Source organism: Mesorhizobium sp. B2-5-4 (assembly GCF_006441095.1).
GTDB lineage: Bacteria > Pseudomonadota > Alphaproteobacteria > Rhizobiales > Rhizobiaceae > Mesorhizobium > Mesorhizobium salmacidum.
In genome coordinates, this window is record NZ_VFUR01000021.1 from 1 (window position 1) to 54,706 (window position 54,706).

A 54,706-nucleotide genomic window follows, 5' to 3' on the forward strand; every position below is an offset into this window, starting at 1 on the left:
CCAAGGCGGCCCGATCGCCTTTCAAAAAACGCCCATGCATCACGTGCGCCAAATATCGGCTCCCGTGCAAAGGCCTCTTCGGGGGAGAGGAAGACGATGATCGCCAAAGCCGAGGTCGCGAAATTCTTCGAGGCCTATGCGAAATTCTACAATGACGCGCTCTTGTCGGATGCCGGTTTGAAGGATGTCGCCGACATCTATTCGTCCGCTTTCATCTCAGTCACCCCTGGCGCGGTAATGGCCGGCGAAAACGGCAAGCAACTGATCGAAATCATGAAGAAGGGCTTCGAGGGCTACAGGGCGATGGGCGCCGGGAAGATGACGTGCAGGGATGTATCCGGGACGCCGATCGATCAGGACCACTGCGTGGCAAAGGTGCAATGGGCCGGGGAGTACCACAACAAGAAGGCGGCTCTCATTACTATTGATTTCGAGGTCAGCTATCTCCTTGAGAGGCGAGACGGGAAGCTGAAGGTGTTCGGCTGGATCAGCGGGGACGAGCAGGCCGAATTCAGGAAACACGGCCTGCTTTAGGTCTCGCTTCGGCGAACGGCGCCCCTACCCGCTCAGCTCCTCAGCCCTGGCGCTTCCTGTCCAGTGCGCTCGACATATTCCGAATAGCCGCCGCCATAGGTGTGGATGCCTTCGGGCGTCAATTCGAGCACGCGGTTCGACAGCGCGGCCAGGAAATGCCGGTCGTGCGAGACGAACAGCATCGTGCCTTCATATTGCGACAGCGCCTCGATCAGCATCTGCTTGGTGGTGATGTCGAGGTGGTTGGTCGGCTCGTCCAGCACCAGCAGGTTGGGCGGGTCGAACAGCATCAGCGCCATCACCAGCCGCGCCTTCTCGCCGCCTGACAGCACCCGGCATTTCTTCTCGATCTCGTCGCCGGAAAACCCGAAACAGCCGGCAAGTGCCCGAAGCGGCGCCTGGCCGGCCTGCGGGAAATTGTCTTCCAGCGTCTGGAACACGGTGCGCTCGCCTTCCAGGAGCTCCATGGCGTGCTGGGCGAAATAGCCCATTTTCACGCTCGGTCCCCGCGCCACCGTGCCTGTATCGGGATCGGAGGCGCCGGCCACCAGCTTCAACAGCGTCGACTTGCCGGCACCGTTGACGCCCATGATGCACCAACGCTCGCGGCGGCGGACCTGGAAGTCGAGCCCTTCATAGATGGTGCGGCTGCCATAGGCCTTGTGCACGTTCTTCAAGGTGACGACATCCTCGCCGCAACGCGGCGCCGGCTGGAACTCGAAATTCACCACCTGGCGGCGCTTGGGCGGTTCGACACGGTCGATCTTGTCGAGCTTCTTCACCCGGCTCTGCACCTGGGCTGCGTGCGAGGCGCGCGCCTTGAAGCGCTCGATGAAGGCGATTTCCTTGGCCAGCATCGCCTGCTGGCGCTCGAACTGCGCCTGCTGCTGCTTGTCGGCGATCGCCCGCTGCTGCTGGTAGAATTCATAATTGCCGGAATAGGCGGTGAGCGATCCCGCATCGATCTCGACGATCTTGTTGACGATGCGGTTCATGAACTCGCGGTCGTGCGAGGTCATCAGCAGCGCGCCTTCATAGCCCTTCAGGAACTGCTCAAGCCAGATCAGGCTTTCGAGGTCGAGATGGTTCGACGGTTCGTCGAGCAGCATGGCGTCGGGGCGCATCAGCAAGATGCGGGCCAGCGCTACGCGCATCTTCCAGCCGCCCGACAGCTTGCCGACATCGCCGTCCATCATCTCCTGGCTGAAGCCGAGACCGTCCAGCACTTCGCGCGCGCGGCCGTCCAGCGCATAGCCGTCGAGCTCCTCGAAGCGGTGCTGCGCCTCGCCATATCGTTCGATGATCTCGTCCATCCGGTCCGCCTGGTCGGAATCGGCCATGGCCGCCTCGAGTTCCGCCATCTCGGCCGCCACGTCGCTGACCGGTCCGGCGCCGTTCATCACCTCGGCCACCGCGCTGTGGCCCGCCATGTCGCCGACATCCTGGCTGAAATAGCCGATGGTGACGCCGCGATCGACCTGCACCTGGCCCTCATCGGGCAGTTCCTGCCCGGTGATCATGCGAAACAGCGTCGTCTTGCCGGCACCGTTGGGTCCGACGAGGCCGATCTTCTCGCCCCTCTGCAGGGAAGCCGACGCCTCGATGAAGACAAGCTGACGGCCGTTCTGCTTGCCGATGTTTTCAAGTCTGATCATGATGTTCCGGGGGGTATCGATGCGGAATTGGAATTTTCCCGCGCCCTTACGCGAATGACGGTGCCGGGGGAAGAGGCAGAAGCGCCGCAGATGCCCGCGGGAGCGCGAGGCGCCGATCTCCTCAAGTCGGGAAATCGGCTGTCGCATAGCCTCGCCCCCCGGCCCGCGCACATAAAAATCGACCGGCGGTCGAAATCCGACAATGTCAAACGACTTCGGTTTGGCGGCCTGCACGGCTTGACCATCGACATCAACGGGACAGGAATACGGGCAATGGCCAAGATGCTTGTGATCTACAAAACCCCGGCCGATCCGGCCGCGTTCGACCGGCACTATTTCGATGTTCATATACCGCTCGCCAAGAAGCTTCCCGGCCTGCGGCGCTACGATGTCAGCAGGCGGCCCATCGTCAAACTCTCGGCGGGCGAGATGCCTTACCTTGTGGGGACATTGTATTTCGACAGCCTCGACGACATCCGCGCCGCGTTCGCCAGCGAAGTCGGCGTTGCCTGCGCCGCCGACCGGCGGATATTGGCCCCGGGCGACGACGATCTGACGATGCTGCTGTTCGACGCCGACGAAGTGTGAACCCGGCCTCCAGACACACTCCAGAAACAAGATTCAACATCCGGGAAAAACTGGCGAAAAGATCGTCTGCGATAACCATCCCGTGGCAGCCGGGCAGCGGCCGCCAGACACGCCAAGGGATAGTGCCTGCAATGCAACGACGTTCGACCGGATGGATGAGTGCCCTGACAGGCATTTCGCTCGCCATGCTTGCGGTCGCACAGTCGGACGCGGAGGCGGCGGTCACCCGGACCGAATATTGCAGCCGGCTCGGCCTTCAACTCGACGGGGCCATCCGGGCCAAGGCCAAACCGGGTGCCAGTGCGAGCCAGATCGCCGAGGTAACGGCACTGCAGGACAAGGCGAACCGGTTCTGCGCCGGGAGCAAGCAGGCGCAAGGCATCCGGATCTACGCCAACGCCCTGAAGCTCCTCGGGGTGACCCCGGTCGACCTCGATCAGTGACGACAGCCATCACCCGAAGATCCGTCCTGAAAGAGGGCGGCTTTTTCTTGCGCGCAATGCCGCGAGCTGTCCGTCCCCCGCTCTCATGCCGATAGCCTATTTCTCGCCCAGATACTGGAAGACCGCCTGTTTCCACCAGTCGCTTTCCATGGTTTGCAGCAGGGCGACATCAAGCTGCTTGCGGAGCCTACTGCCGAGCGGCAGGGCGATGGCATATTGCTGCTGGTCGAAGGTCGCGTCGAGGACCCGCAGGCTCGCGCCGTAGTTCTGTCCGACCAGCCAGCCAAGCAGCGGCTTGTCGTGGACCAGCGCATCGATCTTGCCGGCGCGCAGCGTGTCCAGGCCCTGCTGGACGGTGGCAAAGTCCTGATGGCGGATATGGGTGGAATCCAGGTAGGACGCGGTCGAGGAATTCTGCACGGCGCCGACCCGGACCGTGGCGAGGTCGCTTTCGCCCTGCACCATGCCTTCCATCTGCGTCACGGTCAGCACCGATGTGACGCCGGCGGTGAACACCGCGATGGCGATGATCGATCCCATCATCCACAGCGCGGCCAGCACACGTCCCGGCACGGTTCGCGGACCGAAATCGCCGGTGCTGGCCTGGGTCGCGGCAATCGTCGACCACCACATACTTGAAAACAGGCCCTTGGCGACGCCGCCGCCGAAATCCTCATTGTGGCGGCGTTCGAACATCCAGATCAGGACGCCGACCACGACCGAGATGACGATCAGCGCCAGCACCGCCTGCAGGAAGCCGAACGAGGTCAGCGCGTGCAAAATCGGCCGCCATGACGGCTGGCTGTTGAGCGGTGTAGCGATGCCGAGCCCGGTCGTGAAAAAGGGTTGCGTGAAGTCGACGGCCTTTTCGCGGTCTGCCGTGACCGTGATCGCGGCCATCGCCACGTCGAATTTGCCGCTGACGACGCCGTCGATCTGGTCCTGCACGCCAGGCACTTCGACATAGTGGAAGCGAAGGTTGAGCCGCCCGGCCATCTTCTGCCAGAGGTCGATGCTCAATCCCGACCAGGTGCCGTCCTGCAGCTTGAAGGCGAAGGGCGGCGCGGCCTTTACCCCGACCGATATGTCCTTCGACGACACGTCCGGCGGCAAAGGCAGCTCGGCAGGCGTTTGCGTCTGGCCGACGGCGGCGCCAGCCCCGACGCACGCGGCGACGGCAACGAGGATCAGCGCCATCGTCCACGAAGCAATTCTTCTCAACGGCAACAGCTCCCGGCGACCGATTGCGCCGCGCGATCTGGTCGCGGGCTCGAAAAAATAGCCGCCATGCCGGCCTTCGTCCACCCGCCATGGAGGAGGTGATGCACGGATGTCCGGCGAGATTGATGTGAAAACAATCGTTTGGCACAATTTCCCGATTCAGATGCTGAACGCCGTTACGCAATGCCGGGCGCCGCCCCAACTTGCCCGCGTCTCGCCGTCACCACGGCAGCCTCTTGCCATCGCGAAAAAAGCCGCCAGTCGGGCCGTCGTCGGGCAAGGTCGCGGCCCACACGATGCCCGCCGCCCCTTGCGCCACCGGGCGCCCGCCCGGCCCGCCCATGTCGGTGGCGACCCAGCCCGGGCAGATCGCGTTGACCAGCACGCCCGAGCCGCGCAGTTCGGCCGCCAGCACGCGGGTCAGTGCGTTGAGCGTCGCCTTCGACGTCGAATAGGCTGGCACGCCCGCGCCCATCGAGGTCAGCGAACCGCCTTCGGAGGAGACGTTGACCAGCCTGCCATGGCCGCCCGCCCCGAGCAGCGGCGCGAAGGCGGCGGCCACCCGCCAGGCGCCGAAGACATTGGTCTCGAACGCCTCGCGGATGAGAGTCCAGTCGGGCCGCAAGGCGCGCGAGCCGGTGTCGTAGTGGATGGCGGCGTTGTTGATCAGCACGTCGAGCCGGCCGAACCGGCGCTGCACGTCGTCGGCTGCTCTCGCCGCAGCGTCGGGCGCGGCGACATCGAGCGCAATGGCCTCGACAGCGCCATCGAGCCCTTTCGCCGCCGCCTCCCCCTTGGCGAGATCGCGCACGCCGAGCAGAACGGTGAAGCCGAGCGCCGCGAGTTGCCGCCCGGTTTCAAGCCCGATGCCGCGATTTGCGCCGGTGACGAGGGCGACTTTGTGGGTGTTCATGGGAAGCCTCTTTGTCGGTCATCTCGGGGCAAAATGGCACGGGTGCACCTGTTTTATTAGAGGGAGGAGATAGCAGTCATCATGCGATGACGCGCATGAGTTGGTTGCGCAGGAATCGGGTGTCGGCGGGCGCAGCTATATGCGATCGTTCACCCATCAAGAGGACCGGTCATGCTCACGCTTCACGATTATCTGCCGTCGCAGAACGGCTGGAAGGTCCGGGTCCTGCTAGGGCTGCTGAAGATCCCTCACGTCACGCACCCCGTCTCGATTTTCGAGGGCGAGAGCCATACCGACGCCTTCCTGGCGCTCAACCCGGCAGGCGCGGTCCCGGTCCTTCAACTCGAGGACGGCAGCGCCATCGCCGAATCCAATGCGATCCTCACCTACCTTGCCGAGGGCACGCCCTTCCTGCCGTCGGACCGCTACCGGCGTGCCAAGGTCATGCAGTGGCTGTACTTCGAACAATATAACGTCGAGCCCGTCATCGGCTCGCTGCGCTTCTGGACCCTGACCGGACGGCTCGACCGTAACCAGGCCATGGTTGCCGGCAAGCGCGAAGCCGGAGCCCGTACGCTCGCCGCCCTGAACCGCAGCCTTGGCGAGGCACCGTTTCTCGCCGGCAGCGACCTCACCATCGCCGACATCGCCGTCTATGCCTACAGCCACCGCGCCGGGGATTGCGGCTTTTCGCTCGCGGACTATCCGGGGTTCGCAGCATGGACCAACCGCGTACGCGATGCCATCGGACCCGGCTACCCCGTCCATCCCTACGGCAGCGACCCGCATTCGGGCGCCTGAAGGGCCTACTTCTTCCCCTGTCGATGGATCGTCTCGCCGCGCTTCAGCATCGCGACGAAGGCTTCGATCTTCTTCTTGCGGCCAGCCTCGGTCTTCATGTTGTGGGTGCGGAAGGCGAGCGCGAAGCGGTTCTGCGCGCTGAGCTTTTCCAGCATCGCCTTCGCCGCCGGCTCGGCGTCGATCGCCGCCTGCAGATCATCGGGGATCTTCATCTCCTTGCCGCTGCCATAGGCGCGCGCCCAGCGCCCGTCGGCCTTGGCCGCCTCGACCTCTCTCAGCCCATGCCCGGTCATGCGGCCCTCCTCGACGAGGCGCGCCACATTGTCGACGTTGATCTTGCTCCAGATGCTTTTTTTGCCGCGCGGCGTGTAGCGCTGCAGGAAACTGTTCTCGTCCAGCCCCTTGCGCACGGCATCGATCCAGCCGAAGCACAGCACGACATCGATGGCCTCCTTCGGTGTGATCGACTTCAGTCCCGACCCCACCTTATGCACCTTGACCCACACTTCGGTTTCCGTGGCGTGGTGTTCGCTGAGCCAGGCGTAAAAGCTCGCCGCGTCGGGAAATTCCCGCACCTTGTCGGGGTCGACCTTGACGGGGGCCATCAGTGCACCTGCCCGATCAGTGTCGTTGTCGCTGGCGTCGCCCTCATCCTGCCTCCGGCATCGTGCGATTCCCCGCATCATGATGGCATGTTTCACTGCCAATTTTCGTCAGCAGTGGGGCACGCTGCCGCCGGGCAACGGAACACACCATCCATGGCCGCGTTCCGACAAGAGTGCAACCGCCATGGAGGATCGCGATGGCCGTGCAGACCGTTTTCGCCCATGTCAGCTGCTCCGACCTCGAGCCCAGCATCGACTGGTATGGAAAACTGTTCGGCAAGCCGCCGCTGCGCCGGCCGATGCCTGGCCTTGCCGAATGGCAGTTCACGGAAAGCGCCGAGGTGCAGCTCTTCGAGGACAAGGAAAAAGCCGGCACCTCGACGCTGACGCTCGGCGTGCTGCCCCTGGCGCCAGAACGGCAGAGACTAGTGGATGCGGGCCTCGAACCCGGCCCGATCGAGAAGGCCGGCCGTTCCTGGATCATGCGCATGCGCGATCCCGATGGCAATCTGGTGGTGTTTGCGAGTGCGGAGCGGGAATAGAGCCGCCGCAGCCCAGCGCTCGTGTTCTACACCGGTGTCGGTGCCGCCGGCGTCAGCCCGTGGCGACGCATGATCTCCATCATGCTGGCCTTGTCCGGCGGGCCACCGGCGGCGGCATGGAACATTGCGAAAATCTCGCGGAAATAGTCCGGACCGATCGCCGCCGGGGTCACGATACATAGTACCGTCGCGTCGTTGACGCCCTTGTTGTCGAACCGGTGGACGGCGCCGCGTGGAATGCATAGCGCCTCTCCCGCTCCGACATCGATCGCCTTGCCGTCTACGGTCCAGGTCAGCACCCCGTCAACGCCGTAGATCGTCTCTTCATAATGATCGTGGCTGTGCGCCGGCGCCAGCAGCCGCGATCCGCCAGCCACTTTCAACTCGAAGGCGGCGACGCTGCCGTTCGAACTGTCGCCCGTCACCAGGAAGCGAATCGATAGCATCTTGTCGCCGATGGCCTCTTCGGCTGGATTGACCTGAAGATTCATGGATGACATTGCGCAAACCCCTCCGGTAAATTACATTTACTAGCAATCAGTAAACTCAATTTACCGGATCGTCAATGGCCACGTCCACCGAAGTTCTGCAGACCAAGACCGAGGACCTTTTGATCGGCGCCCTGTTGCGCGTGCCGGCGCAGGCGATCCAGCGCCGGCTGATCAAGGAGCTCAACGACGCGGGTTTCGACGAATTGCGCCTGCCGCACATGGCCGTGCTGCAGTTTCCCGGCCCGGACGGGGCGCGGCCCGGCACGATCGCCGAGCGGGCCGGCATGAGCAAGCAAGCCATCAACCAGTTGCTCAGCAGTCTGGAAGGCTACGGCTACCTCGTCCGCTCCGACGGTGAAGGCAGCGCGCGCGTGGTTCGGTCCACCGAGCGCGGCCACGCCGCTTTCTGGAAAATGGTCGACATATTGCGCGACATCGAGGAGGAGTGGCGCACCGAACTCGGACCGCAGCGCTTCGCCCAGTTAAAGGCGCTGTTGTTCGTCGTTTGGGATAGCCCGCTGGTACGCTGACGGGACGAGGCTCATATGGGCTGGCATAATCGGCCCGTCCGATGACACCATCGGTTTCTTCCGTTTTCGCTTTCCGCATCGAGCTGCCAATTCCCTGCCCTTGTCCAACCAAACGAAGGCAGAGCGGATATGAGCATTTCGAACCAAAAGATCCTGATCGTCGGCGGAGGATCCGGCATGGGCCTGGCGCTTGCAAGGCGCTGCCTCGAAGCCGGGGCCGAAGTCATCATCGCCGGGCGCGGCGAAGACAGGCTGCGGCAGGCTCGTGAGGCGCTGGGCAATAGCGCCGCCCTCGAAACAACCACTGTCGACATCACGCGGGAAGATCAGGTCGCGGCGTTGTTCGCCGGGATCGGCGGCCTCGACCATATCGTCAGCACCGCCGCCGACATCGAAGGCGCCTACCGGCTGCTGCCGGAACTCGATCTCGCGGCGGCGCAACGCGTGGTAGACAGCAAGATCTTCGGGCCGCTGCTGCTGGCCAAGCACGGCGCGCCACGGCTGGCAGTGCCCGGCTCGATGACCTTCGTTTCCGGCATCGCCGCCTACCGGCCGGCCGCGCGCGGTTCGGTCGTCGCCGCCGTCAATGCCGCGCTCGAAGGGATGGTGCGGGCGCTGGCGGTGGAACTCGCGCCGATCCGCGTCAACGCCGTGTCGCCCGGCTGGGTCGATACCGAGATTTGGGCGCAGGTGGCCGGCGAGAGGAAAGCAGAGACACTTGCGGCGATGGCCGAGCGGCTGCCGGTCGGCAGGATCGGCCAGCCCGACGACATCGCCGACGCGATTTTCTTCCTCATGGGCAATGGTTTTACGACTGGCACGACGCTGCATGTCGAGGGCGGGCATCGCTTGGTCTAGCTGACCACGGCTTTCCCGGAATTGTTTAGAAACAAGGCCTTGGAGCGGTTCGCCAATTCAGATCCTGAGCCGGTTCCGGAGTGCGGCGGCGCCAGTGTGTCGCGCGCGGCGGCAAGCAGGTGCCGGAGTGCCGGCGGCTGGACGCGCCGGCGCCGCCAGATCATCGTCAGCGGCGCCACTTGCGCTCGGCCAGGCCATGGCAGTTCCATCAGCTCACCACGCTGAAGCGCGTCGCTGACGGCCAGACGTGGAACGAGGCCCAGCCCCGCGCCGGCCGCGACCAGCCGGGCAATGGCGCCGATGCTGCCGACTTCGGCGGCAAATCCCGAGGCTCCGATGCCCGCCTCGGCGAAGGCGGTGTCGAACATGTGCCGGTAGATGCATCCAGGCTCCGTTGCCACGAAACGTTTTGCGGCAAGGGCGGCCAGATCGCACGGAACCAGATTCTGCCCCGGCGCGGCGATCAGCACCAACGGCTCGGCCGCTATCGTATGCCTGGCGAAGCGTTGATCAACGCCGCCATTTGGAACATCGCGGCGATTGAAGCAGAAGGCGACATCGATGTCGCCGTCCTCCAGCTGGCGCAGCAGCGTGCCGCTGTCGGTCACCTTCATCCGGACGGCGATGTCGGGGTGGCTGGCCTGGAACCCCGGCAGCCAGGGCGCCAGGCGGGCCGAGGCGATCGTCTCCAGCGCACCGATAGTCAGAACGCCGCTGGTCTGGCCAGACGCCGCCTGAACGGCGGCACGCGCCTCGCCGTCCAGCCGCAGCAGCTCTTCGGCGATGGGCCTCAGCGCCAGCCCCGCCGGCGTCAGCTCCAGCCCTGATTTCGAGCGTGTGAACAAGGCAGCGCCCAGCTCGGCCTCCAACGACTGGACCTGGTCGCTGACGCTCGACTGGGCGAGATGAACCATCTCGGCGGCGCGCGTGATGTTGCGGCTGCGCGCCACCGCGAGGAAGGTCTTGAGCAGTCTTGGATGCATGGGCTGGCCGAAATCGCCGGGCCTACTGCAGCTGCGGCTTTTTCAGGAAACTGCCGCGGTCGGCGGATTTGACGCGCAGCCAGGTCTCGCGGCCGTCGCGCACCACCCGCATCGGGATCTCGGCACCGGCCGAGCCGCTTTCCCAAAGCTTGCGATAGAAATCGGCGAGCCCGTCGACCTCACCGTCGCGGACCTCGGAAATGACGTCGCCTTCGCGCAGGCCGGCCTTGGCCGCCGGGCCGCCCTCGGTCACGCTCATCACCACCACCTTGCCGTCGCTTTCGGCCGACAGCGCGCCGAGCCACGGGCGCGGCGGCTTGGCCACGTGGCCACGCGTCAGCAGGTCGTCGAGGATGGGCGGCAACAGGTCGATCGGAACCACCATGTTGATATCGGCAACCTCGCCGGCGCGGCTCATCTGCAAGCGCAGCGAACCGATGCCGAGCAGCGCGCCCTCGGCGTTGAACAATGGCGCGCCGCCCCAGGACGGATGCGCCGGCGCGATGAAGATCGCTTCGTCGAGCAGATACTCCCAATAGCCGGCGAATTCCTGCTTGGTGACGATCTTGGCCTCGATCGCCCGGCCGATGCCGTCGGCAAGCACCACCGCGTCGCCGACCCTGGCCTTACCGGCATCACCCAGCGCCACGGCCGGCAGACCGGTCGGCGCCAGCGCCTGAACGAGGCCGAAGCCCGATTCCTGATCGTAGGCGAGCGCGTGAGCGGGGATGACGCGGCCGTCATGCGAGGTCAGCCAGACCTCCTCCGCCTCTGTGATGAGATAGCCGATGGTCAGCACCAGCCCGTCACTGCGGATGACGACGCCGCTGCCTTCCCTGAGTGTGCCCAGTGCCCCGGCCGTGAAGGCATCCTCCGGAACGGTCGCCCGCACGGCAACGACGGAACGCGGATTGGGATTGATGGTCATGATTTTGTCCTGCGATGCGAATGCCTGGCGGCTTCTTCTATAGGTATGCCACGGGGGAGATGCTGCAAGGGGGTGAGAAACGGTGGCCATAGGGCAGGAAAAGCCAACCGCTCGGCTTTTCGAATTTCGAACGCCCGGCAGGCGATGCGTCGCGCCCCGCACTGACAATAGTTCAACACAAGTTGAACTTCCCTCTCCGCAGCCCTAGCTATGGGTGACCTGCCATCCTCCCACGATACGAGAGCCGACATGACCGAATATACCCCGCCGAAAGTATGGACCTGGAACAAGGGCAATGGTGGCGCCTTTGCCAGTATCAACCGGCCGATCGCCGGACCGACGCACGACAAGGAACTGCCGGTCGGCAAGCACCCGCTGCAGCTTTATTCGCTGGCGACGCCAAACGGCGTCAAGGTGACGGTGATGCTCGAAGAGCTCCTGGCGCTTGGCCACGAGGGCGCCGAATACGATGCATGGCTGATCCGCATCAACGATGGCGACCAGTTTGGCAGCGGCTTTGTCGAGGTCAATCCCAATTCCAAAATCCCGGCGCTGATGGACCATAGCGGCAAGTCCCCGGTGCGCGTCTTCGAATCCGGCTCGATCCTGGTCTATCTCGCCGAGAAATTCGGCGAATTCCTGCCGGCCGAGCAGCCGGCGCGGGCGGAAGTGCTATCCTGGCTGTTCTGGCAGATGGGCTCGGCCCCTTATCTCGGCGGCGGCTTTGGCCATTTCTACGCCTATGCACCGGAAAAGATCGAATATGCCATCGACCGCTTCTCGATGGAGGTGAAGCGCCAGATGGACGTTCTCGACCGCCGTCTGGCCGAAACGGAATATCTTGGCGGCAAGGATTACACCATCGCCGACATGGCGGTCTGGCCCTGGTATGGCGGGCTGGCGCTCGGCCGGCAGTATAATGATTCCGCCACCTTCCTGTCGGTGCACGAGTATAAAAACGTGCAGCGCTGGGCGAAGGTGATCGACGAACGACCCGCGGTAAAGCGTGGCCGCATGGTCAACCGCGCCTTCGGCGAACCGGCCATGCAGCTGCACGAACGCCATGACGCCAGCGATTTCGACACCAGGACGCAGGATAGGCTCGCCGCCGAGTAGATTCAGGAAAGCTCCGTCAAAAGCCCATCACCGGCGTTAAACCGGTGATGGGCTTTTTGCTTGATGCATGAGACGGATCAGTGGAGAACTTCCACGATCTGACGGGTGTCGGGATCCACCAGCACGGTCTGATCATTAATCACCGCGACGCGATACCTGACGTTGGGAACTTCACGCAGTTCGACCTTGTCCGGCACAGAGGAGCCGAGCTTGAGTTCGACGCCCAGAAGGTTCACCGACGCCAGCGGTTCCCTCTTGATATATTCGCGAACGACCGTCTCCTGTTCCGGCTGGACCACGATGGTGTCCGCCAGAGCCGCGCCGACGCCGCCCAGCAGGACGATCGCAGCCGCAGCACTCGTAAGATAATGTTTCATGACAACCTCCATGATTGGCTATTCGCTCCGCCTGAAGGGAAACTCTCACGCAAGTCGGAGGTTCCATATCTGCTTGTGAAATAAATGAGGCGCTTAACCAACAATATGCCACATTTTGTTACAAATATAAGTGAATATATCCACACTAGCATGCTTTGCAGGTCTAATAAAACTTCTTCTGGATTGCGGGACAATCAAGGCATATCGGCTTGAAAGGCAAGAAATGACGCTAGAGCTATCTAACGTATAGCGAGGGGTGTCGCTCCCGTGCTTTACCTCGCCTCCAAAAAAGGCCCGCCCTGCCGGGAGCAGGAGCGGGCCTCCAACGGACCGGTGGAGGTGGCGCCTCACCGATCGAGGTAGGAAAACGCACGCACCGCGGCTTCGTTCCACCGTGGCCGCCGCGATTTACCGGAAGTGCGCCGCGGCGAATTCTGCGCGATGCTGAATACGCTGGCCAGCAAGGCCCTGAGAGATTCTCCCGCGGGCGGAGGGATAGCGAGCCGCGGGTGGCGCCGTTAATGCCGGACGCCGTCCCGGTGTAACGGCGGCACCGGGTTGACTGCATCCTGGCCCATCGCGGTGTCTTGTGCGCGCCTGTAGATTAGCCCCAGGACGAGCACGAAGTAGCCGACCTGCAGGACGACCAGGACCACCGCAGTCCAGGCAAGCGCCTCCCAGAAGGAACCGGTAGCAATATAGGTCCAGACCGCGACAAGGATCGTGGTCGCCGACATTCCGACGAGAAATGGCCCAAAATACATCGACCTTCAAGATCCCCCAACCCGTCCCGGTCCGGGCGACTCCCTGCCCAAATCTCCATCCGCGCACAGGTTTTCATTATTTTAGCAACTACGCAAGTATGCGGTGTCCCTCGACATCCCCTTAGAAATTTGTTGCACGGTGGCGCTGGCAGGAGCAGGTTGATGCTCACGGACCGCGGTAATCGGGAAAAGAAGTCCGGGGGGATTGGGGAATGACGCTTAAATTGATCGGGGCCGGTTTCGGCCGCACCGGCACATGGTCGACCTTTGCCGCATTGAACAAGCTCGGCCTGCCCTGCTATCACATGCAGGAAGTGATCATGAACAAGGCCAACACAGGCCATCTCGATTTCTGGCGCAAGGTGGCCAACAGCCCGCCCGGTTCGCAGCAGGACTGGGGCAAGGTGTTCGCCAACTACACCGCCACGGTCGACAATCCAGGCTGCTGCGTGTGGCGCGAACTGATGGTGGCCTACCCCGACGCCAAGGTGCTGCTGACATTGCACCCACGCGGCGCCGAGGCGTGGTACGAAAGCACGATCGACACCATCTACTTCACCGAGAACCTGTGGCAGTTCAAGATCCTGGAATGGCTCACCCCGTTCGGCCGGAAGTTCGGCGACATGTCGCGCAAGCTCATCTGGGGCCGCACATTGGCCGGTGTCATGGGCGACCGGGATAGGGCGGTTGCCCGCTACAATGCCTATGTCGACGAAGTGAAGGCAGCCGTGCCGCCGGAAAAGCTGCTGGTGTTCAAGGTCAGTGACGGCTGGGCCCCGCTCTGCCATTTTCTCGACGTGGCGCAGCCGAACGAACCCTTCCCAAACCTGAACGACCGCGAAACGATCAAGAAGATCATCCGCGACATCATCACGGGCTCCTACATCATGCTGGGACTGACGGTGGCTGCCATCGCGGCGGTGATCGCGGCATTGTGGTGGTGGCTGGGCTGACCGCAAGCCCAGGCGCGCCTGCCTGCTTGGAGCGGGCCGAGTTTTTCGCTCCCGAAACAAACGACCTCACCGACTGCCAGCTTTCGGTCGGGCAGGCTGACTAGCAACTGCTCTCGTTGGAATTTTGCGCTTGCCTTCCCTGCCGGACGGGTCACCAGTTCATGGCCGTTCGACCAGGCTTTTGCCCCTTCTCAACCCCGCTGCAAAGCCGCATGATTATATCTCGATTGGATGAAATAGCGGAACATCCAATGGACATTGCCGGAACCGAACAGGGCCCCCCGGACTTTTGCGCGCACCACCCAAGACCTTGGTCCTACAAGGGAAACCGGATGGTTCGATCCGCGACGCGCAGGCAACGCGCGCCGGTCGGTCCAGAGGCGCCGGCACTTTGCCATCTCGCGTCATCGCCATGCCCGCAATGCCGCCTGATGATTGGCCGATTGTGCCCGGCTAGAATGCAGGGCCTTGCAGCCCCTGCCTATTCCGCTTTCGCGGAAGTTTCGGACGTCTAGGGGATGTGCGATAAGGTTGTTGCGGCGGTACGAGCCGCCCTGGTTGGCGCGGGCGCCGAGCACACCCCAACAATGCGCCCCCCCGTCCGCGTCGACCATGGCAAGCGCCCTGTCACCTTGACCAGCGTCCATGCGCCGGCGCGACCCCTCCAGGCATTCACTCCGGCGCCCCTGCAAACAGCACCACGCATTGCCGTCGCGTGCTTATGCGACGATCGTCGCGCGATGCTCACCCCAGTTCCACCCAGACCGGCGCATGGTCGCTGGCGCCGTCCTGCCCGCGCACGTCGCGGTCTATGCCCGCTCCCTTCAGCCGGCGCACGAGCGTCTTCGACAGCAGGATATGATCGAGCCGCAGGCCGGCGTCACGCTCCCAGCGGTTCCGGCGATAATCCCAGAAGGTGTAGAGCGTCTCCTTCGGATATTTCTTCCGTAACGCATCGGTCCAGCCTTGTTCCAGCAGCGCGGCGAAGGCAGCGCGGCTTTGCGGCTGCACCAGCGCGTTGTCGTCATAGGAGCGGGTGGCGTAGATGTCGCGCGGCTCGGGCACGATGTTGTAGTCGCCGGCCAGAACCACCGGCAGGCCGGTGTCGATGAGTTGTTCGGCATGCGCCTCCAGCCGCGCGTGCCAGGCGAGCTTGTAGGTAAATTTCGGCCCCGGCTGCGGATTGCCGTTCGGCGCATAGAGACAGGCGACAACGATGCCGTTGACCGCCGCCTCGATATAGCGGCTCTGCCGGTCGGCATCGTCGCCGGGCAACGCATCGCGGGTCAGCACCGGCTCGGCACCGCGCGCGAGTATGGCGACGCCGTTCCAGGTCGGCTCGCCCTTCCACACCGCGCCATAGCCGGCATCGGCAAGCGCGGTACGCGGAAACTGCGTGTCGCGCGCCTTCAATTCCTGCAGGCAGACGACATCGGGTTTTGCGGTGGCGAGCCACGCCAGCAGCTTGTCCAGCCGGCTGTTGATGTTGTTGATGTTGAAGCTGGCGATCTTCATCGGGGATCAGGGGGCGATCCTGCCCACCCACGCCTCCACCGTCTGCGCCAGCGTCGTCAGATGATCCGCCGTGGAGAAGCCCGAAATGCTCTTGCGCGGCTTGAGATCATGGTCGCCGTCCTCCAGCCAGATCACTTCGATCGCATCGGAAAGGCCGTAGGTCGAGACCTCGTCCCTCGTGCCGAACTCGTCGCGCGTGCCTTGAAAAATCAGCGTCGGCGTCTTCAGCCCGGCGAGATGTTTTGTCCGCAATTGCTCGGGCTTGCCAGGCGGATGGAACGGATAGCCCAGGCAGACCAGCCCCGATATCTCGCCCTTGGAAAACATCTCGTCGGCGACCATGGAGGCGACGCGCCCGCCCATCGACTTGCCGCCGATGATGAGCTTGCCCGACACGCCCTTGCCCCTGAGGTCGGCGATCGCCTTGATGTATTCCGGGTTCACCGTCTCGGCGCGCGGCGGCGGCTTGCGCTGCCCGTAGCGGCGCGCCGCCATATAGTGGAACTCGAAGCGCGCGACCTGGAAGCCCGCGGCGGCGAGTGCCTTGGCGGTGGCTGTCATGGAGGGGGAATCCATCGACGCGCCGGCACCATGCGCAAGCAGGATGGTGACGGGAGCGGTGTCGTGGCCATCGAAGAGGAAGGTGGTCATCATGTGGCACCCCGCGCGACGGCGAAGCCGCCAATCTTGCCCCACAAGGGGGGAGACCGGCTGTCGTCGCGGTCTTGGCCAACCATCGTCACCCCGCCGACTTCGCCAGCTGCATATCCACGAACTGCACGCCTCTGGCCGCCACTCCAGCCCATTCCGACGCCGCGTCGAGCTCCAGATACCGCACCCACAGCCGTCGCGCCTCAAGCAGATTGCCCGCGTCAAACTCCAGCCGCGCCAGGTTGAAGACAGGATCGGCATAATTCCTGTCGAGCCCGATCGCCTTCTGCAAATGCCTTCGCGCCGAGGCGTCGCGGCCTTGCTCGCTCATCAGGCCGGCGAGGTTGAACCAGGCCTCGACGAAGGCTGGGTCGAGCTTGATCGCCCGGGCATAATCGTGCGCGGCTTCCGCCACGCGCCCGGACCCGCGCAAACAATTGGCGCGGTTGAAGGCGGCGATGGCGTCGGTCGGATCGATGGCGAGGCAGCGCTGGTAGAGTGCGGCGGCACCGTCATGGTCGCCGCCCTCCTCCGCCGCTTCCGCCTCGGCGAACAGATCTTCCAGCGTGTCGTCGCCTTGTGCCGCAGCTCCCAGATCGAACAGCAATTGCCCGTCGAGTTCACTCTGGCCGCCTTCGAGATAGATGGCGTCGGGACGGCCATGCTGCGACCCGACATTGAGCGACTTGGCGGTGAGCGAAGCGACGGGGCCGGAGCGGTGGACGGAGCGCGCGATCGCGCCCCATGTGGCGCCGCCGGCGATCAGCCCGGCATATTTGCGTGCCAGGATCAGGTCGCGGAAGGAATAGGGCTCGCCATCATGCTCGAAGGCATCGAACAGGCTGAGCCGGTCGAGATCGGCGCCGGACAGCCTGGACTGGTCGATCAGCGATTGGCGCGACAGTGAGGGCGCCTCGGGTGCCTTTATCAGCCCGAGCAGCCGCAGGAAACCGTTCTCGCTCATGAGAATGCGCCCGGCCGCGCGCTCGGCGCCGAGCCGGCGTTCGATCTCGCTATCGCTATTTTTGGCGGGTCCGGCCTTGGTCAGCCCCGCCTTGACCAACAATGCGCGTCCGAACACGACATGCGTGGTGCGCCGGGTGACGCCGCGCCTGAGCTGGCCGTGCTGGCGCTCCACCTCGCGCGCGGCGAGCCTGAGCGGAAACGCTGCCAGCGCGCCGATCGTACCAAAGACAGCCCCCGGAACGGCCGGTGCCGTCATTTCTTGCTCTTGCCGACCGCCTTGAGCAGGTTGGCCTTGAGCGGATTTTCAGGCGCACCACCCGCTGCCGCCTTCTTGGCGGCGGGCTTGGCGGCCTCGTCGGCCTTGCTCTTCGACTTGGCCGGCGGCTTCGACTGCGACAGGCTGGCCTTCAGCGCATCCATCAGGTTGATGACATTGCCGCGTTCCGGTGCCGCCGCGATGATCGGCTTATGGCCCTTCAGCTTCTCGCGGATCATCGACATCAGCGCGACTTCGTAGCGGTCCTCGTAATTCTTCGGATCGAAGGTGGTTTCCTTCTGCTTGATCAGCGCTTCGGCAAGCTGCAGCATTTCCGGGTCAGGCTTCATGGCCGGAATGTTGCCAAAATATTCAGCCGTGCCACGCACTTCGTTCGGATTCCTCAACGTACACACGAACATGCCGTTCTCGCGCGCGCCGATCGTCACCACGCGCTCGCGGCTGGACAGCACCAGCCGGGCGATGGCGAGCTTGCCGGATTTGCGCATCGCCTCGCGCAGCACCGCGAAGGTCTCTTCCGCCATCGCCCCGTCCGGCGCCATGTAATAGGGCGCGTCCTGGTAGATGACGTCGACCTCGTCCTCGTCGACGAAGGCCTCGATGTTCATCGTGTGATTGGATTCGATGCGCACCGCGTCAAGGTCGGCATCGTCTATGATGATGTACTGCTTGTCCTCGTACTCATAGCCCTTGACCAGATCCGCGCGTTCGACGAGCCCCAGTTCAGGGTCGACCGGCTTCATGTTGATGCGGTTGTGGGTCTTCTTGTGCAGCTGGTTGAACGAGATGCGTTCGCTGGCGCTGGTGGCGGGGTATAGCCGCACCGGACAGCTGACCAGACTGAGTTTGAGGTAACCTTTCCAACTTGCCCTGGGCGCCATGATGAACTCCTACGCGGCCGCGCGCTGACAGTTACTTCGCAGCGCTTCGTCCGAAGGACGAACAAGGCTGCGCAAATCCTACACCGACCCGGCACAATAGCGGCAAATCCCTGACGAAATCTTCCCGCCGGTTTTCGGGGTCACGGGCGGAGAATAATTCAAATTTTCGGAAGCGTCGATGGCGTGCGGGACGCCGGTGATTGGCCGACCCACTTATCCCTTCGTCATCCTAGGGCGAAGCAAGGAGCGAAGCGACGCGCGCAGACCCTAGGATCCATGCCGTGACTTACAAGCGTTGCTGCAGTGAAGGAAAGCTCACCACCCTGTTCCGCGAAAGAGTTCGAACCAGTCTGGATTGGCCTTCTCGATCAGTTCAACCTTCCATAGGCGCGGCCAGCGCTTCAGTGACTTCTCGCGCTGGATCGCATCGGTAATGTCGAAATATTCCTCATACCAGACCAGCCGTTGCACGCCGTATCGGCCGGTGAAACGCAAGCCTTGGCCCGACTTGTGTTCTGGCATACGGCGACCGAGGTCATTGGTGACACCGATATAGATTGTGCCGCGCTTCTGGCTCGCGGTCATGTAGACGTATCCGGTCATCTGAACAGGTGCATTCTACAACAATGGTCGCGGCATGGATCCTAGGGTCTTCGCGACGGAGCTTCGCCCTAGGATGACGAAGTTCAGGAGCCCTGTTCGTCGAAGGGCGCCTCAAAGCCCGTTTACCTTTCCCGGGACCACCGGCAAATCCCGCGCGAACTCGTCAATGTCAGCCCACGGATCACCCGATGTCTCCAGCAACCCCGGCAGCGACGCGTAATTCAAATCCTGCGGCGCATCGATCGTCTCCAGATCGCTCCAGCTCACCGGTGTCGAGGCCGGCAGGTTGGTGCGGGCGCGCAGCGAATAGGGGGCGGCGGAGGTGTGGCCGCGCGCGTTGCGGTGATAGTCGATGAAGATGCGCCGCTTGCGGTTTTCCTTGCCCATGGTGGTGGTGAAGGTGTCTGGCGCGGTGGCCGTAAGATGCGTCGATATCGCGCTGGTCGCCTGGTGCAGCTTCTTCCAGTTCTGCTTGCCGGTCACCGGAACCGTGATGTGGATGCCGCTGCCGCCCGAAGTCTTTGCGAATGGCACCAGCCCCAGCCCCTCCAGCTCGCCCTTGATGTGGACGGCGGCCTCGACCACCTCGCGCCAGGAAATCCCTTCGCCCGGGTCGAGGTCGAAGACGATCTGGTCGGGCTTGTCGAGGCTGGTGCGATGGGTGCCCCAGGTGTGGAACTCGACGACGCCGAACTGCGCCAGCGCCAGATAGCCCTTGGCGCCCTCGACGGAGAGATAGGACTTGGTCTCGCCCTCGGAATTGATCGCCTGGAACGTCACCACCGAAGGCGGCATGCCGGTGAAGGCGTGGCGCTGGAAGAAGCAATCCTTCGGCAGGCCGGTCGGGCAGCGCACCAGCGACACCGGGCGGCCAAGGATGTGCGGCAGCATGAAGTCGCCGACCAGCGCGTAATAGACGGCGATGTCGAGCTTGGTCGGGCCGTTCCTGCCGAACAGCCGCCGCGTCGGGTTTGTCACCCAGATCGTGGCAAGGTCGGCTTCAGCGATCAGCCGCTTGCGTTTTGCCGACACCGGCGTCGACAGGCCGACGTCACGCAGACCGCGAAACACACCATGGCGCAGCGCATTGTCCGCGGTTCGGTTGGCAAAATGAATGCGCGCCGAAAACAGCGGCTTGACCCAGTGCATCTCGCGCATGATTTCGCGCGGCACGCCTTCCGGCGGCGTTGCGCCTGACGTGAGCGGCTCCAGCCGGGCCAGCAGGTCGGCCGCGGTCGCGGCATCGAAGCCGGAGCCAACCTTGCCGCGATAGTGCAGTTCGCCGTCCACCCACTCGGCCATGCCGAGCGCGGCCAGCCCCTCGGCCGCGTCCGAAGTGGTGTAGCCGGCGATGACGAAATCGCCCTTTTCGAGCGCCTTGGTCTTGGTCCAGCTCTTGGTGCGGCCGCTCTGATAGATGGCGGTGGCGCGCTTGGAAACCACGCCCTCCAGGCCGAGTTCCGTCACCTGGTCGTAGAGCCCCTGCCCCGAACCTTCGACATGGTCGGAGAACTGGATGGCGGAGTTGGCGCCAAGCCCGCCAAGCAGTTCGGCCAGCAGCGCCTTGCGCCGGATGAGCGGCACCTTCATCAGGTCCCAGCCATCGAGTTGCAGGAGATCGAAGGCGTAGAAGTGCAGCTTGCTGCCGGCGCCCTCCGCCAGCGCGTCCTGCAGCAGCGCAAAGCGGGAAATGCCCTTGGCGTCGAGCACGACGATCTCGCCGTCGATGATCGCCTCGCGGCACGGCAGCTTGGCGAACGCATGGGGAAGGTCGCCATAGCGCTTCGTCCAGTCGATGCCGCCACGGGTGATCAACCGGACCTCCCCGTTGGAGACATGCGCCATGGTGCGGTAGCCGTCGAACTTGATCTCATGCAGCCAGAGCTCGTTGGTATTGTCGGCAAGGCTTTCGCCACCCGGCGGCTTCGGCACCTGCGTGGCCAGTTGCGGCTCGATACGGCTCAGTGCCGGCGCCTTGGCCGCGCCGGGCAGGTCGCCCGGCCTCAACGATCCAGGCTTTGGCGCGGACTTCGCGGCCGGCTTCGGCGGCGCCACCAGCTCCTCGATGCGCAGGCCGGATTTCACGCTTTCCGGCCGCGCTTCGAGGATGTTCAGCGCCGTGTCGGCGGCGAGGTCGCGCTCCTTGAACAGCAGCCAGTTCTTCTTGTTCTCGTCCTCGCCGGGCTTGGGCTTCAGGCGCGTCAGCATCCAGCCGCCATTGAGCTTTTCGCCGGCCAGCCGGAACTTGAAGGCGCCGGTCCTGAGGCTCTGCTCGACATCCCCCATCGGCGCCCAGGTGCCGGCGTCCCAGACGATCATCGGCCCGCCGCCATATTCGCCCTCGGGGATGACGCCCTCGAAATCGATATATTCGAGCGGATGATCCTCGGTCTCCACGGCCAGCCTTTTGTCGGCAGGGTTGAGCGAGGGCCCGCGCGGCACCGCCCAGCTTTTCAAGACATCGCCGACTTGCAGGCGCAGATCGTAATGGTCCGCCGTCGCATGGTGCTTATGGATGACGAAGCGGTTGCCGTCGCCGGCCATCGACCCGCCGGCCGGCTCCGGCGTCTTCGAGAATTCGCGCTTGGCGCGATAGGTCTGGAGCTTGGCGGGCGGCATGTCAAAAGCCGAACCTGGCGGAAATCAACAACCGCCTCGTTCCTTCGCGCCCCCCTCTGCCCTGCCGGGCATCTCCCCCTCTAGGGAGATCGAACTTCACGGCGGCCTTCGTGAATATCGGACGTTGAAAGAATAGCGCGGCAGGCGAAATTGCCGATCTCCCCACTAGAGGGGGAGATGTCCGGCAGGACAGAGGGGGGCGCCGTAGGGCGCTACGTTTGCACCATTCGCGATTTTTCACTTGGTCTCAATCGTCAATCGCCGGCGTCAGTTCCAGCTCGGCCGGCGACAGCCCCTGCTGCAACTGGCTCAAGCGGAATTCGTCGACCCAGTAGGCCTCGCCGTCGACCAGCACGCGCGCACTGTAGGTGCCATCGGAGAAACGCTGCGCGGTAATGTAGACCTTGTGGCGATCGAGCGCCTTGCGCACCGCGGCGCGCTTGGAGTTCTGGCTGTTCACGGCAGTGGACATGCGCTTCGCCCTCGGTCGCCTGACACGGAACCCGGCCGCTCTTGGCGGCTCGGCGACTGCCTCCAAGGATGGCGGAGACGCGCGGCCCTGTCAATTTCGCGGGCGTCCTTCAGGTCTTCAACCGCCGCAAACGGCGCATCACGCCCTGTACGGCCTTGTAAAGTCCCGGCTTGGTGCGCACGAAAGCCTCGGCCCGCCTGCGGAACTCGATGACGGCATTGGCCACGCTGCCCCGCATCGTGAACCCGTGGCAGAGTTCGACCAATTCCGAGCCCTTTGCGCCCATATGTTCCTTGTAGCCCTGGTTGCCGACGGACAGGTCGAAATACCCAAAGCCCTGTTCGCGCCCCCAGCCGATTAACCTGCCCATGATTGTAAGCCCTGGTGAGACATTGGGCGCGACGCTCTGGTCCATCGCTATCAGGAGAGCGTGAACGGTCCCTTGATGAACCAGCAGATATTGAACCGCGATCAGCGCCTCGCCGACGCGCAGCCCGAAAAGCCGCACGGAACCATCCGACAGGCCCTGAATGGCCGCGCTCCGGTAGAAATCGACGATCTTCTCCTGCGTCAGCAAGTCGAAGCGACCAAGCTCGCGAAAGCGATCGAGCCGCATCCGCACCAATTCACCGAAGATACGCTCAACCTCGGCCGGCGCGTCGGCCTCGACCAGTTCCACGCTGCCAAGCCGTTCGAGGCGACGCGAGTCCTTGCCGAATTCCTTGACAAAGGATGGCCTGCAATGACGCTTGAGGACTGTTTCCGGGTCGCCGTCGATGGCGAGGCCGAAGGCGGTCTGGATGGAATCGCGCGTGTCCGGGAGCAAGGCCAGCGGATTGGCGACGCCGTGGATCTGTCGCGGAATTCCCACAATGTGGACGCGGTCCGACGGCGGCAGCGCCGAGCGGACCGCCGCCCACGCAGCCTGCGCGGATTGCCTGGTCCACGGGGTGGCATCGGCCAGCAGCGGCGCCGCGTAGTCGCAGACGCTACAGCTCAACCATTCGACCACCCAATGGTGGAACGCCCTACGCCGCATCAGCGGCACCAGCATTCTGGGTTCGCCGGTCGCGGCGTCGCCCACCTCCACGATGAGGAGTTCCGCGCTTTCCGGCAACAGCCGCGCCACGATCCCTTCTGCCCAGGCGAAATTCTGGTGGCCGGTGCACATGCCATCCGCCTGGAGGCGCAGCCAGAGCGGCCTGACCGCTTCCAGGCTGGTATGCAGTTTCGCCGTATAGGTGCCGTTCGCCGCGATCGCGGCGGGATGCCGAACCTGCCCGCCGGGCAAGTCCGTCACCGCAGCAATTTGCACTGCCTGGCCTGACACATCTCTCTCCTATCGTCTTGCCGCGGCGAACGAAACCGCCCGCCGCCACGAGCCCAGCCGGCTGTCGTGCTGCTGGTCCGGGTGTTCGATGTTCCACATTCGGTGATGCACGAAGTACCATGATGCCACGAGCACGAAGATCTCGGAGACCGCGGAACCCGCCAGCGACCAGGGCGGAGACGCGACCGCCAGCAGGATCGCGATCAACGCCAGCCCGACAATGGCGCCGCCCAAGGTGATGAACGCCACGATGCGGAAGTCACCCAGTATCTCGAGCACGATGCGGGGCATGATGTAGAGCATGATCGGGACGAAATTCGCGATCACGAAAAGCCCGATGAATCCCACCGAGGCATCCTGGAGAGCCTGGGATTTTATCATCGGCAGGACAAACATGATGGCGCATCCATAGGCCACCGCGCCGAGCCCCATGACGACAGCCCACAGCTTTGCCTGCGCCCAGACACGGCGCGTTTCGTTGCTGCGCATCAGCTTGGCCAGTTCCGGCTGCGTCATGTTCACGAAGGCGAGGCTGATGATGCGCAGCGGCGCGAACAGCACGAGCACCGCCGCCAGCGGCGCATAGGCGGCCGGTCCGGCAATGCCCGCGACCAGCAGCGCCAGGCATTGGCCCTGGATGTTGGCGGTGGTGGCGCTGAAAGCCGACCAGCAGAGCTGCGACCAGAGCTTTGCATAGCGCCGCCGCGTCGGCATGCGGAAGCTGATGCGCATCGTGCGGCGCGCCAGCCGAACCAGGACGAAGATGCCAAACAGGTTGGCCGCAGCAAGTGCATAGAACACGCTCTGCAGCGCGTCCCTGGCCAGCCAGATCGCAAGGCCGGCCATGATGGTGCCGGCGATCGTGAAGGCAGCATCGCTGATGGAGACGATCACCTGCTGGCGGCGTGCGAAGAAGGCCGTGCGCATGTGGCTGCGCAGCGACCATGCGCCGACGAAGCAGCCGGCGGCAATTCCGCTGGGATCGCCCAAAAGACGCATCACGATCGCCGTGCCGATGGCCATCAGCAACGCAACGACCAGCGCCGCCGTCCCGAAGGCCACGTCATAGGCATTGACGCCGGCGCTGTTGGTGCTCTTGCTCATCCATATCGAGGCGGGAACGGCGGTGAGCGACCTGATGTAGGACAGGCCGACGCCGCCCATCACCATGCCGATGGCGAAGAGGCCGTAGCCTTGCGCCGACAGCATGTGCAGCAGCGCGATGTTGAGGGCAAAGTGGAAGCCGCTCTGCATCGCCTCGCCGCCGATCATCAGCACGAGGCGCCGCACCAGATGGCCAGGCAGTTTCACGGCCGTGTCTCCGCCTGCCGGGCGGTTGCTGTCCGGCCCGGCTTGGCGATGGCCGCCTTCAGCTTGTCCGCGGCTATTGCCGCAATCGCCGCCGCCGCGACCGGCTCGCTGAAGACCGCCTCGTAGCGCGCCCGCCCGGCGGCGACAAAGGAGCGCCATGCCTCCGGCCGCAGGATGATTTCCTCGAGTTTGCCGGCAAGGGCGGCGGCATCGCCGGGCGGAACATGCCAGCCGGTTTCGCCGTCGGCTACCACCTCGACCAGCCCGCCGATCGCCGACACCAGCGGCGGCCGGCCATAGGCCATCGCCTCGATGGCGACACGGCCGAGCGATTCGGGACGCCGCGACGGCACGGTGACGATATCGGCCCAGCGATAATGCTCGGACGGGTCGGGGATGAAGGGCAGCACGCTGACGCGTCCGGTGAGTCCCATGCTCCCGACCAGTTCGGCGAGCGCGCGTTCGCGTTCGACGCTTTCGAAGGCCCCGCCGACCAGCCGCACCTCGATCCTCGACTTGAGTTCCGCCGGCAGCGAGGCGATCGCCTCCAAAAGCACTTCCTGGCCCTTGATCCTGTTGATGCGGCCAAGCAGCAGCACCTTGAGCGGGCGCTTGCCGTCATAGGTCGTCGCTTCGGCCGCGGCCGGGCCGGCGACGCCGTTATAGATCACATGGGAGCGCGCGGATCTGGGCTCGCCGAACGCGGCGCGGGTGGCGCGCGAGTTGAAGATGAGATCGGCATGGCTCCAGTGCATCAGGCCGACAAGGATCCTGCGCATGGCGCCTTCGGGAATTTCGTGGACGTGCAGCACGGCCTTGTGCGGCAGAAGGCGCGCGGCCAGCGCGTAGTCGGCCACGATCGAGGTGTTGACATAGGTGAGATCGCAATCCCTGAGCCGCCGCCAGGCCCTCAGCACCGCGACCGGCAGCCGCGCCATCTCGATCGTGGCAAGGCGCGCAATGGCCTGGCGCCTCAGCACCCAGAGCGGCTCGAAGACGATCCGGGTCGCATGCGGTTCGAGAATCCGTACGATCGGTCCGCCGCGCGGCAGCACCACTTCGATGTCGGCTGACGGAAACGCGGCGCGCAGCGCGGCCACGCTCTCCGCGAAGCTGCGGTCGGAACCATAGAGTTCATAGCCCTGATGGACGCATGCAATCCGCATATTCCCATGCATCTTTCTGCCAGGGGTAGTTTGATGATCCCGCCACCGGACGGATCAGGCGACTGGAAATTTCAAGCCCAACACCCCTTTGGACTTCACTTATAGCCGGCATGGTGACGAGCGGATGTGGAACCCGTATCACCATGCCAATGCTGCACGTCCTCCGCCGATGCGGCGCACAGAAGTCCACGAGCAAGGATCATGCCGGCCCTGACTTGACCGTCTGCTGGTCGCCAGGTCGCGGCATTGCCTTGTTTCGATACACATACGCCGGGATAGTTGACCGATAGTGAAACAACTCCGGCCGCTGGAAGAAATATTTTACATCCCGGGGCCATAATGGGCGGAACTGAGTCTGGCATGGATATCGCTGGACTGTGGTTTCCAGACGAGACGGCCCGCGCATTGCGGAGCGAGCGGATTTGAAAGCGCCACCAGCCATGAAACCGGAAACGCCCACCATCCTGATCCTCGGGACGCGCGGCATTCCCGCTGCCCATGGCGGCTTTGAAACATTCGCCGAGAAGGTGGCGCTGTTTCTTGCCGGGCGCGGCTGGAAGGTCGGCGTCTACTGCCAGGATGAAGTCGAGCGGGTCGACCAGAGGGTGCGCGTCGACACCTGGAAAGGCATCGAGCTCATCCATGTCCAGGTCGCCTCGAAGGGCCCGCGCGCGACGCTGGAATTCGACTGGCAATGCGTGCTCGACGCTGCCCGTCGGCCCGGTGTCTGCCTGGTGCTCGGCTATAATGGCGCGGTCTTCCTGACCTGGCTGAGGCTGATGCGGCGCAAGATCATCACCAACATGGACGGCATCGAGTGGCGCCGGCCCAAATGGGGTGTGGCGGCGCGCACATGGTTCTGGCTCAACGAGTGGATCGGCGCCTGGGCCTCGCACCGTCTGGTCGCCGACCACCCCGTGATCGCGGAACACCTGGCGACGCGCCGGCCGCGCAGCGCCATAGCCACCATCACCTATGGCGCCGACCCCGTGACATCGGCACCGGCGGCGCCGGTGCGCGCGCTCGGCCTCGAGCCCGGCAAATATCTGATCTCGATCGCGCGCATCGAGCCCGACAACAACATCCTGCCCATCGTCGAGGCCTTCTGCAGCCAGAAGCGCGACATGAAGCTGGTGGTTCTGGGCACGCTTTCGGACCAGATCCCTTATCATGTCGCCGTTCGCAAGGCGGCGAACGCCTCGGTGGTGCTGCCCGGCGCCATCTACGATCAGGCGGCGGTGAAGGCGCTGCGTTTTCACGCGCGCGCCTATTTGCATGGCCACACGGTCGGCGGCACCAACCCGTCGCTGGTCGAGGCGCTGGCCGCCGGCAATATGGTGATCGCCCACGACAACCCCTACAACCGATGGACCGCGGGTGCGGCCGCCATCTATTTCACCGACGCGCGGAGCTGCGCTGAGCGGATGCGGCAGGCGATGGAAGATGACGCCCTGGTCAGGACCTGTGGCGAGGCCGCGAGGGCCCGCGCCAACGAAGCCTTTCGCTGGGACGACGTCCTGCTTGCCTATGAAAGCGAAGCCTATCGGCTTCTGGGCGTGCCCGCCGCTGCGGCCATGCCGGTCGATCGCCCCTCGCCCGGCGCCGTATGACGGGTTGGTCGCGACGGCGGCTGCTGAGGACCGCGCTGTCGACGGCGCTGGTGCCCGGCACCGCGGCGCTTTCGACGCCCGCGCTGGCCGCCACTGGCGAATGGCGCTTTCGCCGCGGCGTCAATGCCTGGCCCTGGTTCGCGCTGACACGCGAATTTCCGGCGCCGCGCACCGATTATGACTGGCCGCCCTTCCAGTCGCAGCGGCCGGTGCCGACACCGGACGACCTTCGCCGGCTGCGTCAGACCGGGCTCGATTTCATCCGCCTGCCCGTCGATCCCGGCCCGTTCCTGGCCGCCGACGCCGCCACGCGTGCAAAATTGCTGACGATGCTGGACGATGCCGTGGCGGCCGTCATCGATGCCGGTCTGGGCATCATCGTCAACGTGCAGGCCAACGGCGCCACCCATTACTGGACTCCCGACCACATGGTCTCCAGCACCGCCGCGCCGGAATTCGAAGCCTATCGCGCGCTGGTCGGCACGCTTGCCGGCAGGCTGCAGCGGTTCGCACAGGACATGGTGGCGCTGGAACCCGTCAACGAGCCGCCGCAATCCTGCTCCTCCAATGTCTGGTCGAAGGTTCAGGCGGCCCTTTTGACGGCGGCCAGGGCATCATCCCGGACCTTGCCGCTTGTCGTCACCGGCGGCTGCGGCTCGATGGTGAGCGGGCTCGCCGCGCTCGATCCGGAACCGCTGGCGGCCTTCGAGCCGATCCTCTTCACCTTCCATTTCTACGAACCCTATCTGTTCAGCCATCAGGGCGCGCCCTGGATGCGCGAGCCCGTCTACCGCGCGCTCAACAACGTGCCATGGCCGGCCTCCGCCGGTTCGCTCGAACAAACGCTGGCCTCTGTCAGGGCGCGCATGGCTCAGGACACCAAGACCTCCGAAGCGGACAAGCAGGCCGCCTATGCCGAGACCGAACGCGTGCTGAAGGTCTATTTCGACGCCAGGCCCGACCGCTGGTTCATCGACAGATATCTGAGCCAGGCGCGCGATTGGGCCGACAGCCACGGCATCGCGCCGCAGCGCGTCATCATGGGCGAATTCGGCGCGCTGCGCACCGACGCCCGCTACGTCGCCGCCCCGAACCCCGACCGCGCCCGCTACATATCAGATGTCAGGCAGAGCGCCGAGGCATCAGGCTTTCCCTGGGCCTTCTGGGACCTCTTCGACGGCATGGGCATGATGGACGACACGACGCGGGCGCTCGACCCTGCGATGGTGGATGCGCTCGGGCTGAGGATGCCGGAGTAGAGAGAGCGCTACGCTCGCGGCGCTTGCGCTGGGCGTCGTACCCCCACCCTCACCGGCCGGTACAGCGCCAGCGCGATCACCACGAACTTGGTCATCAGCGTCGTCTTGGACGCCAGGCTTTCGGAGGTGTTGAGCAGGATCAGCCAGCCCAGCATCGTCAACCAGATGCCGGGATGGCAGCGGCGCGCCACTTCGTGCATGAACAGTGCGAAGCCCAGAAACAACAGCAGGGTGAAGAAGGCGCCCTGATAGAGGAGCAGGCGGATGATCGGGTTCTCGATGCCCTGTTCGAGGCCGTTGATGCGGCGCAGGTTTTCGATGAGATCGATATCGGGCCCGATGATCAGGTCGCGCAGTTCGAAATGCTTGAAGAGCTCGAACATTTCGACGCGGGCATTGGCGCTGCCGCTGTCCGACACGAAGCGTTCCAGCAGCGCGTCGAAGAAGCCGTAGGAGAACAGCATGGCGAGCACGACTGGCAGCAGCGAGGCGAGCATGACCGCAAGGGCGGCACCCGGCAGGCTGATGCGTCCTCGCCGCAGATAAGCGACGCCGCTGAAAAGCAGATAGATGCCGCCGAGCGCGATCGTCGTCACCATCGCCGAGCGCCCGCCGAACACGACCAGCGCCGCGCATTGCAGGCCGATCAGCCCTAGCCGCGGCGGCATGGACAGCGATCGCGAACCCGAAAGCAGCGCTAGCACGTATACCGCGGTGATCGTGGCGTTGGACAGCGGATGCCCCTGAAGCGCCGTCGAGCGCAGGTCGCTCATGAACACCACGCCGTCGAGCCGGTAGGGAAAGACCAGCGTCTTGGTGGCGAACTCAAACAGCGCCAGCAGCGCGTTCACCGTCATCACCGCGTGCACCACCGTTTGCATGCGGGCGAATATCTTTTCATCCGCCTCAGCCAGCATCATCACCAGCAGCGCCGGCGCCACGAACGTGTCGATCATGCCGGCCATGCCGGGGCGCTGCCTGATGATGACGATGACCAGCAGCATGATCGACATGACGGCCAGCAGCGCGCTCGCCGGCCGCCTGTCGGCGATGGCCAGCGTGTAGCCGACCGGGTTGCCGAACGTGCAGGCGCGCCAGGCAAACATCAGCACGAGCAGATAGGTGGAAGGGTGGATCTTGGTCGCCGGATTGCCGGTCAGCCCGTCGTAATTGTAGCCCACCAGCCACAGCATGCCGCCCGAGATGCTGAACAGCAACGCCACCACCGCAACCAGGCCATAGCCGGTCACCCAGTCGAGTGAATTGCCGGTGCGGCGCGCGGTCGCTGCATGACCCTGGCTGGCCCAGCCGGCTGCCGGAGTGGCGGACCGGGCGGCACCCCGAATGGCAGACATGTCAGGCCGCCTCGTCGACCAGCAAGGCGCCGGTCGGCAACCGCCCCATGACGGAAATGGCTTGCGAGGCCGCCGTGACATCGCGCATCGGCGTCGCGTTCAGCGTGGCGACAAGCACGATCTCGTCGACCATGGCGACCAGCGGCGAGGCGTTGAGATTGTCGGCCAGCGCGCCGCCGTCGACGATGACGAGTTCGAAATTGCGGCTCGCCTGGGCCAGCATGTGCTGCGTGTAATAGACGCCCTGCGCCTCGGAGAAGGCAGCCTTTGGCCGCCCCTTGCCGAGAACCGCGACGTTGCTGCCGGGCACGTATTGGCTCAGCGCCTCGAAGGCATATTCGCCGCGCAGCACGTCGAGCAGGCCGGGCTGCGGTTCCTTGTGGCCCTTGCCGGCATTGGTGTCGATGAACAGGACACGGCTGCCCCTGGCAGCCGCAGCGTTGGCCAGCAGGCGCGCCACCCGGCCCCGTTGCGCTGCGTCGTCCGGTGCCGACGTCAGCAGGATGGACGGCACCAGCGGCCAGTCCGGCGGACGCCGGCTGGAGGAGAACAGGCGCCTCAACGCCAGGCCGGCGACGGCGTCCATCTTCTGTCCGGCCTGCGCGGGGGCGCCGCCGAAAGGCCACCAGCGGCGGCGCGCCGATTTTGCCGGCAGCACGCCCACCACGGGCGCGTCGATCGCCGATTGCATCTGCGCGCTGGAAAGCACCGTCGGCGATGAATATTCCGCGATCAGCGCCATGCCGGTGCCGAGCCCCAGCCCGCCGAAGAACGCGCCGAATACCAGCAGCAACAGCGGCGGCCAGCTCTTCTTCAAGGCCGGCATGGCGTCGGAGATGATGCGCGCATTGGTGCTGTCGACATTCACCTGTTCGCGCGTTTCCTGCGCCCGCTGCAGGTAGGTGGCGTAGACCGAGCGCACCGCCTCGAGATCGCGCTGCAGTTCGCGCAGCTTGACCGAGGCCTGGTCGGTGTCGAGCGACTTGCTCTTCATGCCCGCGACCTTGGCCTCCAGCGCCTGCTGGTTGGCCAGTGCCCGCTCATAGTCGGTTTCGGCGGCGGCGCCGATGCGGCCGAGTTCGCGCGCGATGAGCGCGCGCGTGTCGCGCAATTGCTGCTGGGCCGCCATCATCGAGGGATGGCGCGGCCCGAGTTCCGTGCCGAGCTGCGAGACCTGGTCGACAAGCGTCGCCTCCTGTGCCCGCAGGCTCGAAATCACCGCCGATCGCATCGCTTCCGAGGTCGCGTCCGGTGCGCCGCCGGACCGGCGCAACTGGTCGACCTGCGCCTTCAGCGTCGCGGTGCGGCTCTGGGCGGCCGCTAGCTGCGTGTTGATCTCGGTCAGTTCCTGGTCGCTGACCAGATTGCCCGCGGCCATCACCATGTTGTTGGCGGACTTGTAGGCCTCGACCGCATTCTCGGCCCGCTGGACGCGCTTGCGCTGCTCTTCCAGCCGCGCGGTGATCGAGTCGGAAGCGTCCGTGGCCATCTTCGCGCGCGCCGCGGCCTGGTCGGCCAGGTAGGCCTGCGCGATGGCATTGGCGAGCTTCGCCGCCTTGTCGGCGCTCTTGGCGGTGACGATCACGTCGAGGACCAGCACCTTGTCGGCCCGCTTGACCGCCAGCCGCCGGCGCAGTGCATCGAGCGTCGTCCCCGTCTTGTCGGTTTCGCCCGTCTTGTCCGTCTCGGTCGACTCCGAGCCTAGCACGCCGCCGAGCAAACGGCTCAACAACCCACCTTGTCCGTTGAATTCCGGATCCTCGGTCAGGTTGGTCGCCGCGATAGCCCTGAGCAGCACGCCGCTCGACTGGACGACGGCAACCTGGCTTTCCACCATGGTGATGCCGCCATCGGGCGGAACCCGGCTCGGATTGACGTCGTTGGTGACCACCTGCAGGTCTTGCGGATCGACGATGATCTCCGCCATCGAGCTGTAGAGCGCCGGCGTGAACAGTCCATAGAGCAGCGCTGTAAGGGTCAGCAGTGCGGCTGTGGCGAGGATCAGGAAACGGCGGCGCACCAATATACGCTTCAGGTCACCCAGCTCGACGGACGAGGACGGATACGACGCGGCCGGAGGTGGCTCCGGCGCGTATTGCATCGCCTGCGGAGCTTGTTGTTGCGGCAACGAGAGCAGGGATGATTGCAAAGGTCGCTCCGACAACACTCCATATGCCTCAAAAGACTAAATTGCGGCTTCAGCCTAGCTATTACTCCAACTGTTAAAACACTATTAATTATGTTGGGAGCTCTTCTGATTTTTGGCATGGAGTTTGCGTAGCAAAAGCGCGGGCCGTGTTGACAGGGCGCAAGCGAGCGGGAAACGAATGGAAATGGAGCAACATCTCCCTCCAGTCCGACCGTCGCCCACCTATCGTGCCCAAAAATCGAACACCGGCCGTTACCGAACATCAGAATTCTAGGGGTGCGACATGCAGGTCAGCCTGCGCCTGGACAGCGACTGCCTCCGTGCTTTTCACCTGCTGCTGCTGCAGCGCCTGGCCGCGCTCGCCGATGTCGAGGTCAGCGTCGACGCACGCCCGGCCGGGAGCGGCATTCCAGGCAGCATCGCCGCGCTGTTCCAGCTTGAAACGGTCATCCACGGCTTGCCCGCGGATGGGTTGGCCAAGCGCCTGCCGCTGTCGGCGCTGGCACCCTTCCAAACGCGGACGCCCGTCTCGCCGGACCTCGTGCTCGACCTCTGCGGCGACGTGCAAGTGGAGGGAACACGCGTCTGGCGTGTGACCTATGACGGCGCCGGCGGCGAAGCCGCCCTGCTGGCGTCGATCCTCGATGGCCGGACCCCGCTGGCCCGCGTCGAGGAGAATGGTGCCGTCGTCGCCGAAGGACGCCTGGGCACCGAATATGGCGGCATCGCGCTTGCCGCCTTCCAAGACATGCTGGCGCGCACGGCAAGCCTGATCCTGGCGGCGGTGACGGGTGCCGCACGCGGCGCCCTGCCCGTCCTGCCCGAGCCGATGGACGGTAGGGGTGCGCCGTCGCTGCCCTCGGCCGGCAAGCTCGGCGTCAGGGCGGGCAAGGCGCTGGCGCGGCGCGTCGTCCAGAAGATCTACCATCTCTGCTACAATGCTCCGCACTGGAAGGTCGGCTGGCGCGAGACCGGAGGGCGGGATCTGTTCGACCTGCGCGCGCATCCGGCATCGGGTTGGCAAGAGCTGCCCGACGACGGCAGCCGCTTCTACGCCGATCCGTTCCCGATCCTTTACCAGGGACAGGTAATCCTGTTCGTCGAGGACTATATCCACCGTCTGGGCCGAGCCATCATCTCCGCCGTGCCGTTCGGCCCGTCGGGGCCGATCGGCCGCCCGGAGCCGGTGCTCGACCTGCCCTACCACCTGTCCTACCCGTTCGTCTTCGAGCGTGACGGCGAGGTCTGGATGGTGCCGGAAAGCTGCGCCAACCGCACGGTGGATCTCTACCGCGCCACCGCCTTCCCCGGCGGATGGGTCAAGGAAGCGACGCTGCTGTCCGATATCGTCGCCAGCGACGCCACCTTGGTCGAGCATGGCGGCTCGTGGTGGATGTTTGCCACCGTCCGGGACGGTGAAGGCACCGCCCGGGACGGAGGCGGCGCTTTCTCCGACGCGCTGCATCTGTGGTCGGCGCCGGACTTTCGCGGCCCCTGGACGCCGCATCCCAAGAATCCGGTGCTGATCGATATCGCCTCGGCGCGGCCGGCCGGACGCATGGTGGAGCGCGGCGGCCAGTTGCTGCGCCCGGTGCAGGACTGCCGCAGGAGCTACGGCGGCGCCCTTGGCATCGCACGCGTCACTCACCTTGATTTGAACGGCATGGACCAGCGTGTCGAGACGATCTTAACCTCTGGCGCGCTATGGAGCGGGCGCAAGCTGCACACGCTCAACGAGGCAGGCGGCCTGGAGTTCATCGATGGCTCGGCGATCGCGCCGCGCTGGAAACAGAAGCGGCGACCGTAGTTAACCTAAACATTTGCTACTACCAGCCACCCGCGCTGGTTGCTTGAGGTTGATACGGCCCGGAAGATATTTTCCACCACACTTTGTGGAGACAAAAGGTGACTGGCATGAAGGGCAGCGAGATGACCACCGTCGAGGCTGTCCCGGCCGAAGTCGACGTGGCGATCGTTGGCGCCGGAATGGCCGGCACCACGCTGGCCACCGCCTTGGGAAAAGCCGGCCGCAAGGTGGCGCTGATCGACCCGCACCGGATCCATCACGACGAGTTCCGGGCCGAGAAAATCGGTACCGACCAGATACGGCTGTTCGAGAAGCTCGGCCTAGACAAAACGATCATGCATCTCGTCACACCGTTTGACGACATTCACGTCTTCCGCCTCGGCCAGCTGTTCGCGCGTGAGCGCAGGCCGGAATACGCATTTTCCTATGGCGCGCTGATCAACGGGCTTCGTGACGCCCTCCCCCCGCAAGTGCCGCTAACGATCGGCAAGGTCGTCGAGGTCTCGACCGGACCGGACCGGCAGCGCCTGGTGCTGAGCGACGGCAGCGTCATCATTGCCCGCCTGCTGGTGGTCGCCACCGGCTACGGCGAAGCGGTGCGGCGCGCCATCGGCGTCGAACGCATCGAGCAATCGAAAGCCCATTCGCTGTCGATGGGTTTCGACCTCGCCGTCTCACAGCTCGACTGCGGCTTTCGGGCCGTCACCTGCTACGGCAGGCGGGCCAGCGACCGCGTAGCCTACATCACCATCTTCCCTCTCGGCGACAAGATGCGGGCCAACATGTTCGTCTATCGCACCGTGGCCGATCAATGGACGAGGGATTTCCGGGCCGATCCGCAAAAGATGCTTTGCGAGCTGATGCCCGAAATATCGGCGCAATGCGGCAACTTCGCTGTCGCAAGTCCCGTCGAGGTCCGGCAGGTCAATCTGACCACGACGCAAGGCCACCGTCGCGACGGGGTCGTCTTCATTGGCGACGCGTTCTGTACGACATGCCCGACGCCGGGCGTCGGCATAGGGCGGGTCATGATCGACGTCGATCAGCTCCATTCCGTCCACATTCCACGCTGGCTGGAAACACCAGGCATGGCGGCTGACAAGATCGGCGCCTTCTATGACGATCCGGTCAAGGTAGCTTCCGATGAGGCAGGCATGCGTGTGAGCGTATATGCCAAGCGGATCACCACCGAAACCGGACTGGAATGGCGCGCGCGGCGCCTGCGCAACAACATGGCACGCCGGCTGCTGATCATCGGCCGCAAAGTGCGCCATTTGAGACTGCGGCGGGAGCCGGGCATGGCGTGAGGGACCTCCCGCCCTCTATCGTCCAGAAGGCGCTTCCCTGGTGCTGTCCCAAGGACAGCACCTCTACCTTGTCCCTCCCTTGCGGCGGAAGCGCCGGAGCGCTTCCCCAGGGCAATCACATAGCGCTGAAAAAAGGCAAATCCAGTGCCGTTCAGCCGGAACCAGCGGCGCGCAGACAGGTTATGCCCGCAGGAGATCCTGTCATGGTCAAGAACATCGACCGAGCGTTGCAGGATGCCATTCTGGCGATGCGCATCCTTCGCAAATCCATCATTGATCATGGGCACATGGAAGCCATGGCCGAATTTGACGGCTTGATGAGCGTGACCATATCCGAGGCCGAGCGCCAACTCACCAGCTGGCAGACCGGTCATCGCGCCGAGCGATCAGGCCAGGCAAAATCCTGACGCGATCGCTCGCAGCCGGCATCCGGCGGAACCTTGCCGCACACGATTGGTTTTATGGAATGCGACATGCCGCCGGAGAACGAAGTGGCCCGATTGGTCGACAAGAAAAAGCTTGAGAGAGCGGATCGCGAGTCGCGGATCATCCTCGACGCCGAACGGCAGGCCCGCGACGCAAAGACGGCCCGCCTTCGCAAGCAGCGGCTGTCCGCCGAGCCAAGCGGCGAGGAACAGAAGCCCGCACCGCCGAAGCCGCGGGGGTGATGGCGTGCCAAAGCAAACGGCGCGACGGGTCGCGCCTTTGTGACGGCAAGCGAATGCCTTCAGGTCAGCGTTACCGAAACTACAACGGCGGCAGTGACGGCCGAAAGCCGTTCGCGCTTCCGCCAGCTTGGCTTCTCGTATTTCTTCATCAGCTATTCCCCCTTGTTGGACACCGCAGAGAAGACCGGCTTTGCCGCAATGTCAATCGTGCCGGGACGGCTGTCTGATTTTGAGCGAAACGCTCCTGCGCCGAGCAAATCGGTCTACCGTGCTTTTAAATCCGCTAGTCCGGGATAGATTTAGGACCGAGAAAGCGCCACAAGCCGTTTCGGGAGGAGCTTGCCATGTCAGAGACCGCCTTGCCGCTGGTCATCAGCGCGCCCGAGCCGCGCACGCTCGAGCTGATCTTCACGCCGCCGCAGCTGGCGCGGCTCAAGGCGCGTTACCGCATCGTCGAGACGACGCCGGACGGCGTGGCGCGACTGCCGGCCGAGGTGCTGGCCGAGGCCCGCTACATCGTCGGCCAACCGCCGATCTCGCCGGAGACGCTTGAAGCGATGAAGGCGCTGCGCTGCGTCTTCAATGTCGAGAGCAATCTCCTCGACAACATGCCGTATGAAACGCTGTTTTCGCGCGGCATCCATGTCGTCACGACGGGCCTGGTCTTCGCCGAGCCGGTGGCCGAACTCGGCCTGGCCATGGCGCTCAACCTTGCCCGCGGCATCGTCGATGCCGACCTCGCTTTCCGCCAGGGGCAGGAACTATGGGGGGGCGATGGCAACCAGACGGCGCGGCTGCTTTCGGGCGCCGATGTCGGCATCATCGGCTTCGGCGATCTCGGCCGCGCGCTCAACCGCCTGCTGTCGGGCTTCCGCACCCGCACGAAGGTGTTCGACCCCTGGCTGCCGCCGTCGATACTGAGGGAAAATGGCGTCGAGCCGGCCTCGCTGGACGAGGTGCTGTCGCAAAGCGACTTCGTTTTCGTCGTCGCCTCGGTGACCTCGGAGAACCAGGGCTTTCTGGGCGCCGATGCTTTCGCCAGCATGCGCAATGGCGCTGCCTTCATCCTGCTCAGCCGTGCCGGCGTGGTCGACTTCCCCGCCTTGATGACGGCGGTGAAGAGCGGCCATATCCTCGCCGCCAGCGACGTCTTCCCCGAAGAGCCGCTGGCGAGCGACCATCCCGTGCGCACGCTGCCCGGCTTCCTGCGCTCCGCCCACCGCGCCGGCGCCCTCGACATCGCCTTCAAGCGCATGGGTGACATGGTGCTGGAAGACATGGACCTGATCGATCGCGGCCTGCCGCCGCTGCGCTCCAAACGCGCCGAGCGCGAGACAGTGTCGAGGATGCGCTCGAAGCCGTCGGACAGGAACTGACGCATGTCGCCCAGGGGCTGACATGGTCGTCGCGACATTACACCCGACCAAAGCGGGCGTCGCCGCTGCGCACGCCTGCGCTGTTCGGGCCGGTCCGTTCAATACTCCGCCGAGCTTCCCCCTCGTACCAAATCGTACGTTGAATCCCCTTTGAGATACCCCTTCGGAGGAGTAAGTTAGTCCTGAGGGAGGTAGCGATGGTTGAAAGCCATATAGACATGGCGCAGGCAGCTATCGAAGCCAGCTTCCTGTTACGGCATCGTTCCATTGCTGGAAAAGCCGCCTTTCGCCGCGATTTGGACCATTCCCGGCGCGCGATCGCGCAATCACGCGAGCTTCTGGAACGGCTTCGCCGACGCCATCGCGATGACACCGCCCAAGCCTGGGAAGACGCGGCTCCCGTTGCCGTCTCCGCGTTCGATGCCGACATTCTCCGCGCTGTATTTCGAGATTTGGTCAGGGAAGCGAACCTGCCCGAGTGTCAATGGCGCGATCTGGCCAAAAACCTGGTGTCCGAGTTTACCGGCTGCGAGCGGGTCGAGACCGGCTTGATAGAATGGCTCATTCACAAATAAGCCGACGTTTTCGAAGCGTGAGAAATTGTCGGCGGTCACGGGTACCTGCACCTTGTCTGAATCGAAAGCATGTCCAAGAGCTGAAGCTTGATGGACGAGATGCTGCGACCTGGTGCAGGGAAGTTTAGACGATCCGCAAGGCCCGTTCCCCGGGGGTAAGCTTCCTGTTGTGATGGAACGATCGCGCCGCCGGCAGGTTTTGCAAATGGCCGGGCGGTGGGAAGCCCGGCGTACTCCAGAAGGCCCGTCACGAGTCGCGTCGGTGGCGGGCCTTTCCCTGTCGGCCCGCAAACAGCGAACAAACTGATGGGGCATCCTGTTTTCGCCGGAAATGCTCTAGAGTGGCTTGCGGCCAATGAGAAATTGGCCGGGGTCAATCCTCATTGGCCGGACCAACAAGAGGGTCGCGATGCTCAACACGGTCGACTATGGCGGCAAGGAAGCCGATATCGTCCACGCGCTGGAGGAAGACATCATCTTCGGCCGGCTGGCGCCCGGCACGCGCCTGGTCGAGGACGTGCTTCTGGCCCGTTTCCCGGTCTCGCGCCACACCATCCGCCAGGCCCTCTACCAGTTGGAAAGGCTCGGCGTCGCCACGCGCGAGCGCAACAAGGGCGCCATGGTGCGCCGGCTCGCGCCCGAGGAGGTCCGCCAGATCTACGAGGTGCGCGAGATGCTGCAGCGCCAGGCCGCGCTGATGATCCGCCTGCCGGCGAGCGACGCGCTGATCGCGGAATTGACCGAGATCCACCACGTCTACAGCGCCCATGTCGACGCCGGCTATCTCAGAGGCATTCACGAGGCCAATGACCGTTTCCACCTCACCATGTTCTCGGCCTGCGGCAATGCCTATCTGGTGTCCTCGATCGAGCACTATATGCGCCTCAGCCTGCCGGTGCGGGCCAATTCGCTGGCCGACCGGGACAAGCTCGACATCTCGCGCCAGCACCACCTGATGATGATCGAGGCGCTGAAACGCAGCGACAATTGGGTGCTGGCGCAGCTCTGCGTCGACCATCTGCAGCCGAGCAAGGTTTTTTATCTCCAGGAGGTCGAAGCGGCGCCTGCGAGCTAGCGACGCCGGCTGGCGAACCGGGCGTCATCGCAAGACTGGATCCTGCCGGCCCTCCCTATCTGACCTTCACGACCACCTTGCCCTTGGCACGCCCCGTTTCGACATAGGCCAAGGCCTCGTTGGTCTGTTCGAACGGAAAAGTCCGGTCCATGACGGGACGTATGACGCCGGTTTCGATGAGCGACGTGATCCGGCTCAGCTGGTCGCCCTGCGCCCACATGAACAGGAAGGAATAGTTCACACCGGCGCGTTTGGCCCTGCGGCGTATGCCGAGACTAAGCAGCCGCACCACCAGCTTCAGCACGACGTTGAGGCCTTGCTTCCTGGCGAACCCGGGATCCGGCGGACCTGAAATTGATATCAGCTTGCCGCCCGGCTTCAGCACGCGCAGTGATTTTTCGAGCGTCTTGGCATCTTGGCTGTTCACGACGACGTCGTAGCCCTGCAGGACCTTCTCGAAATCGTCCTTCCGATAGTCGACGACGACATCGGCGCCGAGACTTTTCACCAGGCCCATGTTCGCCGCGCTCGCCGTTGTCGCAACCGTCGCGCCGAGATGCTTCGCCAGTTGGATGGCAAACGTGCCCACCCCGCCGGAGCCGGCCTGGATAAAGACCTTCTGGCCTTTCCTCAGCCCTGCCCTTTCGACCAGCACCTGCCAGGCGGTCAGACCAACCAGGGGAATGGAAGCGGCCTCCTCCATGCTGAGGTTTTTCGGCTTCAGGGCAACGTCGGCCTCATCCATGGCGATGAATTCGGCGAATGTCCCGATCCGGCCGTCGCGCGGCCGTGCACAGATTTCGTCGCCGGCTTTGAACTTGCGGACCTTCGATCCGGCCCGCACGACAATGCCGGCCACGTCGTGGCCAAGGACGAAGGGCGGCCGATAAGGCACAATGAGTTTGAACTCCCCGTCCCGGAGTTTGGAATCCAGAAGGTTCACGCCGGCGGCGTGGACCTCGACCAGGACATCATTGTCCTTAATTTCGGGCATCGGCATCTCTGCGAGCCGCAAGGCGCTCTTCTTCGCATATTTGTCGGCGACAAAGGCTTTCATCATATTCGCTCTTTCACGATCGCCGTCTTTCCGGAATGCGTTTTCATTTTGATGCTCCAGAGCCCGTCAGGGCTAGCTTTCTTCCATGCGTTGAATTATGTTCGTAATATCAGATTATGATCATAATGCAATAGAGGTTTGGGAAGGACAGGACATGCGGTACGAAAAGGGCCGGAAGGACGCATCGCGCAGCCGGATCATGGAGGTCGCCACACAGCGGTTCCGGGACGACGGCATCGCCGCCTCGGGACTGGCAAGCATCATGAGCGACGCCGGGCTGACCAACGGCGCCTTCTATCCGCACTTTCCCTCCAAGGCGGCACTGGTCCGGGAATGCGTGGCGGCGGCGCTGGAGGGTCAGTCGGGTCAGATCGCGCAGGCGCTGGCCTCCGGCGGCCTGGCAACGGCCATAGACGCCTATCTGTCGGCGCAACACCGCGACAATCCGGGCACGGGCTGCGCTTCCGCCGCCCTGTTGCCGGAAATCGCGCGGGAGCAGCAGGAAACGCGACAACGCTACACCGAACGCTTGATGACTTTGGTGCGCCAGGTGTCGGCCGCTCTCCCGCCGCATACAAACGATCCGGAAGCGGTGGCATTCGGTATCTTCGCGACGCTCATCGGCGCGCTTCAACTGGCCCGCGCGGTGGAGGGTGGGGACCTGTCGGATCGCATCCTGGCGGCCGGAGCGGGTGCGGCACGGTCGATGGCGCAGCCGCGCGGGGACGCCGGGCAGGAGCCGGCAGAGACCGCGTAACCATCGCCGCGAAAACAGAGAGGGAGCGCTGCTCGAACCATCGATTCAGCGATTTATGGGAACAGGGCTGCGACCTCAGCGTTTATTAGACACACCTTGAAAGAGGAGGTTGTCATGAAGAAACTCTTGCTCGCTTCCGTGATCGCGGTTGCTTCGGCGGTGGCGGTGATGGCCCCGGCAAATGCCGCTAGCATCACGCTCGGCATCGGGAACGGCTATGATGACGATTATTACGTTCCCAGACATCGCGACTATTATGGGGACTATTACCGCGACTACTCCGACTATGGCCCCTATTACGGCCGTCCCCACTACCGTTACAACATATACGATGACGGCTATCGGCCGCGCTATTACGGCATGCACACGCGGTATTTCGGCATGCACAGTCGTCGCTGCCACACCGAGGTGGTGAAGCACTGGCGTCATCACCACCGGATCATCGAAAGGGTGCGTGTCTGCCGCTATTGACCGCTCAAAATTGATCTGGCCGGCATGCCGTCGGCCGGATCAATCATAGTCGTCGCAGAAGCATTCGGCGGTGTTGGACCACGCTACCGCCCCATTATCATCCCATAATGCACGGCCAGCAGGTCGAGCCCTACCTTCAGCAGCTTCGCCACCACGTCGCGTCCTTCGCCATTCTGCTCGGCCACGGTCTTCACCGGCTGTTCCAGGCACACGACTTTCTGCACGATCGCCGCCACGTCCCAATGCCCGAGCGCCCGTGTCGCGGCGGCATGCGCGCGGCCGGCGTTGAGCACGCTGTCGGCGATGCCGCCGCCGATGCGACCGCCGTCGACGCGCTCCGTCCAGCGCATCGGCTTGATATCAGCCCGCTGGCTGGACTGGAAATGCTCGCGGTAGCGCAGGCCGGCCTCGCGCTGCTGGCGCGACAGCGAGGTGATGCCCAGGAGCGGGTCGACATTGCGCACCCGTACGATGCCGCCGGTGGAAGTGTGGCCGTCATTCGACACCTCGTAGACGCGCCGCGCCTCGGCCGTGCCTGATGTCAGCCGCTTGCGGCCGAAGGCATCGTCCTTCAGCGCGAAATCATGGCCGACCTCGCGGCGGATACGCACCTGCTCGGCCTCGCCCTTCGGCAGTTTCGGCGCCTGCGGCCTGGCGGCTTTGGTTTTCTTGGGCATGGATGTGGCTCCTGTTGGGGTCGGGTGTGTTTCCTTGGAAGGTCGCGATCCTTCGCGCCGACCTGTCGATCGAAACTCCTCATCGCTTCGCCAGCTTTGCAGCCGCCTCCACGCCGCGCCGCGCCAGCAGCTCCCGCATCAAGCGCCGCTCGCGCACTTCGATGCAGAGCTGCGCGCTCGAAGGGCAGAACTGCGCGTTGCCGCTCTTCACCTCGCCGCGCACGAAGCGCTGGATGGCGGCCTTGAGGTCGCCCAGCTCGGCATCGCTGACGGCCCCGAGATAGCCGCGCAGCTGCATCTCGACATCAGTCAGGGTGGATTGCGGGAAGCAGGAGAACATTGCCGCCAGCGCCTTCGTCGCCTGCTGCAGTTCGGCCGTGGTCATATCCGCGGATCTCCTCGATGATGGCGTTGGCGGCGTCGCTGTGGGTTTTCGGTCTGATCCAGCCCGGCGGTTTTTTGGGCCGGCCCGGGCCGCGCGATCCCGAAGCCGTCTCACGGTCCCCGATCGAAATCCCCGGTCTTTCGCGCGCCTCGCGCGCTGAAAAAGCGGGAGCTTTTTCCATCTGGTTTCTGGATTCTGGAGAATGCCGCATCAAAACATCGGCATTTGCCCCGGCATGCGCCTTTGTTTTCAAGGCGGTGGCGGCTCCGCCGCGCGCGCCGGCGGCCGCCCTCGCCTCGCTCTTGAGCCGCGCCTTGGTCAGCTCCTTCGTCAGCCTTTTGTGGCCGATCTCGCCGCTCTCGCGCTCGAAGAAGGCCAGCAGCTCGGCGCTGATCGCCCGCCATCGTTTCAACGGCAGCCGCGCCACGCGCGCCAGCCTGGCGTCATCGTCGGGCAAGCCGCCGCCGGCATTCCACATTGCCATCAGCAGCAGCATGTAGGCGCCGATCTGCTCGGTGGAGAGCTGCAGCGTGTCGCCGACGAAATCAGAGACGTAGAGCTGCATGAACGGCCGTTCGCTCATGCCGCGCTCCACGCCGTGCTTCCAGCCGCGCTGATGGAACCAGCCGCCGGTCCGCACGTTATGACGCGTTCCTGCGAACGGGAGGACCGCCCATGACGGCTTTCATGCCGGTGACCCTGCGTTTTTGCGACAACAAGACCATGCTGGTCGGCTCGGTGGCCGATGCGGCAACGGCGCTTCGTCACCAATGGCCCGACAAGACCGCGCCGGCCTATCTCGAGGCAGCTCGGCTCATCCGGCTCGCGGTCGAGGGTGCTTGCTGCCCGCGCCCCGCCTTCGAGGCCTTTCGAGAGGCGGCAAGGCAACAAGGCATATTGGTAGCCAAGCCAAGAAGCCGCGCGCATGAGTGGCTCGACGCCGCGGCGAGCCCCTGAGAGGGCGGCGATGCAACCGCTTGCCGGCCTTGTGCGTTTATGAGCGTCGGCTTGAATGCCTCGCCTGGACCGGAGGTGAACGCCGTGGGTACAATGAAAACCGGAGTACCGCTCAAAGTGTCCCTGGACGGACATGTCGAGGAGATCGAAAACGTCAGCGATGCCGCCGATTTCCTGCAGCGTTGGCCGATCGAGCGGCGGGGCCACGTCTATCGCAGCGCGCTCAACGCCTGCAGCGCGGCCATCGCGGCGCAGATCTCGCAGTCCGATGCGATAAAAGTGTTCACCGGCTTTGCTCGCGTTGCCGGCATCCTGGTTGCCGGCGGCGGCCCGGCGACGGTGCTGGAGCAACGAACGGTGCAGAGCCGCCTGCCCAAGCAGGGCCGCCAGATACCGAAATAGCGGTGCGCCGCGATAGCTGTTCAAAGCAATTCTCCCAATATTTCGCGGCGATCGGGACTGGCGACGGCACGCAGGAGCGACTTTCTCCCCGTAAACTGGAAGTAGGGACCAAGCTTCAACCGGCTTCGCAAACACGGCGCTGGAAGCGCGCCTGATGATAGGTGCAGTAGCTTTTCATCGCCCTGGTGCGCATGCCGCAGCACAGCATGTCCTGGCCCGGCCGCCCGCCGGGCGCACCATTTTGAGGGTCTTCCTCCAGCGACAGGTCGAGCGGCGCTCGGCAGCGGCTGAACAGGCAGTCGATGAAGCGCATGGCCACGCCATGCGGCTGTCGGCCGATGGGACTACGTGGCGGTGCGGGTACCTTGAAACGGTAGGTTTCCCCATCGGCGATCAGCACGCCCGCCTCGCGTTGGAAAAGCCGTGGCCGGACAGGCGAAGGAGCCCGCTTCGGCCGCATGGCGGGTTTGGGCGGCTGCAGCGCGGCGCCGGCACGTTCGATTGCGGTTTCCGCCTTGGCGGCGCGGCGCGCTGTCTTGGCCGTCGCCGTACGGGACGCCGGCAGGCCCTTGCCATTGGCAAAGCCGATCGCGCCCAGCATGACGTTGCGGTGGACGATGCCGATAATGGCGTTGCGCGATACGCGCGCGCCACGCTGTGCGCTGAACGCGGCCGCGATCCTCGATGCCGAAAGCCCATCCTTCAGCCAGGCGGCAATCGCCTGCAATTCGCTGTCGCTGTAGCCTGCCATGTCCGTCTCCATTGCGCGGCCAGCGGCCGCCGCGCACGGCACCGTCAGGCAAGCGTCGGGTTCGCCCGCAGACGCGATGGGCGCTGCCGGGCTTGGTCTGGCCTGTCGGCCGCTGGGATTGCCGTGGAAGGGCTGCTGTCAGCCCCGCCGGTCGGCCGGGGCGGCGAGGTGCGCAAACCGCGCCCGCGCCATGTCCCCGTCAGGGGCTGAGACCGCCCTGCCCGTCGTCGGCTCGTCAGGGATGACGGTGCCGTCCTGGGTGCGGATCAGGGAACAACCCGCGGCCGGGTCGAATGGGTCGAATGGCGGGCCGGAGCCGCGGGGAGCGGCGGCTCCGGCCGTTCCGGCCGCCAGTGACGGGCGGACCGGACGCGAGGCCGATGCACCAAGGCAATCGGCTTCGCGCTTCGCCCCGGCCGGGGAGGAGGCGGCCGGGGCGGAAGAGAAAGGGCAGCCCGGCAAGGCCGGGCTGGAGGCGCTGTCGACTCTAAGGGGATTGAGCTTTTGCATGAGGTGATATAAGCATAACTCAAAAATTGATGCAAGCCATTCTTTCATGGACGAAAGCAGGACTTGTTGGTCACATGAGGCCATGGTGAAAACGCAACTGTCGATCAGGGTCGGGGCCGCGATCCGCCAGGCACGCAAGCAGCGCGGCCTGGTCATGCGCCACATCGCCGAGCACAACGACACCGATGTCGCCGCCGTCGGCAACTGGGAAACCGGGCGCAACCTGCCCAAGACCGAGAACCTGTTGAAGACCGCCGCCTTCCTGCGTGTCGACCCCGTGGCGCTCGGCAAGGGCGAGGTCGTCTTCCTCGACGATGCCGGCCCGGTGGCGGACGCCGAGATCGTCACCGATGCCGCCCCCCTGCCGGCCGGAGCCATGGATATTCCGGTGCTCGGCGCCGCTGTCGGCGGCGATGATGGCGATTTCACCTTCAACGGCGAGCCTGCGGGATACGTCCAGCGTCCGCCAGGGGTCCGCAACCTGCCGAAAGTGTTCGCGCTGCATGTGCTCTCGGATTCCATGGTGCCGCGCTACGAGCCCGGCGACATGATCTATTGCGGCGGCCGCGACGCGGTGCCGGGCGACCATGTGGTGATCGAGACCTTTCCGGAAGAGAACGAGAAGAACGGCAAGGCCTTCATAAAGAAACTGGTCCGGCGCACGGCGGGCGAGCTGGTGGTCGAACAATACAATCCGCCCAAGACGTTGACCTTCAACCGCTACGCCATCAAGCAAGTCTGGCGCGTCATCCCGCTGAAGGAACTGCTGGGGTATTGAGGCTCACTTCCTTTACCCCCCCCTGTGCGGCGGGCGAGGCTCGTGACTCGCCCAGGGCGGCGGCCTCGCGAAGCTAGGTCGCATGAGGGTTTTTCCCAGGAAAGCCGACGTCTCGCTCCGCTGGAACACCCCTCAACCGTCTCGGCGCTACGCGCCGATCCACCTTCTCCCACAGGGGGAGAAGGAAGAATCAGCGCCTCTCAAGCCCGCCTCGAGCCTGCCAGCGGCGCTTCGCGATCGCTCAGCATCCGCGCTTCCGAGCGCACGCGCTGGCGCTCGTCGATGAACGCGGCCTGGATCGAGACCGCGGCGCCCGGCAGCCCGTCGGCGCGGCAGGCCGAGCAGACGATGCGACCCGACAGCGCGGCCAGCGGCGTGTTCCCGTTCACCCCGAAGCGCTTCAACTGATCGGGTCGCCACCACCTGTTGCGGCCGCAATCGGCGCATTCGACCGACAGCGAGGCGACCTGCGCGATCACTGCTTCCCTGCCCGGCAACGCCATCGTTCCTCCGTCCTTTTGTTCGTGATTTGTTCACATATTCCCGTGTTTTGAAGCAGGAGTCGAGTCGCAGTTTCCAAACTCCTCCAAAAGTCTCTCTTCTATGCATATTTGAGTTATGCTTATATGTAACTTGCAAATATGAGTCGGCGCGGATTGCACGCGCCAGATCCGGGAGCAAGAATGGATGCCGCCGATTTCGCCCGCGCCTGCGGTTACACCGGCGACAGTCCCGCTTTGCTCGAAGCCTTCGAGGCGATCCGCCGCAACGGCATCGCGCAGGCCCGCCTGGATCATTTCAGGCGCAAGGCCGTCATCGAGGAATTGAAACAAACGGAGCTTCTGTTCCTGGCCGCGATCGGCCCGGCGCTATCGGCGCACGAAGCCGTCGAGGATGCGATCCGGTTCATCGCTGGCTGGCGAAACATGCCGCGCTGGCGCCAGGAACGGCGCCTGCCCGATCTCGCCAGGGCAAGGCAGCAGCTTCTCATAGCCCGTTTCTTCCGCCGCTACGGCCATGGTTTGTGGGCAAGGCAGGCGGCGTGAGGCTCGACAGCGCCGTTTGCGGGTTTCAGGCGAGGACGTTTTGCAAGCAACGCGGCAGCCGGTGATCCCTTCTCCCACAACAAGGGGAGAAGGAAAAAACTCCCCTCACCGCCTCACCCGTGATTTCAGCCACCGGTCGAACGCCACCGCCAGGATCAGGATGAGCCCGATGACGATGCTTTGCGTGTAGGAAGAGACGTTGTTGAACTGCAGCCCGTTCTGCAGCACGCCGATCAGCGCCGCGCCCACCACCGTGCCACCGACCGAGCCGATGCCGCCGAACAGCGAGGTGCCGCCGATGACGACGGCGGAGATCACCGTCAGCTCGTAGCCGATGCCGGCGACCGCTTCGGAAGAATTCAGCCTCGCCGACAGCACGAAGGCGGCGAGCCCGGCGAAGAAGCCGACGATGACATAGACAGAGACCAGGATGCGGTCGACGCGCAGGCCCGACAGTCGTGCCGCTTCGGCATTGCCGCCGACGGCATAGACGGCACGGCCATAGCGGGTGTAGCGCAGCACGATGTGGCACAGGATGGCGGCGACGGCGAAGATCAGCGCCGGCACCGGCACCGGGCCGATCAGGCCGGTGCCGAACCAGCGCATCGAGGCGTCGAAGCCGGAGATCGGACCGCCATTGGAAATGGTCAGCGTCAGTCCGCGGAACACCGTCAGCCCACCCAGCGTGACGACGAAGGGCGGCACTTTCAGCCTTGTGATGGCGACCCCCTGCACGCCGCCAGCGAGCGCACCGACCACGACGGCGGCCAGCAGCGCCGCGAACCAGCCATAGCCCTGCGTGCCTGACGTCGACAGCGACAGCGTGTTGGCGGTGCCGCCCTTGGCCACCACGGCCGCCACCATGCCGCAGAAGGCGAGCAGCGAGCCGACCGACAGATCGATGCCGGCGGTGAGGATGACGAAGGTCATGCCCAGCGCGATCAACCCGGTGATCGATATCTGCCTGGTGATGTTGAACAGGTTGATCGGGTCCATGAAGCTCGGCTTCAGCACGGTGAAGACGACGACCAGCGCCGCCAGGAACAGCAGCGGCCCGAAGCTCATCAAAAGCCGGGCGATCGTCACGCCGCCACGCTGGTTCTGTTCCTCGGCGATGCTCATCGTGCCTGCCCTTCCGCATCCTGTGCCGGCGCGTCCTGTCGCGGCGTATCCTGCCTGTCGAGCGCCATCAATTCCATCAGCTTTTCCTCGTTTGCCTCGACGCCCGGCATCTGCCCGGTGATGCGCCCCTTGCGCATGGTGACGATGCGGTCCGACACGGCCAGCACTTCGGGCAGTTCGGACGAGATCATCATCACCGCGATGCCGCGCGCCGCCAGTTGCACCAGGATCTGGTGCACTTCCGCCTTGGCGCCGACATCGACGCCGCGCGTCGGCTCGTCGACGATCAGCACTTTCGGGTCGCGCGCCAGCCAGCGCGCCAGGATCACCTTCTGCTGGTTGCCGCCCGACAGGCCTTCGATCGCCTGTTCGGCCGACGCCATGCGAATCGACAGCATCTTCCTGAACCCCGACAGCGCATCGCGCTCGCGCCGCTCGGCCATGAAGCCGAAGCCGTTGCTGAAACGCCCAAGCGAGGCGACCGAGAAGTTCGGCAGGATACCAAGCGCGGCAAAGATCGCCTGGTGCTTGCGGTCCTCCGGCACCAGGCCGATGCCGAGCGCGATGGCGTCGGCCGGCGAAGCAGGCGCGATTTCCCTGCCGTCGAGTGTGATCGTTCCCGCAGCTATCCGGTCGGCGCCGAAAATGGCGCGCGCCAGCTCGGTGCGGCCTGAGCCAACGAGGCCGGCGACGCCGAGGATCTCGCCGGCCTTGAGGTCTATGTCGACGCCGTCGAGCACGATGGCATGCGGCGCCTCGGGGTCGCGCACGGTGCGCAAGCCGCGCACGGAAAGCACGACATCGCCGGCCACCGCGCGTTGCGCCGGCCGCGCGTAAAGTTCGGAGGCGGCGCGGCCGACCATCTTCTCGATGATGGCGGGCAGCTTGATCGGCCCGCCCTGACGGTCGAGATGCCCCGCCAGCCTGCCGTCGCGCAGCACGGTCATGCGATCGCAGATGGCGGATGCCTCTTCCAGCCGGTGGGTGACGAACATGATCGCGACATGGTCCTTGCGCAGCCGGTCCATGATCGACAGCAGGCGCTGCACCTCTGTCTCGGTCAGCGCCGAAGTCGGCTCGTCCATGATGATCAGGCGGCTTTTCAAAGACAATGCACGGGCGATCTCGACCAGCTGCTGTTCGGCCACCGACAGCGCCGACACCGGCGTCATCGGGTCGATGGAGAGACCGACGCGGGCAATGATGGCGCGGGAATCCTGCTCCATCTTGCGCCAGCTCACCAGTCCGAGCGGGCCGGTCGGCGCGCGGCCAATGAAAATGTTCTCCGCCACCGTCAGCGTCGGGATCAGGCTGAGCTCCTGGTAGATGGTGACGATGCCGTGCCGCTTGGCATCCTGCGGGCTCGCCGGCTGGTAGTCGGCGCCGTCGAAGGTGATGCGGCCGCCGGAAGGCGGCATGACACCGGACAGGATTTTCAAGAGCGTCGATTTTCCCGCGCCGTTCTCCCCAAGCAGGCCGAGGATTTCGCCACGGCGGACATCGAGCGAGACATCGCTCAGCGCGGTGACGCCGGCGAAATGCTTGGTGACGCCCTCGACGGCAAGCAAGACCGGGGATGCGGCCTCAACTAAAGGCAAAGACTTCTCCTTGTTGCCACCCCTAGATTAGCCAGGTTGCGCTTGAACGCCCCCCTCTGTCCTGCCGGACTGTCCGGCAGGACAGAGGGGGGCGCTGTCCCGCCGGCTTATCAATCGAAGCTGACTGCCCTACTTCGTCTCGTTCAGCCTCTCCGCCTTGTCGAGATTGTCCTTGCCGATGACGATGGGCGTCAGCAGCACCAGCTTCTCCTTCGGCTCGGTCTTGTCCTTGGCGTAGGCGACCGCGATCTGCACGGCGGTGCGCGACTGCTTGCCGGGAAACTGTTCGACCGTGCCGGCGAGCTTGCCGTCGCGCACGGCGACCAGCGCTTCCGGCAGCGCATCGAAGCCGTAGATCTTGACGTCGCTGAAGTTGCGCGCGGCACACGCTTCGAGCGCGCCCAGCGCCATGTCGTCATTGGCGCAGATGATGGCGTCCGGCTTGCCGTTGGCGGCAAGGCCGGCTTCCGTCACCGTCAGCGCCTCGGCGCGGGCGAAGTTGGCGGTTTGCTCATAGATGATCTGGTACTTGTCCTTCAGCGGATCGAGCACATTGTGCACGCCCTTGTTGCGGTCGATCGCAGGACCCGCGCCCGGCTGGCCCTGCAGGTGGAACAGCTTGGCGCCATTGGGGAATGCCGCAACCACGGCCTGGGCTTCCGCCTCGCCGCCCTTGACGTTGTCGGCGCCGACATGGGCAAGGATGCCCTGGACACCGTCGACGCGGCGGTCGATCGTCACCACGGGAACCCCGGCCTTGACCGCTTCCTCGATGGCTGGCGCCAGCGCGTTGACGTCGAGCGGCGAGATGACGATGGCGTTGACCTTCTGCACCAGCGCCGCCTCGATGTCGGCGGTCTGCTTGGTGGCCGAGTTCTGGCCGTCGCTCTCGGTCAGGTTGACGCCTTGCGCCTGCGCTTCGGCCTTGATCTCGTTCAGCATGTGCACGAAAAACGGAAAGCCGAGACTGGGCACCGAGCCGAGAATGGTCAGTTTGTCCGCGGCGAAAGCCGAGCGTGCGGCCAGCATCATGGCGCCCGCGGCCACGGACGTCATCAGGAATTCGCGTCTGTTCATGGGTTCCTCCTCCACAGAAGCGCACGTCCCTAAAAACCGGGACCGGTTTCAGGAAGGATCACGCGCCGGTTAAAGTGTTGGAGCATCCTCCTTGCGCCAAGAACGCATGCCGCTCCAGCTGACCGCCTAAATTCCTCCGATCGGCGTCAACAAGAGAATGCTAACCCAGGGTCAACCGTTTGTGCAACATCGATATAACAGGCAGGACAGCGACTTGTCGGAATTGTCCGAAACTTTGGACTCTTCGGTCCGAAGGCCTTCTACATCAGGAACGCCAAGGAGCGGCTCCAGAGCTGCGCGGCGGCCGCTGCATTGTAGTCGGGCAGTGCCGGGTCGGAAAAAAAATGTCCCGAGTTTGGATAGCGGAAAACCTGCACATCCGCTTTCGCTGCCTCCGCGCTTTCCTGCCAGGCGCTGACGTCGGGCTCAGGGAACAGTGGATCGGTGTCCGCGACATGCAGTTGGATCGGCAAGCCGGGTCGTGTGTTGGCAGGCACGGTCGCCAACCCATGCAACAGCAGAACACCCGCTGCCAGCGGCCGCGACGCCCAGAATTCCGCCACCACGCCGGCGCCCATCGAGATGCCCGCCAGCACCGCATCGCCCGGCGTCGAGGCCAGAGCCTCTCGCGCCTTCAGGCATATGGCATCCCAACCGATCCGCGCCTTGATCGCGAACCCTTCGTCGAGATCGTCCGTCGCCGCACCCTGATAAAGGTCTGGCAGTGCGACCGCATGGCCGCAGGCGCGAAGGCGTTCCGCAAGATGACGCTCGATCGGGCGAAGGCCAAGAACCGAGTGAAACAGGATCATGTTCGCCATGCGCCGGCCCATAGTCACGCAGATCCAGTCATTTTACCTGCCGGGGCTTGCAGCCTCAAGGCACACCGCATCGGCTTCCATTTTCCCGGTACGGCACTACCTTTGGGGCGGCCAAGCCGACGAAATGGAGACAGCATATGAAGCCGCGCATCATCTGCCATATGCTTGCCTCGCTCGATGGCAGCCTTCATCCGAGCCGCTATACCGAAAGCCCCGACGGCAGCCGGGCGGAGTGGTCGGGCCTCTATGAGCAGATCCACAACGACCTCGAAGGTGATGCCTGGATCGTCGGCCGCGTCACCATGGCCGAGATGAGCAAGGCCGCCGCGCATCCGCCCGCGCATGTGGGCAAGGTCGAGCGGCCGCATCATTTCGCGCGGCGCGACGCGGGCAGCTTTGCCGTGGCGCTCGATGCCTCGGGCAAGCTGCACTTCGGCAAACCCGACATCGGCGGCGACCATGTCGTGGTGCTGCTCGGGCATGATGTCGAGGACAGCCATCTGGCCGAGCTCGCCGGCGACGGCGTGTCATATATCGTGTCGCGAACGCCCGGCATCGATCTCGCCGCCATGCTGGACGTGCTTGCCCGTGAGCTCGGCATTCGCCGCCTGCTGCTCGAAGGCGGCGCCGGCATCAACGGCTCCTTCCTGGCGGCGGGGCTGGTCGATGAGCTCAGCCTACTTATTGCCCCCGCGCTCGACGCGCGGGCGGCAAACCAGGGCTTTGTCGAGTTCGGTGAAAGCGGCCTTGCCGGCAAGGTGCGGTTGTCGCTCACGGATTGCAAAGCCCTCGCGCATGGGCTCGTCCATTTGCGCTACGCCGTCACCCCTGGCTAAGGCCGCCTCTTACGCGCTTCAGTATCGCATGGCGTCCAGATCGGCGATCAGCGTCGGCCCGGTCGGATGCCAGCCGAGCCGCGCCTGGGTCAGCGCGCTGGAGGCCGGCAGGTCCATGGGGGCGAACATCGCCATCCAGCCGAAATGCTCCGCCGCCTTTTCAGGCGCGATCGAAACGGCCGGCAGGTTCAGCCCCCGGCCAAGCGCCTCGGCGATCGCGCGGACCTCGACGCCTTCCTCGCCGACCGCGTGATAACGCGCGCCCGGCTGCCGCTTTTCCACTGCAAGACGATAGAGGCGCGCCGCGTCGAGGAGATGGCCCGCCGCAAAGCGATTGCGGCCTTCACCGACATAGGCCGAGACGCCTTTCTGGCGCGCGATTTCGATGAGCGGCGAGATCAGCCCCTGCTTGACCGTGTTATGGACCTGCGGCAGCCGCATCACCGATACGTTGATGCCCGCCTCCAGCAGAGCATTCCCGGCGAGTTCGGAGGCGACGCGCGGATTGGGATGGCTGGGGTTGAAGACGTCCTCGACCGCCAACTGGCCATGGCCGGGGGCGCCCATTCCGGTGCCCGACGTGATCACCAGCGGCCGGTCGGAGCCGGCGAGTGCCTGGCCGAGTGCCGCGATGACGCGCCTGTCCTTTTCGCAATTCTCGGCGAACCTCGAAAAATCATGGTCGAAGGCCGTGTGGATCACCGCTTCCGCCTTCGCCGCGCCGTCGCGCAGGCCCTCGGAATCCTCGAGGGTTCCGCGATACACCTCCACGCCCGCGGCAGCCAACACCTCGGCGCCGGCATCCGAACGAGTGACGCCGATTACCTGATGGCCGGCCTGAAGAAGTTCGGGGACAATCGCCGAACCGATGAAGCCGGTGGCGCCGGTAAGAAAGATACGCATGCAAAATCTCCCGCACAGTTGCCCGCGCAGTATCGCTGGTCTATTATTCCATTAAAGTAGTGACCTTATCATGGTATAAGGACTAACAGGATGCCCAACAATTCCGCCGGTTCGCTCGCAGCCTTTCTGAAGGACCGGCGCACCCGGCTGGACCCCTCGTCGTTCGGCTTCTCGGGGCGCAGGCGCACGCCGGGACTGCGCCGGGAAGAGGTCGCCCAGCGCGCCAACATCAGCCCGACCTGGTACACATGGCTTGAACAGGGCCGCGGCGGCGCGCCTTCGGCCGACGTGCTGAACCGGATCGCCAAGGGACTGCTGCTGACCGAGGCCGAGCGCGAACATCTTTTCATGCTGGGGCTGGGGCGTCCGCCCGAGGTCCGCTACATCGGCGCCGACGGCGTCAGCCCCAGGCTGCAGCGCCTTATCGACACGCTCGAGGCAAGCCCGGCCTTGATCAAGACGGCGACCTGGGATGTCGTCGCCTGGAACCGCGCCGCGCAAATCGTGATGACCGACTACAGCACCTTGCCCCCGGGTCAGCGCAACATCCTGCGTTTCATGTTCCTGAGCCCCACTATCCGCGCCAAGCAGCACGATTGGGAGAACCTTGCCCGCTTCGTGGTCGGCGCGTTCCGGGCCGACGCGGCACGCGCCGGCGCGGTGTCCGAGGTCGCCCAGCTCGTGGACGAGCTTTGCAGCGCCAGTCCCGAGTTTGCCGCCCTGTGGCGGGAAAACGACGTGCTCAGCCATGGCGACGGGACAAAGCGCCTGAAGCATCCCGAACTCGGCGACATCGAGCTCGAATATTCGGCCTTCGCGGTCGACGGCCGGCCGGATCTGAGCCTGACCGTCTACAACCCGGTGGACGGCAAGGTCGCCGACCGAATTCGCGCGCTGGCCCGGCGCCGCGAACTGCAGGAGGCGGACCCATCGTAATGATGCAGGATTAGCAGGCGCGAGATCGGCAACGACCGGCGCGAATTTTGATTGCTCGGGCAAACGCGTTTTGCGCAATTGGCCCGTCACCAGCCGGGCGGCGGGCCGGCGCGGCTACTCGATGACCTTGACGATCTTGCGGGTGCCCGGATCCACGATCACCGTCCGGTTGTCAATCACGGCGTAGCGATATTTGACGTTGGGAACTTCGTGGAGTTCAACGGTATCTGGCAAGGCCGTGCCGATATTGAGTTCCACGCCGGGAACCTTGACCGAAGCCAGCGGCTGCTTCTTCACATATTCCTTGATCACAGTTTCCTGCTCGGGCTGGATGACGACGTCCTCGGC

At 64.6% G+C, this 54,706-nt stretch carries 59 protein-coding genes (1 of these 59 cut by a window edge); 26 read left to right on the plus strand and 33 right to left on the minus strand.

What is annotated here, in order from left to right:
- The coding region (locus FJ492_RS22785) for a hypothetical protein (protein WP_246676090.1) at positions 1–534 on the plus strand (534 nt) is incomplete at its 5' end.
- Positions 535–566: 32 nt separating this feature from the next.
- Here FJ492_RS22785 and FJ492_RS22790 read toward each other — a convergent pair.
- On the minus strand, positions 567–2,189 hold the full coding sequence (locus FJ492_RS22790) for an ABC-F family ATP-binding cassette domain-containing protein (RefSeq protein ID WP_140772388.1): 1,623 nt from the start codon (positions 2,187–2,189) through the stop codon (positions 567–569).
- Positions 2,190–2,426: 237 nt separating this feature from the next.
- Here FJ492_RS22790 and FJ492_RS22795 point away from each other — a divergent pair, with 237 nt between their 5' ends.
- The gene (locus FJ492_RS22795) at positions 2,427–2,777 is read left to right on the plus strand and encodes an EthD family reductase (RefSeq protein WP_246676091.1); all 351 of its coding nucleotides are present in this window, start codon (positions 2,427–2,429) and stop codon (positions 2,775–2,777) included.
- Between the two features lie 131 nt (positions 2,778–2,908).
- Positions 2,909–3,220: a hypothetical protein gene (locus tag FJ492_RS22800; RefSeq protein WP_181166725.1), complete on the plus strand. Its 312-nt coding sequence runs from the start codon at positions 2,909–2,911 to the stop codon at positions 3,218–3,220.
- A gap of 96 nt (positions 3,221–3,316) precedes the next feature.
- Here the strand turns inward: FJ492_RS22800 and FJ492_RS22805 are convergent, their stop codons facing one another.
- Positions 3,317–4,441, minus strand: coding sequence for a transporter substrate-binding domain-containing protein (locus FJ492_RS22805; protein ID WP_246676092.1), 1,125 nt, complete (start codon positions 4,439–4,441; stop codon positions 3,317–3,319).
- A 220-nt stretch (positions 4,442–4,661) separates the two neighbouring features.
- Positions 4,662–5,354, minus strand: coding sequence for an SDR family NAD(P)-dependent oxidoreductase (locus FJ492_RS22810; RefSeq protein ID WP_140772390.1), 693 nt, complete (start codon positions 5,352–5,354; stop codon positions 4,662–4,664).
- Between the two features lie 171 nt (positions 5,355–5,525).
- On the opposite strand from FJ492_RS22810, the gene FJ492_RS22815 reads away from it, so the two are divergent.
- Positions 5,526–6,155 carry a glutathione S-transferase family protein gene (locus FJ492_RS22815; protein ID WP_140772392.1) on the plus strand — a complete coding sequence of 210 codons (630 nt, stop codon included), beginning with the start codon at positions 5,526–5,528 and terminating at the stop codon, positions 6,153–6,155.
- 5 nt (positions 6,156–6,160) lie between these two features.
- Here the strand turns inward: FJ492_RS22815 and FJ492_RS22820 are convergent, their stop codons facing one another.
- Complete coding sequence (locus FJ492_RS22820; protein WP_140772394.1) at positions 6,161–6,760, minus strand: YdeI family protein; 600 nt, start codon at positions 6,758–6,760, stop codon at positions 6,161–6,163.
- A 197-nt stretch (positions 6,761–6,957) separates the two neighbouring features.
- On the opposite strand from FJ492_RS22820, the gene FJ492_RS22825 reads away from it, so the two are divergent.
- Positions 6,958–7,302, plus strand: a complete 345-nt coding sequence (locus tag FJ492_RS22825; protein WP_140713916.1) for a VOC family protein — start codon at positions 6,958–6,960, stop codon at positions 7,300–7,302.
- 26 nt (positions 7,303–7,328) lie between these two features.
- On the opposite strand, the gene FJ492_RS22830 is transcribed toward FJ492_RS22825, so the two are convergent.
- Positions 7,329–7,802: a cupin domain-containing protein gene (locus FJ492_RS22830; protein ID WP_140751484.1), complete on the minus strand. Its 474-nt coding sequence runs from the start codon at positions 7,800–7,802 to the stop codon at positions 7,329–7,331.
- A gap of 65 nt (positions 7,803–7,867) precedes the next feature.
- Between FJ492_RS22830 and FJ492_RS22835 the strand changes: the two genes are divergently transcribed.
- Positions 7,868–8,323, plus strand: a complete 456-nt coding sequence (locus tag FJ492_RS22835) for a MarR family winged helix-turn-helix transcriptional regulator (protein ID WP_027144235.1) — start codon at positions 7,868–7,870, stop codon at positions 8,321–8,323.
- Positions 8,324–8,452: 129 nt separating this feature from the next.
- Complete coding sequence (locus FJ492_RS22840) at positions 8,453–9,181, plus strand: SDR family oxidoreductase (RefSeq protein WP_140751486.1); 729 nt, start codon at positions 8,453–8,455, stop codon at positions 9,179–9,181.
- On the opposite strand, the gene FJ492_RS22845 is transcribed toward FJ492_RS22840, so the two are convergent.
- On the minus strand, positions 9,178–10,164 hold the full coding sequence (locus FJ492_RS22845; protein WP_140772396.1) for a LysR family transcriptional regulator: 987 nt from the start codon (positions 10,162–10,164) through the stop codon (positions 9,178–9,180). The genes FJ492_RS22840 and FJ492_RS22845 overlap by 4 nt on opposite strands.
- 22 nt (positions 10,165–10,186) lie before the next feature.
- Positions 10,187–11,092: a S1C family serine protease gene (locus FJ492_RS22850; protein ID WP_140713924.1), complete on the minus strand. Its 906-nt coding sequence runs from the start codon at positions 11,090–11,092 to the stop codon at positions 10,187–10,189.
- Positions 11,093–11,341: 249 nt separating this feature from the next.
- On the opposite strand from FJ492_RS22850, the gene yghU reads away from it, so the two are divergent.
- Positions 11,342–12,208, plus strand: coding sequence for a glutathione-dependent disulfide-bond oxidoreductase (gene yghU, locus FJ492_RS22855; RefSeq protein WP_140772398.1), 867 nt, complete (start codon positions 11,342–11,344; stop codon positions 12,206–12,208).
- A 77-nt stretch (positions 12,209–12,285) separates the two neighbouring features.
- On the opposite strand, the gene FJ492_RS22860 is transcribed toward yghU, so the two are convergent.
- Both FJ492_RS22860 and FJ492_RS22865 read right to left on the minus strand, forming a co-directional pair.
- Positions 12,286–12,585 carry a DUF1236 domain-containing protein gene (locus tag FJ492_RS22860; RefSeq protein ID WP_140508581.1) on the minus strand — a complete coding sequence of 100 codons (300 nt, stop codon included), beginning with the start codon at positions 12,583–12,585 and terminating at the stop codon, positions 12,286–12,288.
- 518 nt (positions 12,586–13,103) lie between these two features.
- The gene (locus FJ492_RS22865) at positions 13,104–13,349 is read right to left on the minus strand and encodes an exopolysaccharide production repressor protein (RefSeq protein ID WP_140713928.1); all 246 of its coding nucleotides are present in this window, start codon (positions 13,347–13,349) and stop codon (positions 13,104–13,106) included.
- A 212-nt stretch (positions 13,350–13,561) separates the two neighbouring features.
- On the opposite strand from FJ492_RS22865, the gene FJ492_RS22870 reads away from it, so the two are divergent.
- On the plus strand, positions 13,562–14,302 hold the full coding sequence (locus FJ492_RS22870; RefSeq protein ID WP_140772400.1) for a sulfotransferase family protein: 741 nt from the start codon (positions 13,562–13,564) through the stop codon (positions 14,300–14,302).
- Between the two features lie 744 nt (positions 14,303–15,046).
- On the opposite strand, the gene xth is transcribed toward FJ492_RS22870, so the two are convergent.
- From xth to FJ492_RS22925, 10 genes are all read right to left on the minus strand, one after another.
- Positions 15,047–15,817 (minus strand): exodeoxyribonuclease III, encoded by a 771-nt coding sequence (gene xth, locus FJ492_RS22875; protein WP_140772402.1) that lies wholly within the window; start codon positions 15,815–15,817, stop codon positions 15,047–15,049.
- 6 nt (positions 15,818–15,823) lie between these two features.
- A complete protein-coding gene (locus tag FJ492_RS28830) occupies positions 15,824–16,468 on the minus strand; it encodes an alpha/beta family hydrolase (RefSeq protein ID WP_181166731.1) in 645 nt (214 codons plus the stop codon).
- An 88-nt stretch (positions 16,469–16,556) separates the two neighbouring features.
- Positions 16,557–17,690: a tetratricopeptide repeat protein gene (locus FJ492_RS22885; RefSeq protein ID WP_140772404.1), complete on the minus strand. Its 1,134-nt coding sequence runs from the start codon at positions 17,688–17,690 to the stop codon at positions 16,557–16,559.
- On the minus strand, positions 17,687–18,592 hold the full coding sequence (locus tag FJ492_RS22890; RefSeq protein WP_027144225.1) for a Ku protein: 906 nt from the start codon (positions 18,590–18,592) through the stop codon (positions 17,687–17,689). The genes FJ492_RS22885 and FJ492_RS22890 overlap by 4 nt, the downstream gene beginning before the upstream one ends.
- A gap of 315 nt (positions 18,593–18,907) precedes the next feature.
- Positions 18,908–19,195 (minus strand): GIY-YIG nuclease family protein, encoded by a 288-nt coding sequence (locus FJ492_RS22895; protein WP_140772406.1) that lies wholly within the window; start codon positions 19,193–19,195, stop codon positions 18,908–18,910.
- A 111-nt stretch (positions 19,196–19,306) separates the two neighbouring features.
- Entirely contained in the window at positions 19,307–21,814 is a 2,508-nt protein-coding gene (gene ligD / locus FJ492_RS22900) for a DNA ligase D (protein WP_140772408.1), read from the minus strand.
- Between the two features lie 247 nt (positions 21,815–22,061).
- Positions 22,062–22,286 (minus strand): hypothetical protein, encoded by a 225-nt coding sequence (locus FJ492_RS22910; RefSeq protein WP_027144223.1) that lies wholly within the window; start codon positions 22,284–22,286, stop codon positions 22,062–22,064.
- Between the two features lie 109 nt (positions 22,287–22,395).
- Positions 22,396–23,616, minus strand: coding sequence for a GNAT family N-acetyltransferase (locus FJ492_RS22915; RefSeq protein WP_140772410.1), 1,221 nt, complete (start codon positions 23,614–23,616; stop codon positions 22,396–22,398).
- 9 nt (positions 23,617–23,625) lie between these two features.
- Positions 23,626–24,927: a hypothetical protein gene (locus FJ492_RS22920; protein ID WP_181166726.1), complete on the minus strand. Its 1,302-nt coding sequence runs from the start codon at positions 24,925–24,927 to the stop codon at positions 23,626–23,628.
- Positions 24,924–26,093 (minus strand): glycosyltransferase family 4 protein, encoded by a 1,170-nt coding sequence (locus FJ492_RS22925; protein ID WP_140752896.1) that lies wholly within the window; start codon positions 26,091–26,093, stop codon positions 24,924–24,926. The genes FJ492_RS22920 and FJ492_RS22925 overlap by 4 nt, the downstream gene beginning before the upstream one ends.
- Positions 26,094–26,533: 440 nt before the next feature.
- Between FJ492_RS22925 and FJ492_RS22930 the strand changes: the two genes are divergently transcribed.
- Both FJ492_RS22930 and FJ492_RS22935 read left to right on the plus strand, forming a co-directional pair.
- On the plus strand, positions 26,534–27,703 hold the full coding sequence (locus FJ492_RS22930) for a DUF1972 domain-containing protein (RefSeq protein WP_140772412.1): 1,170 nt from the start codon (positions 26,534–26,536) through the stop codon (positions 27,701–27,703).
- Entirely contained in the window at positions 27,700–28,962 is a 1,263-nt protein-coding gene (locus FJ492_RS22935) for a cellulase family glycosylhydrolase (protein ID WP_140772414.1), read from the plus strand. The genes FJ492_RS22930 and FJ492_RS22935 overlap by 4 nt, the downstream gene beginning before the upstream one ends.
- A gap of 8 nt (positions 28,963–28,970) precedes the next feature.
- Here FJ492_RS22935 and FJ492_RS22940 read toward each other — a convergent pair whose 3' ends face one another.
- Both FJ492_RS22940 and FJ492_RS22945 read right to left on the minus strand, forming a co-directional pair.
- Positions 28,971–30,317 (minus strand): VpsF family polysaccharide biosynthesis protein, encoded by a 1,347-nt coding sequence (locus FJ492_RS22940; RefSeq protein ID WP_140772416.1) that lies wholly within the window; start codon positions 30,315–30,317, stop codon positions 28,971–28,973.
- 1 nt (position 30,318) lies between these two features.
- Complete coding sequence (locus tag FJ492_RS22945) at positions 30,319–32,466, minus strand: Wzz/FepE/Etk N-terminal domain-containing protein (RefSeq protein WP_246676093.1); 2,148 nt, start codon at positions 32,464–32,466, stop codon at positions 30,319–30,321.
- A gap of 283 nt (positions 32,467–32,749) precedes the next feature.
- Between FJ492_RS22945 and FJ492_RS22950 the strand changes: the two genes are divergently transcribed.
- The 7 genes from FJ492_RS22950 to FJ492_RS22980 all read left to right on the plus strand — a co-directional run bounded on the left by FJ492_RS22950 (position 32,750) and on the right by FJ492_RS22980 (position 39,274).
- The gene (locus tag FJ492_RS22950; protein WP_140772419.1) at positions 32,750–34,273 is read left to right on the plus strand and encodes a formyl transferase; all 1,524 of its coding nucleotides are present in this window, start codon (positions 32,750–32,752) and stop codon (positions 34,271–34,273) included.
- A 107-nt stretch (positions 34,274–34,380) separates the two neighbouring features.
- Complete coding sequence (locus FJ492_RS22955) at positions 34,381–35,580, plus strand: NAD(P)/FAD-dependent oxidoreductase (protein WP_246676097.1); 1,200 nt, start codon at positions 34,381–34,383, stop codon at positions 35,578–35,580.
- 203 nt (positions 35,581–35,783) lie between these two features.
- Positions 35,784–35,987, plus strand: a complete 204-nt coding sequence (locus FJ492_RS22960; RefSeq protein ID WP_140508552.1) for a hypothetical protein — start codon at positions 35,784–35,786, stop codon at positions 35,985–35,987.
- 33 nt (positions 35,988–36,020) lie between these two features.
- A complete protein-coding gene (locus FJ492_RS22965) occupies positions 36,021–36,248 on the plus strand; it encodes a hypothetical protein (protein ID WP_246672727.1) in 228 nt (75 codons plus the stop codon).
- A 344-nt stretch (positions 36,249–36,592) separates the two neighbouring features.
- The gene (locus FJ492_RS22970) at positions 36,593–37,624 is read left to right on the plus strand and encodes a hydroxyacid dehydrogenase (protein ID WP_140508551.1); all 1,032 of its coding nucleotides are present in this window, start codon (positions 36,593–36,595) and stop codon (positions 37,622–37,624) included.
- Between the two features lie 197 nt (positions 37,625–37,821).
- Positions 37,822–38,199, plus strand: a complete 378-nt coding sequence (locus tag FJ492_RS22975) for a hypothetical protein (protein WP_140713952.1) — start codon at positions 37,822–37,824, stop codon at positions 38,197–38,199.
- Positions 38,200–38,608: 409 nt separating this feature from the next.
- Positions 38,609–39,274 carry a GntR family transcriptional regulator gene (locus FJ492_RS22980; protein WP_140508538.1) on the plus strand — a complete coding sequence of 222 codons (666 nt, stop codon included), beginning with the start codon at positions 38,609–38,611 and terminating at the stop codon, positions 39,272–39,274.
- Between the two features lie 55 nt (positions 39,275–39,329).
- On the opposite strand, the gene FJ492_RS22985 is transcribed toward FJ492_RS22980, so the two are convergent.
- Entirely contained in the window at positions 39,330–40,331 is a 1,002-nt protein-coding gene (locus FJ492_RS22985; protein WP_140508537.1) for an NADP-dependent oxidoreductase, read from the minus strand.
- A 154-nt stretch (positions 40,332–40,485) separates the two neighbouring features.
- On the opposite strand from FJ492_RS22985, the gene FJ492_RS22990 reads away from it, so the two are divergent.
- Together FJ492_RS22990 and FJ492_RS22995 are read left to right on the plus strand one after the other, a co-directional pair.
- The gene (locus tag FJ492_RS22990; RefSeq protein ID WP_140508536.1) at positions 40,486–41,088 is read left to right on the plus strand and encodes a TetR/AcrR family transcriptional regulator; all 603 of its coding nucleotides are present in this window, start codon (positions 40,486–40,488) and stop codon (positions 41,086–41,088) included.
- A gap of 114 nt (positions 41,089–41,202) precedes the next feature.
- A complete protein-coding gene (locus tag FJ492_RS22995) occupies positions 41,203–41,559 on the plus strand; it encodes a hypothetical protein (protein WP_140508535.1) in 357 nt (118 codons plus the stop codon).
- 83 nt (positions 41,560–41,642) lie between these two features.
- On the opposite strand, the gene FJ492_RS23000 is transcribed toward FJ492_RS22995, so the two are convergent.
- From FJ492_RS23000 to FJ492_RS23010, 3 genes are all read right to left on the minus strand, one after another.
- Positions 41,643–42,236 carry a DUF6456 domain-containing protein gene (locus FJ492_RS23000; RefSeq protein WP_140713954.1) on the minus strand — a complete coding sequence of 198 codons (594 nt, stop codon included), beginning with the start codon at positions 42,234–42,236 and terminating at the stop codon, positions 41,643–41,645.
- 79 nt (positions 42,237–42,315) lie between these two features.
- Positions 42,316–42,621 (minus strand): hypothetical protein, encoded by a 306-nt coding sequence (locus FJ492_RS23005; RefSeq protein WP_140713956.1) that lies wholly within the window; start codon positions 42,619–42,621, stop codon positions 42,316–42,318.
- Complete coding sequence (locus FJ492_RS23010) at positions 42,542–43,204, minus strand: DUF1376 domain-containing protein (protein ID WP_140713958.1); 663 nt, start codon at positions 43,202–43,204, stop codon at positions 42,542–42,544. Before FJ492_RS23010 ends, FJ492_RS23005 begins: the two co-directional genes overlap by 80 nt.
- Positions 43,205–43,296: 92 nt before the next feature.
- On the opposite strand from FJ492_RS23010, the gene FJ492_RS23015 reads away from it, so the two are divergent.
- The gene (locus tag FJ492_RS23015; RefSeq protein WP_140713960.1) at positions 43,297–43,578 is read left to right on the plus strand and encodes a DUF982 domain-containing protein; all 282 of its coding nucleotides are present in this window, start codon (positions 43,297–43,299) and stop codon (positions 43,576–43,578) included.
- A gap of 39 nt (positions 43,579–43,617) precedes the next feature.
- Positions 43,618–43,980 carry a DUF982 domain-containing protein gene (locus tag FJ492_RS23020; RefSeq protein WP_140508530.1) on the plus strand — a complete coding sequence of 121 codons (363 nt, stop codon included), beginning with the start codon at positions 43,618–43,620 and terminating at the stop codon, positions 43,978–43,980.
- A 115-nt stretch (positions 43,981–44,095) separates the two neighbouring features.
- Here FJ492_RS23020 and FJ492_RS23025 read toward each other — a convergent pair whose 3' ends face one another.
- Entirely contained in the window at positions 44,096–44,731 is a 636-nt protein-coding gene (locus FJ492_RS23025; protein ID WP_140713962.1) for a GcrA family cell cycle regulator, read from the minus strand.
- 592 nt (positions 44,732–45,323) lie between these two features.
- Here FJ492_RS23025 and FJ492_RS23035 point away from each other — a divergent pair.
- Entirely contained in the window at positions 45,324–46,019 is a 696-nt protein-coding gene (locus tag FJ492_RS23035) for a helix-turn-helix transcriptional regulator (RefSeq protein ID WP_181166727.1), read from the plus strand.
- A gap of 200 nt (positions 46,020–46,219) precedes the next feature.
- Here the strand turns inward: FJ492_RS23035 and FJ492_RS23040 are convergent, their stop codons facing one another.
- Entirely contained in the window at positions 46,220–46,522 is a 303-nt protein-coding gene (locus tag FJ492_RS23040) for a hypothetical protein (protein ID WP_140508526.1), read from the minus strand.
- A 180-nt stretch (positions 46,523–46,702) separates the two neighbouring features.
- Between FJ492_RS23040 and FJ492_RS23045 the strand changes: the two genes are divergently transcribed.
- Positions 46,703–47,065 (plus strand): hypothetical protein, encoded by a 363-nt coding sequence (locus FJ492_RS23045; protein ID WP_140750589.1) that lies wholly within the window; start codon positions 46,703–46,705, stop codon positions 47,063–47,065.
- A 105-nt stretch (positions 47,066–47,170) separates the two neighbouring features.
- On the opposite strand, the gene FJ492_RS23050 is transcribed toward FJ492_RS23045, so the two are convergent.
- From FJ492_RS23050 to FJ492_RS23065, 4 genes are all read right to left on the minus strand, one after another.
- Positions 47,171–48,187 (minus strand): ABC transporter permease, encoded by a 1,017-nt coding sequence (locus FJ492_RS23050; RefSeq protein WP_140718462.1) that lies wholly within the window; start codon positions 48,185–48,187, stop codon positions 47,171–47,173.
- The gene (locus FJ492_RS23055; RefSeq protein ID WP_140718461.1) at positions 48,184–49,785 is read right to left on the minus strand and encodes a sugar ABC transporter ATP-binding protein; all 1,602 of its coding nucleotides are present in this window, start codon (positions 49,783–49,785) and stop codon (positions 48,184–48,186) included. Before FJ492_RS23055 ends, FJ492_RS23050 begins: the two co-directional genes overlap by 4 nt.
- Before the next feature lie 129 nt (positions 49,786–49,914).
- On the minus strand, positions 49,915–50,862 hold the full coding sequence (locus FJ492_RS23060) for a substrate-binding domain-containing protein (protein WP_140508520.1): 948 nt from the start codon (positions 50,860–50,862) through the stop codon (positions 49,915–49,917).
- Positions 50,863–51,122: 260 nt separating this feature from the next.
- A complete protein-coding gene (locus FJ492_RS23065) occupies positions 51,123–51,683 on the minus strand; it encodes a dienelactone hydrolase family protein (RefSeq protein ID WP_140772421.1) in 561 nt (186 codons plus the stop codon).
- Between the two features lie 137 nt (positions 51,684–51,820).
- On the opposite strand from FJ492_RS23065, the gene FJ492_RS23070 reads away from it, so the two are divergent.
- The gene (locus FJ492_RS23070; RefSeq protein WP_140772423.1) at positions 51,821–52,519 is read left to right on the plus strand and encodes a RibD family protein; all 699 of its coding nucleotides are present in this window, start codon (positions 51,821–51,823) and stop codon (positions 52,517–52,519) included.
- 18 nt (positions 52,520–52,537) lie between these two features.
- Here FJ492_RS23070 and FJ492_RS23075 read toward each other — a convergent pair whose 3' ends face one another.
- On the minus strand, positions 52,538–53,422 hold the full coding sequence (locus FJ492_RS23075; RefSeq protein WP_140772425.1) for an SDR family oxidoreductase: 885 nt from the start codon (positions 53,420–53,422) through the stop codon (positions 52,538–52,540).
- A gap of 90 nt (positions 53,423–53,512) precedes the next feature.
- Between FJ492_RS23075 and FJ492_RS23080 the strand changes: the two genes are divergently transcribed.
- Positions 53,513–54,358 carry a helix-turn-helix transcriptional regulator gene (locus FJ492_RS23080; RefSeq protein ID WP_140772427.1) on the plus strand — a complete coding sequence of 282 codons (846 nt, stop codon included), beginning with the start codon at positions 53,513–53,515 and terminating at the stop codon, positions 54,356–54,358.
- 114 nt (positions 54,359–54,472) lie between these two features.
- Here FJ492_RS23080 and FJ492_RS23085 read toward each other — a convergent pair whose 3' ends face one another.
- Positions 54,473–54,706 carry the 3' portion of a DUF1236 domain-containing protein gene (locus FJ492_RS23085; RefSeq protein ID WP_140772487.1) on the minus strand. The gene runs 63 nt beyond the window's last position, so 234 of the gene's 297 nt are visible here — the last part of the coding sequence; its start codon lies off the right edge, out of view; its stop codon occupies positions 54,473–54,475.

Bases quoted from the DNA above. Each gene is read 5' to 3' on its own strand.
- FJ492_RS22790 (WP_140772388.1), bottom strand. From the start codon at position 2,189: ATGATCAGACTTGAAAACATCGGCAAGCAGAACGGCCGTCAGCTTGTC.
- FJ492_RS22800 (WP_181166725.1), top strand. From the start codon at position 2,909: ATGCAACGACGTTCGACCGGATGGATGAGTGCCCTGACAGGCATTTCG.
- FJ492_RS22810 (WP_140772390.1), bottom strand. From the start codon at position 5,354: ATGAACACCCACAAAGTCGCCCTCGTCACCGGCGCAAATCGCGGCATC.
- FJ492_RS22815 (WP_140772392.1), top strand. From the start codon at position 5,526: ATGCTCACGCTTCACGATTATCTGCCGTCGCAGAACGGCTGGAAGGTC.
- FJ492_RS22820 (WP_140772394.1), bottom strand. From the start codon at position 6,760: ATGGCCCCCGTCAAGGTCGACCCCGACAAGGTGCGGGAATTTCCCGAC.
- FJ492_RS22825 (WP_140713916.1), top strand. From the start codon at position 6,958: ATGGCCGTGCAGACCGTTTTCGCCCATGTCAGCTGCTCCGACCTCGAG.
- FJ492_RS22830 (WP_140751484.1), bottom strand. From the start codon at position 7,802: ATGTCATCCATGAATCTTCAGGTCAATCCAGCCGAAGAGGCCATCGGC.
- FJ492_RS22835 (WP_027144235.1), top strand. From the start codon at position 7,868: ATGGCCACGTCCACCGAAGTTCTGCAGACCAAGACCGAGGACCTTTTG.
- FJ492_RS22840 (WP_140751486.1), top strand. From the start codon at position 8,453: ATGAGCATTTCGAACCAAAAGATCCTGATCGTCGGCGGAGGATCCGGC.
- FJ492_RS22845 (WP_140772396.1), bottom strand. From the start codon at position 10,164: ATGCATCCAAGACTGCTCAAGACCTTCCTCGCGGTGGCGCGCAGCCGC.
- FJ492_RS22850 (WP_140713924.1), bottom strand. From the start codon at position 11,092: ATGACCATCAATCCCAATCCGCGTTCCGTCGTTGCCGTGCGGGCGACC.
- yghU (WP_140772398.1), top strand. From the start codon at position 11,342: ATGACCGAATATACCCCGCCGAAAGTATGGACCTGGAACAAGGGCAAT.
- FJ492_RS22860 (WP_140508581.1), bottom strand. From the start codon at position 12,585: ATGAAACATTATCTTACGAGTGCTGCGGCTGCGATCGTCCTGCTGGGC.
- FJ492_RS22865 (WP_140713928.1), bottom strand. From the start codon at position 13,349: ATGTATTTTGGGCCATTTCTCGTCGGAATGTCGGCGACCACGATCCTT.
- FJ492_RS22870 (WP_140772400.1), top strand. From the start codon at position 13,562: ATGACGCTTAAATTGATCGGGGCCGGTTTCGGCCGCACCGGCACATGG.
- xth (WP_140772402.1), bottom strand. From the start codon at position 15,817: ATGAAGATCGCCAGCTTCAACATCAACAACATCAACAGCCGGCTGGAC.
- FJ492_RS28830 (WP_181166731.1), bottom strand. From the start codon at position 16,468: ATGACCACCTTCCTCTTCGATGGCCACGACACCGCTCCCGTCACCATC.
- FJ492_RS22885 (WP_140772404.1), bottom strand. From the start codon at position 17,690: ATGACGGCACCGGCCGTTCCGGGGGCTGTCTTTGGTACGATCGGCGCG.
- FJ492_RS22890 (WP_027144225.1), bottom strand. From the start codon at position 18,592: ATGGCGCCCAGGGCAAGTTGGAAAGGTTACCTCAAACTCAGTCTGGTC.
- FJ492_RS22895 (WP_140772406.1), bottom strand. From the start codon at position 19,195: ATGACCGGATACGTCTACATGACCGCGAGCCAGAAGCGCGGCACAATC.
- ligD (WP_140772408.1), bottom strand. From the start codon at position 21,814: ATGCCGCCCGCCAAGCTCCAGACCTATCGCGCCAAGCGCGAATTCTCG.
- FJ492_RS22910 (WP_027144223.1), bottom strand. From the start codon at position 22,286: ATGTCCACTGCCGTGAACAGCCAGAACTCCAAGCGCGCCGCGGTGCGC.
- FJ492_RS22925 (WP_140752896.1), bottom strand. From the start codon at position 26,093: ATGCGGATTGCATGCGTCCATCAGGGCTATGAACTCTATGGTTCCGAC.
- FJ492_RS22930 (WP_140772412.1), top strand. From the start codon at position 26,534: ATGAAACCGGAAACGCCCACCATCCTGATCCTCGGGACGCGCGGCATT.
- FJ492_RS22935 (WP_140772414.1), top strand. From the start codon at position 27,700: ATGACGGGTTGGTCGCGACGGCGGCTGCTGAGGACCGCGCTGTCGACG.
- FJ492_RS22940 (WP_140772416.1), bottom strand. From the start codon at position 30,317: ATGTCTGCCATTCGGGGTGCCGCCCGGTCCGCCACTCCGGCAGCCGGC.
- FJ492_RS22950 (WP_140772419.1), top strand. From the start codon at position 32,750: ATGCAGGTCAGCCTGCGCCTGGACAGCGACTGCCTCCGTGCTTTTCAC.
- FJ492_RS22955 (WP_246676097.1), top strand. From the start codon at position 34,381: ATGAAGGGCAGCGAGATGACCACCGTCGAGGCTGTCCCGGCCGAAGTC.
- FJ492_RS22960 (WP_140508552.1), top strand. From the start codon at position 35,784: ATGGTCAAGAACATCGACCGAGCGTTGCAGGATGCCATTCTGGCGATG.
- FJ492_RS22970 (WP_140508551.1), top strand. From the start codon at position 36,593: ATGTCAGAGACCGCCTTGCCGCTGGTCATCAGCGCGCCCGAGCCGCGC.
- FJ492_RS22975 (WP_140713952.1), top strand. From the start codon at position 37,822: ATGGTTGAAAGCCATATAGACATGGCGCAGGCAGCTATCGAAGCCAGC.
- FJ492_RS22980 (WP_140508538.1), top strand. From the start codon at position 38,609: ATGCTCAACACGGTCGACTATGGCGGCAAGGAAGCCGATATCGTCCAC.
- FJ492_RS22985 (WP_140508537.1), bottom strand. From the start codon at position 40,331: ATGAAAGCCTTTGTCGCCGACAAATATGCGAAGAAGAGCGCCTTGCGG.
- FJ492_RS22990 (WP_140508536.1), top strand. From the start codon at position 40,486: ATGCGGTACGAAAAGGGCCGGAAGGACGCATCGCGCAGCCGGATCATG.
- FJ492_RS22995 (WP_140508535.1), top strand. From the start codon at position 41,203: ATGAAGAAACTCTTGCTCGCTTCCGTGATCGCGGTTGCTTCGGCGGTG.
- FJ492_RS23000 (WP_140713954.1), bottom strand. From the start codon at position 42,236: ATGCCCAAGAAAACCAAAGCCGCCAGGCCGCAGGCGCCGAAACTGCCG.
- FJ492_RS23005 (WP_140713956.1), bottom strand. From the start codon at position 42,621: ATGACCACGGCCGAACTGCAGCAGGCGACGAAGGCGCTGGCGGCAATG.
- FJ492_RS23010 (WP_140713958.1), bottom strand. From the start codon at position 43,204: ATGAGCGAACGGCCGTTCATGCAGCTCTACGTCTCTGATTTCGTCGGC.
- FJ492_RS23015 (WP_140713960.1), top strand. From the start codon at position 43,297: ATGACGGCTTTCATGCCGGTGACCCTGCGTTTTTGCGACAACAAGACC.
- FJ492_RS23020 (WP_140508530.1), top strand. From the start codon at position 43,618: ATGAGCGTCGGCTTGAATGCCTCGCCTGGACCGGAGGTGAACGCCGTG.
- FJ492_RS23025 (WP_140713962.1), bottom strand. From the start codon at position 44,731: ATGGCAGGCTACAGCGACAGCGAATTGCAGGCGATTGCCGCCTGGCTG.
- FJ492_RS23035 (WP_181166727.1), top strand. From the start codon at position 45,324: ATGGTGAAAACGCAACTGTCGATCAGGGTCGGGGCCGCGATCCGCCAG.
- FJ492_RS23040 (WP_140508526.1), bottom strand. From the start codon at position 46,522: ATGGCGTTGCCGGGCAGGGAAGCAGTGATCGCGCAGGTCGCCTCGCTG.
- FJ492_RS23045 (WP_140750589.1), top strand. From the start codon at position 46,703: ATGGATGCCGCCGATTTCGCCCGCGCCTGCGGTTACACCGGCGACAGT.
- FJ492_RS23050 (WP_140718462.1), bottom strand. From the start codon at position 48,187: ATGAGCATCGCCGAGGAACAGAACCAGCGTGGCGGCGTGACGATCGCC.
- FJ492_RS23060 (WP_140508520.1), bottom strand. From the start codon at position 50,862: ATGAACAGACGCGAATTCCTGATGACGTCCGTGGCCGCGGGCGCCATG.
- FJ492_RS23065 (WP_140772421.1), bottom strand. From the start codon at position 51,683: ATGGCGAACATGATCCTGTTTCACTCGGTTCTTGGCCTTCGCCCGATC.
- FJ492_RS23070 (WP_140772423.1), top strand. From the start codon at position 51,821: ATGAAGCCGCGCATCATCTGCCATATGCTTGCCTCGCTCGATGGCAGC.
- FJ492_RS23075 (WP_140772425.1), bottom strand. From the start codon at position 53,422: ATGCGTATCTTTCTTACCGGCGCCACCGGCTTCATCGGTTCGGCGATT.
- FJ492_RS23080 (WP_140772427.1), top strand. From the start codon at position 53,513: ATGCCCAACAATTCCGCCGGTTCGCTCGCAGCCTTTCTGAAGGACCGG.